The organism is Novosphingobium rosa NBRC 15208 (assembly GCF_001598555.1).
Lineage (GTDB): Bacteria > Pseudomonadota > Alphaproteobacteria > Sphingomonadales > Sphingomonadaceae > Novosphingobium > Novosphingobium rosa.
In genome coordinates, this window is record NZ_BCZE01000001.1 from 230,325 (window position 1) to 287,995 (window position 57,671).

Below are 57,671 nucleotides of genomic sequence, written 5' to 3' on the forward strand. Positions count from 1 at the left end.
GTGCCTGATGCTCTCCCAAGCCATCACGCTGGGCAACATCGCGCTGCTCTATCTGGTGCCGGTGATGTTCGCCGCCGCCACCTTTGGCCTGCGGGCCGGGCTTTTCGCCGGCCTCACCTCAAGCCTCGCCTACAACTTCTTCTTTCTGCCGCCGACAGGCACGCTGACGGTCAGCAATCCGGAAAATGTCGTCTCGATCTTCGTGCTGCTGGGGGTGGCCATCGTCACCAGCCAGTTTGCCGCGCGGGTGCGGGTGCAGGCCGATCTGGCGGCATCGAGCGCCCGCCAGAACGCGGCATTGGCCAGCTTTTCCCGCCAGTTGACGGCCTCGGCCACCAAGGAAGAGCTGATGCAGGCGATCTGCGCCGACATCGCCCGCCTGCTGGAAGTTCGCACCGCCTTGCTGCTGCCCGGCGCGAGCGGCCCCGATCTGCGCGCCGCCTTCCCGCCCGAGGATCGCCTCGGCCAGATCGAACTCGCCGCCGCCGCCTGGGCCATCGACAATGACCAGCCCGCCGGGCGCGGCTCGGCCACGCTGACCGCCTCGGACTGGCTGTTTCATCCGCTGCGCACCAGTCGCGGCGTGCTGGGCGTGCTGGGGCTGGCGCGCGAGGATGCCGGGGAGCCGGTGCGTTCGGATCAACTCCCCCTGCTGATGAGCCTGCTCGATCAGGCCGCCATCGCCTTCGACCGCATGACGCTGGAGGAGGAGAACATGAAGGCGCAGGCCGTGGGCGAGCGCGACCGGCTGCGCAGCGCTCTGCTCTCCTCGGTCAGCCATGATCTGCGCACGCCGCTCACCACCATCGTGACGGCGGCGCAGGAGATGAAACACCACCCCCGCCCCGAACTGGCCGAAACCATCGAGACCGAGGCGCAAAGGCTCAACCGCTTTGTCGCCAACCTGCTCGATATGGCCCGCGTGGAAGCCGGTGCCCTGCCGCTGAAGATGGAGGCCACCGATCTCTTCGATGCCGTCGCCTCGGCGGTGCATGACACGCGCACGGCCTTGCAGGGCCATGCTGTCGAGGTGGACATCGTGCCCGATATTCCGCTGGTGCGGCTCGATCCGGTGCTGCTGCATCACTGCCTGATCAATCTGCTCGACAATGCCGGGCGTTATGGCGATCCCGGCACGCCGATCATCATCCGTTGCCAGCGGCGCCATGATGCGCTGCTGCTCTCGATCGTGGATCAGGGACCGGGCATTGCCCCGGGGCAGGAAAAGCGCGTTTTCGAAACCTTCACAAGGCTGGAAGGTTCGGACCGGGTGCGCCATGGCACCGGGCTGGGTCTGGCCATCGTAAAAGGCTTTGCCGAGGCCATGGGCCTGACCGTGGAGGCCAGCAACAACGATGCACCTCTCGGCGCCTGCTTCACCATCCGCATTCCCCAGGCGCGGATCATCGCGCCGCTTTCTCCCAGGGATCTGGCATGAAGAACCGTCACAAGGTGCTTATCATCGACGATGAGCCCCATATCCGCCGTCTGATCCTGGCCGCCCTGACCCGCGCCGATTACGCCACAGTGGAAGCCGCCAACGCCCGTGAAGCGATGGACCGCCTGCGCGTGGAACGCCCCGATCTGGTGCTGCTCGACCTTGGCCTGCCGGACCGCGACGGGCTCGAACTGGTGCCGCTCATCAAGCAGCAGGCCGAAACCGTGCTGATCGTGGTCTCCGCGCGCGATGCCACCGATGAGAAGGTGGCGGCGCTCGATCTGGGGGCCGATGATTACCTCACCAAGCCCTTCGACACCGATGAACTGCTCGCCCGCCTGCGCGTGGCGCTGCGCAACCGCATGACGCGGGGAGGCGGTGCGCCGGTGCTGGTGCTCGGGGATGTGACGGTGGATCTGATGGCGCGGATCGTCACCCGGGCGGGGGAAGAGGTGCATCTGGCCCCCAAGGAATATGCCGTGCTGGCGCAATTGGCGGCGGCGCCGGGGCGGGTGATCACGCATCAGCAGATCATGAACCACGTCTGGGCTTATGAGAATGAGCGCCATGTCGAATATCTGCGCGTGCTGGTGCGCACCCTGCGGCAAAAGCTGGAAGCCGATCCACAGCGCCCGCAGATCATCACCAATGAGCTGGGCATCGGCTATCGCCTGCGCGTGCCGGGCGATAGCCATGCCACGCCGGAAGGCTGAGTGAAGCATTTTTCAACGCGAATTCAACGCCGATCACGGTCCTTCAATCTCGAAATCCTATGGGCGGACGGCTAGATGCGGCCTTGTCCCGAGAGGAAGGAAGGAGCGGCCCGGCAGAGATCCTCCCTGCCCATCCGCTCCCGATTTCCGCGTGGCATCACTTCTGTTCCTCCTGCGAACACCAACTTCATAGGCCGGGGCCCAAGCGCTCCGGCCTTTTTCTTTGCGCTGCTGGAATGGGGCGCGACCTTACGCAGATTCAACGCAAACGCCCCTTCCCTTCTCTCGAAATCCAATGCCCCTCGGAGGTAAAAACCGGCCTGTCGATAGAGAGGGCGCAGAGAGGGCGCAAGGCCATGACACACACCATGCGAAGCCGGTTACGCGAAGGCCACCCAACGCTGGGCGATCACCTTTTGCTGCGCGGCATCGGGATGCTGGCCTATGCCGCCTTTGCGGCATTCTTGTGGACTCTATGCTGGCTGCAGCAAGACAGGCCCCGCATCGCCGCCCATCCGGCGATGTTCGCGGCCTGCTTTCTGGCAGTGGTGGTTTTCCATATCGGCTCGGCGCTGATCTGGGGTGGGCCCGCGCTGTTCAGGGGCGGAAGGGCGTGATCGGTGCGGACAAGCCTTGCCTCATGACCCTTTATGACTTTTTAATACCGCTGACTCCGCTTCCTGCCCCGGCAGCACATTCTCGCGAAAGGCGGGCGAGAGGCGACGCTCCAGAATGCGGCAAGCCTCGGCATGGACGATCAGCGCGCGCGAGATCGCCCGCAACAGACCGATGTTCAAAGCGCGCCGCCCCAGACACAGATCGCCGATGTCCTGCTCGCTCAGCCCCAACAGGCGCGCCGCCACCTGCTGCCCGCCCAGCAAGTCCACCGCCAGCGCAAATCGTTCGATCTGTTCGACCGGAAGCATTCGCATGATCCTTGACAGGCCAGCCATGGCCTCACCACCTTATCTTGCCGCCTCATGCCCGTATCCGGCGCGCCTGTCACCGGTGGCCTTTGTGCTCCACGCTCCATACTATAAAAAATTCATATAAAACATCGATGTAGCGCATCTGTCATAATCCGGGGGCATAGGCCCGCCTCATGCTTTCGACGCCCGGCATACAGCTTCCCGCGGCGCTTTCGCAAACATGGGGCAAAATCTTGAAAAAATCCGCTTTCGCGCTGACGACTGCCGTCTGCCTTGTCTTCACCACACAGGCCTATGCCCAAACCGCTCCCGCAGCGGACACGGACAGCAAGGATGACGCCGGCATCGTCGTGATCGGCAGCGGCGAGACCCGCTCGGTCTCCACCCTTGTGCCCTCGAACCTCGATGTGCTGCCCCCGGGCACCAGCGTGCAAAAGGCGCTGAACTTTCTGCCGGGCGTGATGTCGCAGTCGATCGACGCGCTGGGTCTCAACGAACAGTCGATGTCGCTTCAGGTGCGCGGCTTCAGCACCACCCATCTCGGCTATGCGCTGGACGGCATTCCGCTGGGCGATGGCGCCTACAACAATTACAACGGCTTGACGATCAACCGCGCGCTGATTTCGGACAATCTGGGCCGCGCCGATCTGGCCACCGGCATCGCGGGTCTTGGCATCCCCTCCACCAGCAACCTTGGCGGCGCGGTGACCTACACCAGCAGCGATCCGGCCAAGAATATGGGCGGCGCGATCACCCAGAGCTTCGGCAGCGCGGACGCCCTGCGCACCTATGTACGCCTCGACACCGGCGAACATAACGGTTTCTCGGCCTATATTTCCGGCCAGTACAGCCGCCAGAACCTCTTCGTGAATCAGGCGGCGGGCAACACCTCCACCGGCAAGCAGTTCAACGGCAAGCTGAAGTATCAGTTCAATGGCGGCGTGATCCGCGCCTTTGTCGATGTGTCGCGCACCAATCAGGCCGACGATGCCTATCTGTCGAAGGATATGCTGAACCGTCGCGGCTGGGATTTCGGCGGCATGGCGCCCGACTGGCAGGGCTATCTGGGCCGCTCCTATTGCGTACTCAAGTCCAGCAAGTGCAGCGGCGCGACGGCAAATGACAGCGAATACACCTACACCAACGGCCAGATCCTGCGCAACGACGAGCTGTACTACCTCACCGGCGATTTCAACCTGTCCAAGTCGCTGACGCTGAGCCTGAAAGCCTATCACCATCACGACAAGGGCGCGGGCAACAACTTCATCAACTCGGCCTATTCGACACAGGGCACCGCCGACACCTCGGACGACGTGCCGGTGCAGATCCGCGACACGCGCTACACCATCAACCGCAGCGGCGGTCTGGGCAGCCTGAGCTGGGATGTGGCCTTCAACCGCTTCCAGGCCGGTTTCTGGCTGGAAGAGAACACCAGCAGCGCCTCGCGCTACATCTGGAGCAATGTGAAGGGCCCCAGCGACCTTGCGCAATATCTGCAAGGCCAGCCCGACAGCGCGCAATGGGTGCAGTCTACCGACTGGAAAACCCGCCAGTTCTATCTGCAGGACACGATGCGCCTGCTGAACGACACGCTGACCGTCGATTTCGGCTTCAAGGGCACCTATTCGCGCTCCGACGCCCATGCCCTGCCCGGCATCGCCAAGAGCGCGCCGCCTGCCTCCAGCCAGTTCGCCAACGGTTCGCTGGTGGCCAAGGATTTCTTCCTGCCGCAGGTCGGCCTGCGCTACAAGCTGGCGCAGGGGCATGAGCTCTACGCCAGCTATGCCGAAAACATGGCGATGTATCAGGGCGGCTTCAAGCTGGGCCCGCAGTCGGTCACGCAGACCGTGTGGAACGCGCAGGGCGGCACGCTGAAGCCCGAAAAGTCGCGCAGCGTCGAGGGTGGCTATCGCTTCGTCAGCCGCACGCTCCAGCTGACGCTGAGCGGCTATTACTCGAAGTTCGACAACCGCCTGCTGCAGTACAACCCCTGCGCCACTGCCCGCCAGTCCGAACCGGGCTGCGGCAACTCCTTCCACAATGCCGGCAGCGTGACCGCCAAGGGCATGGAGATCGGCGCCTTGTGGAAGCCGGTGAGCTGGCTGAACTGGTACAACTCGCTGTCGCTGAATTCCACGACCTATGACCAGAACCTCGACTGGTGCTCGGGCGCCAGCTGCGTGGTGAAGGCCACGGCGGGCAAGCAGCAGGTCGATACGCCCAAGACGATGGTCTCCAGCATGGTGACGGTCAAGCAGCACGGCCTCTCGGCCTCGCTGCAGGGCAAATACACCGGCCGCCGTTACTACACCTACACCAATGACCAGAGCTTTGGCGGATACTTCACGCTGGACCTCGGCCTGGGCTATGATTTCGGTCACATCGGCCCGCTCAAGGGGGTGAAAGCCTCGCTCAACGTCACCAATCTGACGAACAAGCGCTATGCCGCCAACTTCGACAACAGCGTGTTCGCGCCGGACGATGCCCCGGGCACGATTCAGGTGTTCCACGCTTCGGCGCCGCGCCAGCTCTTCGGCTCGATCGGCATCGCGTTCTAGGAAACGGCTCCGGCCTGCCGAACAAAGGGACCGCGCAGCACATCGCTGCGCGGTCTTTTTATGCGAGATCGGGGGTCTGAACGATCTGTCCCATGCGGGGCCGGGCGCGACGGGTGAACGCCGGACGCCAGAACATCAGCAACAGCACCGGCAGCACCACCAGATTGGCCAGCGTGCCCGTCACCAGCCCGCCCAGCACCACCAGCGCCATGGGCCCGAGGATTTCGCAGCCCGGGCGCCCGGCGTCGAAGGCCAAAGGCGCCAGCGCCAGCGCGGCCAGCAGAGATGTCATCAGGATCGGCGTCAGACGCAGCCGGGCCGCGCGGACCACCGTGGCGATGGAAAACGCTGCCTGTTCGTCCAACACCAGATGCTCAAGCCGGTCGCACAGCAGGATCGCACCGCGCATTGAAAGGCCGAACAGGCTGACAAAGCCGATGATCGCCCCCACCGACAGCACCCCGCCCAGGCACAGCGCCACGCAAGCCGCAGCCCCGGCAAAGGAGAGCGCGCTGGCGGCCAGAATGATCCCCGCGGTACACCCGTCGAAAGCCAGCGCCAGCAGGCCAATCACGGCAAAACCCGCCAGCGCATAGCTGATCAGCAAATCGCGCCGGGCTTCGCGGACCGTGCGCGCGGTGCCGCCAAACTCCAGAAAGGCGCCCCTCGGCAGCGCGACATGGGCGGTGATAGCCTGACGCGCCTTGGCCTCGAAGCCAATCGGATCGCGCGGATGAAGCGCGATCACCTGCCGCCGCAACCCGCCATCATGCGCAATCATCGTGCGGTCGTCGGTGAGATAGACATTGGCCACCGCCTTGAGCGGCACCGAGATGCCCGAGGTGGAACGCAGCAGCAGATCCCCAATTCCCTCCGGATCGCGCCGCAACCGATCCTGCGCACTGACCGCCACATCGATCACCCGCCCATGGTCGAAAATCTGCGAAACGCGCTGCCCCGCGAACGCAGCCTGCACCGTCTCCATCACATCGGAGGCCGACAGGCCATAAAGCGCCAGCCGGGGAAAGTTGAGATCGACCCGGATGGCGGGCGCCTGAAGCGTGTTTTCAACCTGCACATCGCCCGCGCCGGGCAGGGTTTTCAAAACATCGACGATCTTGCCGGCTGCCTCATCCAGCCCATCCAGATCCTGACCATACAGGCTGATCTCCATCGGCGCGGCGGCGGCGCTGCCCACCTCCACCGCATCGAAGCGCGAGGACACGCTGGCCGCAAAGCCCGGGTTGAGCTGCAGCAGATGGTTGACCTTGCGGGCGATCGCCTCTTGCGCAGCGGCGTCCAGATCGGGGGCGAGATCAAGATCGAACACCGCATGCTCGGGGCCCCAGCCCGTGACGCCCGTGGCATCGCGCCCGATGGCCGCGCTGACCATGCGAACCCCGGCGATCTGCTGGAAATCCCTGCTGTCGCGCCGCCCGATCTCGTTCATCGTGGCCAAAGCGGTGGCGGGCGGCCCGTTGATTTCAGCCACCAGATGATTGTCATGCAGCGAGGGCAGCAGCTCGGAACGGTCGAACGCCAAAGCCGCGAAGGTCACCGCCACCACCCCCCCGGCGACACCGAGCAGCACCACAGGCCGCCCGCAGACCCGGCCCAGCATCCGGCCATGCGCATTCTTGAAGCGCGTCAGCGCAGCGGGATCGGGCAAGGGCGCCTGATGCGTGTGGAACAGCATGCAAAGCGCGGGCGTGACCACAGTGGCCACCACGAAAGACGCCAGAGAGGCGGCGATCACCACAATGGCCATGGGCGTCAGCAGCGCGCCCTGCAGCCCATGCAGCGCCAGCACCGGCGCCAGCGCCACGATGATCGCGAAAATGGCGTAGGTGACGGGATCGCGGACCTCCAGCGTGGCGGCAAGGATGGTGTCACGGTCCCTGCCTTCCACATCGTGGTGCCCGGCATCGCGCAGCCGCTCGGATACATTGTCGACGCCAATGATCACATCGTCGAAGACCAGCCCAAGACTGAGGATCAGCCCGCCCAGACTCATCGCGTTCAGACTGCCGCCACAGGCCTTAAGCACCATGATCGCCGCGATCAACGGCAGCGGAATGCTGCCCAACGCCGCCAGAACCGCGCGGGGCTCGCGCAGGAACAGCGCCAGCACCACCACGATCAGCACCGTGCCGATGGCCAGATCCCACCCCAGATAATGCAGCGCCAACACAGCGAAACCGGCGGGCCGATCCAGCGCCTGATAGCGCACGCCTTGCGCTTCCAGTGCCGGTTTCAGCTCATCCAGCGCCGCCTCGACGGCATGGGTGGTCTCGACCAGATTGGCGCCATATTGCCGGTTGATGCTCAGGATCACCCCCGGCTGCCCGCCGATCAGCGCATCGCCGAAAGCGGGCGCGGGGGCCTCCACCACATCGGAGACGTCGCCGATGCGCACCGGCGCGCTGCCCGGCACCTGAATTTGTCCGGCGGCGATATCGTCGGCGGTCAGCGCCTGACCGTGAGGGGCGATGGACACGCGCTGGCTGGGCGTATCGACAAAGCCCGCGCCCGCCACGCTGGTCGAGCGGCGCACGGCGTTCAATAGATCCAGAAAACCCAGATCGCTGTCGGAAAGATCGGCGGGCCGGGCCCGCACGTCGATCCGCCGCGTCCGGCCGCCCAGCACCGAGACCTGCGCCACGCCAGCCACCGTCTGCAGACGCGGGCGCACCGTCCATTCCACCAGATCGCGCATCGCCATGGCATCGCCCTTCGCGCCGGTGAAGCCGATCTGGATCACCTGCGCATCCTGCGCCATCAGCGGCGTCATATGCGGATCAGCGGCATTGGCGGGCATGCTGCGATCCAGCGCGGCAAGCCTTTCGCTCAAGGTCTGGCGCACGCGGTTGGGGTCGGCCCCTTCGGCGAAGCGGATGGTCATCATCGAAAGGCCTTGCATCGACTGCGAGCGCACCTGCCCCACCCCCGCCGTGCCGATCAGCGCGCTTTCGATGGGATGCGTGACCAGTTCCTCCACCTGACTGGCGGTCAGCCCCGGCGCCTCGGTCTGGATCGTGGTGAGGGCCGGGGCGATGTTGGGCGTGAGATCCAGATGGATATCGCGCACATAGAACAGGCCCAGCGCCACGAACCACAGGCAGGCCCAGCTGACCAGCACCGGCCTGCCCAGCGACCAGCGGATGATGCTCTCCATCATGGCTGGCGCGCGCCTGCGCCCGATCCCTTTTCGGCAGCAAAGAGCCCGGCGACGCCGCGCACCACCACCTCGTCACCGGGCGCAAAGCCGCTTGCGACGAAAAAGCCCTTCTCCTCGGGCACCGGATTGGGCACCAGCCTGCGCTCGAAACCGCCGCTGTTGCGCACATAGGCCCATGCCGCGCCGCGAAAGCGGATCAGCGCATCGCGCGGCAGGATCACACCATCCTGCAGGCTGGCGCTTTCGATGTGAGCGCTCTGCGTCAACCCCACGGAGAGCAGGATCGCCGAAGGACCGGTCACCTCGACGATCAGGCCCGAGGATTGCAGGCGCGGTTCCGCCACGCGCGCCGGGCCGATCACCACGCCGCGCGCCGAAGTCGCGCCGATGTCGATCTTTACAGTGCGCGCGCCCGCCTGCCCGTCATTGTTATGCGTGTCGACATGGACCAGCGCCGCCGCGCCATGGGCCAGTGCCATCACCAGACGGTCACGCCGGGCATCGCTCATATGGGCGATGCCGGGCCCCCATTCCAGCCCAAGGCGTTGGCGCAAAAAGGCCACCTTCAGCGTATCGGCGCGCGCCAGAGCCGTGGCGGTCTGGCTGTCTCTGGCGGATACCCCTCCGCCTGCGGCGTGCAAGGCATTGGCGCGCAGGGCTTCGGCATGCGAGGCCATGCTGGCGGCCTGCGCCGTGCGCAGATCGGAGACAAGCTGGGCCAGCGGGCCGGGGTCCAGCACCTTGGCGAAGGCGTCGATTTCCCCGGCACGACGCGTGGGCGCAAGGCGCTGCGTGGCGAGGCCCAGATGCTGCTGCACCTCTGGCCGCAGGCGGATGGTGGCGGCGGGCAGCGGCTGGATGGCGATGATCGCGATAGCGAGGGCGATCCTGCGTTTCATGGGTTTGCTCCCTCCCCGGGCTTTTCAGCTTTGGCGGTCAGGCCGCCTTGCCCATTCCAGCCGCCACCCAGCGCCTGAAACAGGGCAATCGTATCGCCGTAACGCGCGCTGTCGGCCTGAATCAGCGCCAGCTGGGCCTGACTGGCGGCAGATTGCGCGGCCAGGGCAGGCAAGGCGCCAATCTCTCCCTGCGCCAGGCCGGCCTGAGCCAGAAGCGAGGACTGCTCGGCGGCGTGAGCGGCTTTGGCGGCATGGTCCAGCGCATCGGCATCCTGCACGATGGCGGCAAGCACATCGGCCGTGTTCTGCAGGGCCAGCAGCACCACGCCGCGATATTGCGCCTGCGCCTGCCTGAACGCCGCCTGCGCCGCCTTTTGCTGATGGCGCAGGCCCCCGGCATCGAAAACCGTCTCGCCCACCGATCCGCCCACCGACCAGAAGGCATTGTCGCTGGAGAGCAGCGTGCCGACAGCCGTACTGATCCCTCCCAGCGATGCGGAGAGATTGAAGCTGGGTAGCCGCGCCGCCGTCGCCACGCCGACCTGCGCCGAAGCGACATGCAGATTGGCCTGCGCCAGCATCACATCCGGGCGATGGCCGATCAACTGCGAGGGCAGCATCACCGGCAGGCGCGGCGGCAGGCGCAGATCGGCCAGCGAGAGGTTCAGCGTGGGCTGCTCGGCGCTCTCCCGCCCGACATAGACGGCCAGCAAATCCTTCGTCTGGGCCAGTTGCTTGCGCAGGGGCGGGATGGCTTGTTGCGCGGCTTCGAGCGCGTTCTCCGCCGCGGCCACCTCATTGGTGGAAAGCTCGCCAAGGCGCTGCATCTGGCGCGTGACCTCCAGCGCGCGACTCAGCGTGGCAACATTGGCCCGAGCGGCGCTCAGCTGCGCGTTCAGGCTGGCGACCTGCAGCACCGCGCCTGCCACATTGGAGGTCAACGCCAGCCAGGTCGCCTGAAGCTGACAGCGCTGCGCCTCGGCCTGAGCGCCCAGCGCCTCGATCTGGCGCCGCCGCCCGCCAAACACATCCAGCACATAGGCGATGTTGAACTGCCCGGCATAGAGCGAATAGCTCTGCTCGTTGGAGCTGAGCGGGGAGGCCAGCGTATAGGAATCCTTGGAGCGCGATCCCCCCGCAGCCACCTGCACCGTGGGATAGCGCGCGGCCCGCCCGGACAGCCAGACCTCTCGCGCCTGATCCAGCGCGGCCTTGGCCACCGCCAGATCGGCGTTGCGGGTGAGCGCCTCCTGCTCCAGCGCATCGAGCTGGGGGGAGCCGAAGAGGCGCCACCATTGCTTGTCCACCGTGCCGCCGATCTCGAAAGACTGGCCCCCTGCGGCAAGCTGTTGCGGCAGTTCCGCCGGTGCATAGCGAAAGGCGGCAGGCGGCGCCGGGGCATGGAAATTCGGACCGACCGTGCAGCCGCCCAGCAGCAGGGCAAGGGCCATGGGCCCTATCACCGAAGCGCGTTTGCGCGAAAAAGCTCTCCCCATCTCCGGCGGCGTTTCTAAAGGATGCGCAGCTTGCGCAGCACCAGCACCGTGGCCAGCACCGTGAGCACCATGAAACCGATGCCGTACCAGAAGCCGAAAGGGTTCTGCCCCCCCGGCAGACCGCCCAGATTCATCCCGAAAATGCCGCTGAGCAAGGTGGGCGGCAACGCCAGGGCGGTCACGATAGACAGCAGATAGAGGTTGCGGTTGGTCGATTCCATCAGCTTGGCAGAGGCCTGATCCTGAAGCAGGCGGCAGCGCTCCTGCACCAGATCGAGGTCATGGCCCAGCGCGCCCAGCCGCTCGATGGCGTTTTGCAAGCGCTTGGCATCGGGCCCCTGCACCCACTCGGGCAGGCGCGAGATCAGCCCGAGCAGCGCATGCTGCTGAGGCACCATATGCCGCCGCAGCCGCGCGGCGATGCGGCGCACCCGGCCCAGCTCCTCGCTGGCGCGATCCGCGCCGCCCCCACCCCCGCCATCAAGCATGCGGTCTTCCAGCGCCTGCAAGCGGTCGGAAAGGTCCAGCATCAGATCGCCCAGCGTATCGGTGACGTGATGCAGGAATTGCGTGACCAGCGTGAGCGGGCGCTCCACCCGCAGCCCCTCGCCCAGCGAGCGACGCAGCTTGTCCACCGCCGTCTCCGGCGAACGACGGGCGCTGATCAGGCAGCGGTTGTCCAGATACAGGCGAAGCACATCGAGATGATCCGAGCGCTCCGCGAATTCATGATGCAGATCGCCCACCACGCCGATCAGCCCATCGCCCGCCGTTTCCAGCCGCATATGCACGTCCGAACCCAGCAGGATGTCCTTGGCGCCCTCTGGCAGGCGCGGGCAGGCCTCGATCCAGGCGCGGGCGGCGGCGTCCGACTGGTCGAAATGCAGCCACACCAGCGTGTCCTCGGCAGCCAGCGCATCGTCGATGGCGTGATCGGCGATCACCGCCATATTGCCCATGCTGTCCACGCTGTAGCCGCAGACCAGAGCCGGTTGCGGCGGGGCGGCCGGCGCGTCCAGCACCGCGTCAGATGTTGTCATAGTCGCGATGCACGTCATGAGTCACGAGGCCCACGCCCGGCGGCGGCATTTGCAGCCAGTCCTTGCGCAGCAGGGTGCGGCGCGTGTCCTCATAGCCGCTCATCCAGTGCTCCTTCATCGAGGTGCCGGAGAACTCATAGTCCTTCTGGTCGCCCTCATAGGATTTCTGCTGGTAGATCAGCTGAAGGATCGTCGCCTCGGGCTGGTCGGCCAGCTTGGCCATCATCGCGCGGTCCTCGGCGGTGAGCTGGTCTTCGGGCACGCGCAGCAAGGCCTCATGGGCGCGCTTTTTCCAGCGCATCAGCCGCTGATACATATCGGTGGTGTTGCGCGTGCGCGAGGAATAGAGAATGTCCTTCTGGCGCGCCGCCACATCCTGAATGGTGCGCGGCAGGCTGCCCCGCGCACTGAACAGATCGACCTGAAACACCAGCGAATTCTGCCCGTCATCCTGCGCCAGCAGATGCTGGAGCGGCGTGTTCGAGACCAGACCGCCATCCCAATAGTAATCGGTGCCGATGCGCACGGCGGGGAAGCCCGGCGGCAGGGCCCCGCTGGCCATCACATGCTCGGGTTCGATGCGGGTGGTCTTGCTGTCGAAATAGACGAAATTGCCAGTGAGCATATTGACCGCGCCGACCGAAAAGCGGCGCCCGGGATCATTCAGCAGGTCGAAATCGACCAGCTCCACCAGCGTCTCGCGCAGCGGCGAGGTGTCGTAATAGCTGGTGGCGCTGTCCGCGCCAGGCATGCTGAACCACGGACTTTGCGGGCGCATTTCGAAGAAACCGGGCTGGCCCAGCATGATCGTCGCCCAGGAACTGGCCATGTTGCGCATCTGGCGAAAGACATCGCCATCGGGCGTATAGTGCCAGATCTTGCGGTCGGTGATGCGGTTCCAGAAGGTGCGCAGAGCTTCCACGCGGCGCTCGGGCGGGTTGCCCGCGATCAGGGCCGAGTTGATCGCGCCGATGGAGACGCCGGAAATCCAGTCCGGCTCCACGCCGACCTCATGCAGCGCTTCGAACACGCCCGCCTGATAGGCGCCCAGCGCGCCGCCGCCCTGAAGGACCAGCGCCACACGGTCGCAGCGTTCAGGCTTCCAGCCGCGCGCATCGGCATATGGCGTGCTTGTCGGCTTATGCATCGTCAGCCCCTTTGGAAGAATTTACATCGCTAAAATCCCTTCCAGAGAAAGGACAAGCCAAGTTGCCTTTCGATAGAGTCCCAAGATGACGCATGAATGACAAATTTAAGTAAGCATGCATCACACAAACGTCATAGTAGAGTCATCCTGCCAACCTAACCCTGATCGAAACAGAATTTCCTCGAATCTCTTAAGGATCGGAAAGCGCATGTCTCTTCAGGGTAAGGTTGCGGTTGTTACGGGATCCACCAGCGGGATCGGGCTGGCCATTGCGAAGGCCTATGCCGGGGCGGGCGCGCATGTCGTCATCAACGGCTTTGGCGACGCCGACGCCATCGAGAAAGAACGCGCCGACATCGAAACGCAATTCGGCGTCGAGGCGGTCTATTCCCCCGCCGACATGTCGAAGGGCGACCAGATCGCCGCGATGATCGCCGAGGCTGAAAGCACCTTCGGCAGCGTGGACATTCTGGTCAACAATGCGGGCATCCAGTTCGTCTCGCCGGTGGAAGACTTCCCCATCGAGAAGTGGGACCAGATCATCGCCATCAACATGAGTTCGGCCTTTCACGCCATCCGCGCCGCCCTGCCGGGGATGAAGGCGCGCAAATGGGGGCGGATCATCAACACCGCTTCGGCCCATGCGCTGGTCGCCTCGCCGTTCAAATCGGCCTATGTCACCGCCAAGCACGGCATCGCCGGGCTGACGAAGACGGTGGCGCTGGAAACCGCGACCTTCGGCATCACCTGCAACGCCATTTGCCCCGGCTATGTCTGGACGCCGCTGGTGGAAAAGCAGATCCCCGAAACCATGGAAGCGCGCCACCTGACGCGTGAGCAGGTCATCAATGACGTGCTGCTCCATGCCCAGCCCACCAAGCAATTCGTCACCGTCGAGGAGGTCGCCGATCTCGCGCTGTTCCTCAGCAGCGAAGGTGCGAAGTCGATCACTGGAACCATCCTGCCCATCGACGGGGGCTGGACAGCCGAATAGGTGACATCATGAAAGCTGCCGATATCCTCAATCTGCGCTCGACCCCGATTGCCTCGCCCAGCTTTCCGGCCGGGCCCTACCGCTTTGTCGACCGCGAATATTTCACCATCGCCTATGAAACCGATCCCGACGCGCTGCGCGCCCAGCTGCCCGAACCCATCGAGCCCAATCCCGGCAACATCGTGGTCTATGAATGGATCAGGATGCCCGATTCCTCAGGCTTCGGCGCTTACACCGAAAGCGGCGTGGTGATCCCCGGCACCTTCGATGGCGAGGCCATCAGCTTCGTCGCGCAGATGTATCTCGATGACGAAGCCCCCATTGCCGCCGGGCGCGAAATCTGGGGTTTCCCCAAGAAATACGCCCATCCCAGGATGGAGGTGGTGAAGGACACGCTGACCGGCACGCTGGACTATGCCGGGCAGCAGGTCGCCATGGGCACCATGGGCTACAAGCATGATTGCGCGCGTGACAGCATGGAGCAAGCCTATGCCTCGCTTTCGCGCACGCAGCTCAACCTGAAGGTCGTGCCCGGCGTCGACGGCAATCCGGAGATCTGCCAGCTGGTCGCGCTCAACCTCACCGACATCACGGTGAAGGGCGCATGGAGCGGCCCCGCCCGCCTGCACCTGATCCCGCATGTCAACGCGCCGGTGGCCGATCTGCCGGTGCGCCGCATCATCGGCGCCACCCATATCATCGCCGATCTGACGCTGCCCTATGGCCGCGTGGTGCATGATTACAAGCTGGCCTCCATGCCCGGCGCCACGCTCGACGAAGAGCCGATGGTGCCCGATCTGGCCGAATAAGGCCGCACGCATAACCTTTCCGCAGCGATGGAGCCAGAACGACGGCTCCATCGCTGCGCACGCATGTCATCCAATCCCGGGCGCATTCGTTCCGCGATACGCCCTCTTGCGGAGTTTCCCATGGCAACCGTCTATGCAGATCCAGCAGATCCAGCAGATCCAAGCGCCGCCGATCCCGGCAAACAACAGGGCCCGCGCCCAAAGCTCGACAGGAAAGTCAGCCCGGTCGGCACGATCGTGTTTTTCGCCCTGCTCGCGGCGGGCATCGGCTATGGCATCCACGGCCTGCTCGACGATATCGCCAGCGTGCATGAAACGCTGGAGCTGGGCGTGTTCGCGCTGCTCGGCCTCGCGCTGCTGATCGCGCTGGGCTTCGAATTCGTCAACGGCTTCCATGACACCGCCAATGCCGTCGCCACGGTGATCTACACCAATTCGCTGCCGCCGATGGTGGCCGTGGTGTGGTCTGGCCTGTTCAACTTTCTGGGCGTGATCGTCTCCTCGGGCGCGGTGGCTTACGGCATCGTCACGCTGCTGCCGGTGGAGCTGATCCTGCAGGTGGGTTCGGGCGCGGGTTACGCGATGATCTTCGCGCTGCTGCTGGCCGCGATCATCTGGAACCTCGGCACCTGGGCGATGGGCATTCCCAACTCCTCCAGCCATGCGCTGATTGGCTCGATCATGGGCGTGGGTCTGGCCAACCAGCTGATGGCGCCTGCCGGGCAGGCCACCTCGGGCGTGGACTGGAATCAGGCGTTCAACGTCTTCAAGGCACTGCTGTTCAGCCCGCTGATGGGCTTTGTCTTCGCTTGTGCCATGCTCTTCGTGATGAAGGCGCTGGTGCGTTCGAAAAAGCTCTATCAGGAGCCCGCCGCCGACACCCCGCCGCCGCTGTGGATCCGCGCCCTGCTGGTGCTGACCTGCACCGGCGTCTCTTTCGCCCATGGCGGGAACGACGGCCAGAAGGGCATGGGCCTGATCATGCTGATCCTGATCGGCGCCGCGCCCACCGCCTATGCGCTTAACCGCACCATGCCGGATTCGGCGACGCCCGCTTTCATCCAGTCGGCCAATTATGCGCGCACGGTCTTCATCACCCATGCGGGCGGCAAGGGCCTGCCCACCATCACCATCGCCCGCGAGACCGTGGGCGCCGCGCTGCGCGACAAGCAGCTCGACAAGCCCGAAATCTATGCCAGCCTTGCCGTGCTGTCCGATGATATCGTCCACAGTCTGAAGGTTTCCGGCGCGATCTCGCATGTGCCCGCCGCCGCCACCCCCAACCTGCGCAACGCCATGTATCTGACGGGTGACGCCATCCGCCTGCTGCAAAAGGGCAACGCCAGCTTCACCGCCGAGGAAACGCCCAAGCTGAAGGCCTATTCCGGCAATCTGGAAAAGGGCACGCGGTTTATCCCGACCTGGGTGAAGGTCTGCGTGGCCGTGGCGCTGGGCCTTGGCACGATGGTGGGCTGGAAGCGCATCGTGGTGACCGTGGGTGAGAAGATCGGCAAGACGCATCTGACCTACGCGCAGGGCGCTTCGGCGGAGCTGGTCGCCGCGGGCACCATTCTGGCCGCCGAGGCTTATGGCCTGCCGGTTTCGACCACCCATATCCTGTCGAGCGGCATCGCCGGATCGATGGCGGCGAATGGCTCGGGGCTGCAATGGTCCACGGTCCGCTCGATCGCGCTGGCCTGGGTGACGACACTGCCCGCTGCCATGGCGATTGCGGGCATCCTTTATGTGATCCTGCGTCAGGTGTTCTGACAACCGGAACCGGGGCGTCGCCAGCGCAGCGCCCCGGTCGATCACTTGCGCCCCAGCAGCATGCTCCCGCCCGCGCAAAGCAGCATACAGATCCCCGCGACCAGAAAGGCATCGCTGTAGGCCAGCAACAGCGCCTCGCGATGGAGGTTCCGGTCGATCAGCGCGAAGATCTGCCGGCTCACGCTTTCCACGCCATGGCCCTTGACGGGATGCCCGGCGATCACGCTCGCCGCCGCCTCCATGCGATTGCGCAAAGCCTGCGAGAAAGGCGTCACCGCCTCACCGATCCGGGCGGCATGCAGCTTCTCGCGCTCGACCACGAACTGGCTGGCCAAAGCGATGCCGATGGCGCCCCCCACATTGCGCACCGTGGAGAACAGGCCAGAGGCCGATCCCGTCTCGGCCCTGGCCATGCCCTGCATCGCCATCACCCCCAGCGCCACCACGATAAAACTCTGCCCCACGCCGCGCACCACCAGCGAGGGCACGATCACATTGGCCGCCGCATCGCCGTCGAGATGGATGTTCATCAGGCAGCCCGCCGCCATGATCACAAAGCCCGCGATGATGATGGCGCGCACGCTGGTCCAGCGCATCAGGCGCGGCGTGGCGAAGGACATCACGAACTGGATCAGCCCGTAAGGGATCATCGTCATGCCGATCGCTTGCGCGTTATAGCCCTGCGTCTCGGCGAAATAGTTGGGCACCAGAAAGACCACGCCGAAGACGATGGCGCCAAAAACAAACTGCATCAGGCTGGCGAGGCCGAAATTGGCCTGCCCCAACAGCCGCAGATTGATCAGCGGTTTCTCGCGCCGCAGTTCGATCACCACGAAAGCGATCAGCGAGACCACCGCCGCCACGCCAGCCTCGACGATAAAGCTGGAGGAAAACCAGTCTTTTCGCCCACCTCCCTCCAGCATGATCTGAAGGGCTGAAAGACCCAGCGCCATGGTGGCGATGCCTGCCCAGTCGCCCTCGCGCAGGCGCTCGATCCGGGTCTCCTCGCGCGGCATGGCCCAGCCGATGGCCGCCAACAGCAGCAGACCGGGCGGCACCTGAAGATAGAAGATCCAGCGCCAGCTGTAAGCCTGCGTCAGCCAGCCCCCCAGCGACGGCCCCGCCGCCTGCGCCACATTGTTCGAAACGGCAAACAGCGCCATGCCGAAAGGATGTTTCGACGCCGGCAGCTCCGTCACGATGATCTGCAGGGACAGCGGGATCAGCACCCCGCCAAAGGCCCCCTGCAACGCGCGCGCGGCAATCATCGTGGTGATGTCGGGCGCGGTGGAGCAGAGGATCGAGAAGACCACAAAGCCTCCGGTCCCCACCATCAACACCCGCCGCATGGAAAACACGCTGACCAGCCAGCCGGTCATCGGGATCACGATGATCTCGGCCACCAGATAGGCGGTGGTGATCCACGAGCCTTCCTCGAACGAGGCCCCCAGAGACCCGCGCACATCGGGCAGCGAGGCATTGGTGACATGCACGTTCATCCCCGCCATGAAGCAGCCCACCACGCCCCCCAGCACCGCAACCCAGCCGCGCAGGGAAACATGGCCGCCGGATTGCACGCCCCTCATGGCCTTGTATCCACGCTGGTTTCCACCGACATGCCGGGGCGCAGATCAGCCAACCGCGCCTGCCCGGCATCGAGGCGGATACGCAAGCGGATACGCTGGACGATCTTGGTGAAATTGCCCGTGGCGTTGTCGGGCGGCAGCAGCGCGAATTGCGCGCCCGAGGCCGGGGCGAAACTGTCCACCCGCCCCTTCAGCACCGCCCCGCCCAAGGCATCCACCGCCACCTCGACCGCCTGGCCGGGGCGGATATGGTCGGTCTGGGTCTCCTTGTAATTGGCCACGACATAGGGCGCCATCGGCACCACGGCCATCAGCGGCGCACCCACATCGGCATAATGCCCCACCCGCAGAGCCCGCTGCCCGACTGTGCCGTCAACCGGCGCGCGGATCACCGTGCGCTCCAGATCGAGCTGGGCCGCGGCCAGCGCCGCCTGCGCCTGTTGCAAAACCCCGCGCGCCTTGGCGAGATCGGCGATGGCGGCCTCTCGCTCGGTGGCCAGCACACGCACCTGCGCGCGTGAGGCCGCCAGCATGGCACGCGCCTGAGTCACCCCGGCGATGCTCTTGCTGCGATCCGCCTGAGCACTTTGCAGCAGCTGCTCGCTGGTGACATGCTGGCCGGCCAGAACATCCTGACGCCGCGCCTGAAGCTCGGCCAGATGCGCCTCTGCCTCGCGCGCGGTCGCGGCGGCGGCATCCTGCGCGATCACGCTTTGCTGCTGGGTGGAGCGGGCCTCCAGATTGGCGATCCGCGCCTCTCCCCCAGCAACGCCCGCCTCGGCCCCGGCCAGGGCGCCTTCGGCCTGCTCGACCTTCATGCGGTAGTCGCGGGCATCGATCCGGGCCAGCACATCCCCGGCCCGCACCCGCTGATTGTCCGCCACGGCAACCTGCGCGATCATGCCCGCCACGCGCGGGGCGATGGTCACCACATCGGCGCGGACATAGGCATTGTCGGTCTCGACCCTGAAGCGGCCCTGGGTCCACCAATGCACGCCGACGGCAAGCACGCCCAAGGCCGCCGCGCCGCTGGCGGCCAGCACAGGCAACCGCCACCGGGCCGAAGAGGAAGGACGGATGGTTTCGACAGTTTCAGACATGGCTTGAGGTCACTTCGCTGTGGAGATGGTTCGGGAAGGGTGGGGCTGCGTGATGGGCGGCGCCTGTTCCCACCCGCCGCCCAGCGCCTTGAACAGGCGCACCTGCGCCGCCGCCACATCCAGATCGGCAGCGGCCAAGGCGGCGGATGCCTCGCTGCGCGCGCGCAAGGCGGCCAAAGCTTCCAGCGCGGTCGCCCCGCCCGCCGCGCGCTGGCGGCGCATCAGATCGTCGGCCTGAGCGCTGCGCTCGACCGCGCGGGTCAGCGCAGCCTGCCGCTCCAGCACAGCGCCGTAATCGCGCGCGGCCTGATTGACCTCCTTGAAGGCATTCAGGATCGCGCCATCGTAGGCGGCCAGCGCCGCCGCCTCCCCGGCCCGCGCCTGACGGATGCGCGCCCGCGCCACGCCGATGTCGGGAAAACTCCAGTCGAGCAGCGGACCAATCCGCCAGACCATATTGCCCCGCGCGCGCAGCCCGCCCGGCGTGGGAGAGGAAACCGCCTGCTGCGCGCTCAAGGCGATATGCGGATAGAGATCGCCCACCGCCACGCCGATCCGCGCCGTGCTGGCCGCCAGCCTGCTTTCGGCGGCGCGCACATCGGGGCGACGGCGCAGCAGCCCATAGCCATCGCCGATGGGCGGGGTTTCGGCCAGCCCCGGCACTTGCGTGCAAGTCGCGACTGCAACGGGACCGTCGCCCGGCATATGGCCTGACAAGACCGCCAGTTCGGCCAGGGCGTCATGGCGCGCCGCCTCAAGCGCGGGGATGGAGGCCTCGACAGCATCGGCGGTGGCATCGGCGCGCATCACATCGGCGGGCACGCCTGCTCCCGCCGCGCGCAGGCTTTCAACCAGATCGCGGACCTGCTTTGCCTGGCGCAACAGATCGCGCGCAACCGCCGCCTGATGCGCAAAGCCGCAGACGCGCAGCCATGCTCCGGTCACATCGGCGGCCACCGCGATCCGCACGCCGTCCAGCAGCGCCGCGGAGGTCCGGGCATCGGCCCGCGCGGCGCGGACCTGCGCCCTCAGCCGCCCGGTCAGATCCAGCTCCCATGACACATCCCCGCCCAGATCATAGCGTGGACCGGTGCGGATGGTGTCACCGCCCTGCCATGCGGCGGTGATCTGATCCTGAAGCGTGCTGCCGCCGCCCACGCCTGCCGAGAGGGTGGCGCCGGGCAGTTGCCCGGCCCGCGCCTTGCCCAGCAGCGCACGTGCTTCTTGCCAATGGGCAGCCGCCGCGCGCAGATCGCGATTGTTCGCCAGCGCCTCCTCCACCAGCGCATCGAGCGCCGGATCGCGATAGAGCCGCCACCATGCCGAAACGGGCTGCCGATCCTCGGCCAGGGGCTGGTCGGTCAGGCGATCCGGCAGGGCAAGGGTCGAGGCAGGCGGCGCTTTCGGCGCGGAGACGCATCCAGCCAGCAGTGATGCCGAAAGGGTGGCGCAGATCAGTCTGCGGAAGGAAGGATAAGGCACGCAGGGGTCCACTCGATGGTTGACAGCCCTGTCGGTAAACGTAAGCGCCTTGCCCTTCTCACGCGAGAATGACATTCATCGTCGCGATATGGACAATCCGCGCAGCCATGACGATTGCGATGCCGCCCCCACACCGATCACGGCGCTGGCCAGTGAGCATCCCCATGGCGAGCATATCGCCGCCCATCGCCACGCCCGCGCCCAGCTGATCCATACGCTGAGCGGCGTGATGACCGTGAATGGCGAGGACGGCAGCTGGATCGTGCCGCCGGGACGGGCAGTGTGGATGCCCGCCGGGCAGGATCATGCCATCAGGATTGCGGGCGATGTCTCGATGCGCACCGTCTTTGTGCGCGAGGATGCGCGGGCGGCCCTGCCCCGGGGCTGCGAGGTCATCGCCGTTTCGCCCTTTCTGCGCGAGGCCATTGTGGCGGCCACGCGCATCCCCCTCGATTACGCCCCAGGCGGGCGGGACGAGCGGGTGATGCAGCTGATCCTCGACGAGATCGAAGCCGCCCCGCGCCTCGATCTGCATATCCATCTGCCGCGCGATCCGCGCCTGATGCGTGTCTGCGAAAGGATCATCGCCGATCCCGCCGCGCCCGCCTCGCTGGAGGAGCTGGCGCAGGTCATCCATGTCAGCGCCCGCACGCTGGCGCGCATGTTCCACCGCGAGCTGGGCACCAGCTTTGGCGACTGGCTGCGCCGCACCCGCCTGCTGCTCAGCCTGCCGCGCCTGGCCGCGGGCGCCTCGGTGCTGGAGGTGGCGCTGGAGCATGGCTATGAAAGCCCCAGCGCCTTTGCCGCAATGTTCCGCCGCACCTTGGGCTTTTCCCCCACGGCCTATCTGCAAAGGGGCGGGGATTGAAGATTCGCGTCATGACGTGCTAGCGGGCGCGGTCGCTTTCAGAAACGGAACCCCATGACCCATATCATCGACGGCAAGGCCATCGCCAGACAGCTGCGGGAAGAGATCGCCAAGGAAACCGCGCAGCTGGTGGCCAAGGGCGTGACGCCGGGTCTGGCCGTGGTGATCGTGGGCGAGGATCCGGCCAGCCATGTCTATGTCAAATCCAAGGCGACACAGACGGTGGAGGTCGGCATGGCCTCCTTCAAGCATGTGCTGGATGAGGGCACCAGTCAGGCGGATCTGCTCGCCCTGATCGCGCGGCTGAACGCCGATCCGGTGGTGGACGGTATTCTGGTGCAATTGCCCCTGCCCAGGCAGATCGATGCCGAAACGGTGCTTCACGCCATTCTGCCGGCCAAGGATGTGGATGGCTTCCATCCCGTCAATGTCGGGCAGGTGGCCACGGGCAGCGGCGGCATCGCGCCCTGCACGCCCTTTGGCGCGATGAAGCTGATCAAAAGCGTCCGCAGCGATCTTGCGGGCCTGCATGCCGTGGTGGTGGGCCGCTCGAACATTGTCGGCAAGCCGATGGTGCAGCTGCTGCTGGACGAGCATTGCACGGTGACGGTGGTGCATTCGCGTACGCAGGATGTGGCCGCGCTGGTGCGCGCCGCCGATATCGTGGTCGCCGCCGTGGGCCGCCCCGAGATGATCCGGGGCGACTGGATCAAGCCCGGCGCCATCGTGATCGATGTGGGCATCAACCGCGTCATCACGGAGGATGGAAAGTCGCGTCTGGTGGGCGATGTCGCTTATGAGGAAGCCGCCAAAGTCGCCGCCGCCATCACCCCCGTGCCCGGCGGCGTGGGGCCGATGACCATCGCCAGCCTGCTGGCCAACACGCTTCAGGCGGCCAAGGCGCGGCTGGGCTAGGCTTCAGGCGCCAGTTTTACGGCGGCGAAGGGCGCGTCCAGCCCTTGCCGCCGCTCATGGCGACAGCTTTTGCGCCCCTTCCGAAACCATACCGAACTGAGCATATTCTTGAGTTCAGCTCATAACTGTGTTCCGCCAGAATCATCAATAAACGGAAACCGCTGGCCACGTTCATGTGTTATCCCTTGATGACCGGGCGTCGTGGCGGGCCAAACCTGCGCGATGCCTCCTGCAGCGGAGGGATAATCCGATGAAATCTGGCGATGCTTTCGGTTTTTCCCGCAGAGGCGTGCTGGTGGGCGGCAGCGCCGCTGGCGCTGTGCTGGTCCATGCCGGTCCTGTCCAGGCGGCGCCTGCCAAAGGCGATGTGCCCGTCACCATGCCCGTCTCTCTGGAGGTGAACGGCACGCGGCATGATCTGCAGCTCGATACACGCACCACCCTGCTCGACGCGCTGCGCGAGCATCTTCACCTCATCGGCACCAAGAAGGGCTGCGACCACGGCCAATGCGGCGCCTGCACCGTGATCGTCAATGGTGAGCGGATCAATTCCTGCCTCAGCCTCGCTCTCCAGCATCAGGGCGACAAGGTGACGACCATCGAGGGCCTAGGCACGCCCGACAAGCTGCACCCCATGCAGGCCGCCTTCATCGAGCATGACGGCTTTCAATGCGGCTATTGCACGCCGGGCCAGATCTGCTCGGCGGTTGCGGTGCTGGGCGAGATCAGGCGCGGCGTGCCCAGCCATGTGCAGGAGGATATCGTGGCGGCGCCCGCCGTCTCCAATCAGGAATTGCGCGAAAGGATGAGCGGCAACATCTGCCGCTGCGGCGCCTATTCGAACATTATGGAAGCGATGCAACACGTTGCGGGGGAAAGCGCATGAAAGCCTTCACCTATGAACGCGCGCAAAGCCCCGCGCAGGCCGCCGCCGCCGTGGCGCGCAAGCCCGGCGCCAAATTTCTGGCGGGCGGCACCAATCTGCTCGATCTGATGAAGCTGCAGATCGAGACACCCACCCATCTGGTCGATGTGCAGGATCTGAAACTCGACCGCATCGAGGAAACAGCCGAGGGCGGCCTGCGCATCGGCGCGCTGGTGCGCAACACGGCGCTCGCTTCGGACATGCGCGTCAGGCGCGATTACGGCGTGCTGACCAAGGCCATCGTGGCCGGGGCCTCGGGCCAATTGCGCAACAAGGCGACCACGGCTGGCAATCTGCTCCAGCGCACCCGCTGCCCCTATTTCTATGACACCAACCAGCCCTGCAACAAACGCCAGCCGGGCTCCGGCTGTGGGGCGATCGGCGGCGTGTCGCGCCAACTGGGGGTGATCGGCGTTTCGGATGCCTGCATCGCCACCTATCCGGGCGACATGGCCGTCGCCCTGCGCCTGCTCGACGCCCATGTCGAGACAGTCGATCCGCAAGGCGCGGTGCGCTCGATCCCCATCGGCGAGTTCCATCGCCTGTGGGGCGATACGCCGCATCTCGAAACCAGCCTGAAGCGCGGCGAGCTGATCACGGCGGTCACCCTGCCCCGCCCCATCGGCGGCAGGCATCTCTATCACAAGGTGCGCGACCGGGCGTCTTACGCCTTTGCGCTGGTCTCCGTGGCGGCGGTGATCCATCCCGATGGCTCGGGCCGGGTGGCCTTTGGCGGCGTGGCGCCCAGGCCATGGCGGGTGGAAGCGGCGGAAGAGGCCATGCCGCGCGGGGCGCAGGCCGTCACCGCGCAGGTCTTCGCCGAGGCCCGCCCCACGGCGGATAACCGTTTCAAGCTGCAACTGGCCACCCGCACTCTGGCGGGCGTGATGGCGGAGGCGCGCGCATGAAGTTCGAGACCCCGGCGGGCAAGAACCCCATCGATCAGTTGAAAGTCGTCGGCCGCGCCACATCGCGGATCGACGGCAGGTTGAAGACCACCGGCAATGCGCCCTACGCCTATGAGCAGCATGATGTCGCGGCCCATCAGGCCTATGGCTTCGTGGTGGGCGCGGCCATCGCCAAAGGGCGCATCACCGCCATGGACACCACGCTGGCCAGGGCGGCCCCCGGCGTGGTGGCCGTGATCGGCACGCTCGATCATGCCCAGCCTTTGCCCAAAAGCCGCTTCAACACCGCTCATTTGTTCGGCGGGCCGCAGGTGGAGCATTACCATCAGGCGATCGCGCTGGTGGTGGCCGACAGCTTCGAGCAGGCGCGCGCCGCCGCCGCGCTGATCCGCACCGATTATGCCCGCGAACCGGGCCAGTTCGATCTGGCGAAGGCGGCGCCCGATGCGCCGCTGGTGCCCGGTAGCAAAGGCAAGCCCGACGTTGCCCGCGTGGGTGATTTCGACACCGCCTTCACGCAAGCGCCCGTGCAACTGGACCGCAGCTACACCACGCCCGATGAAAGCCATGCGATGATGGAGCCGCATGCCACCATCGCCGCCTGGGATGGTGACAGGCTGACCGTCTGGACATCGAACCAGATGATCGCCTGGGGCAAGGCGAGCCTGGCCACCACGCTGGGCATGCCGCCTGAAAAGATCCGTCTGAATGCCCCCTTCATCGGCGGAGGCTTCGGGGGCAAGCTGTTCATCCGGGCCGATGTGGTGCTGGCGGCGCTGGGGGCCAAGGCTGCCGGGCGCCCGGTCAAGCTTGCCCTGACCCGCCCGATGATGATGAACAACACCACGCATCGTCCCGCCACGATCCAGCGCGTGCGGCTGGGCGCCACGCGTGATGGCAAGCTGACGGCGATCGCGCATAGTTCGGCCAGCGGCGATCTGCCGGGCGGCGATCCGGAGGCCGCGGTCTCGCAGACCCAGCTGCTCTACGCGGCGCCCCATCGCGAGACCTTCATGAAACTCGCCGTGCTTGACCTGCCCGAAGGCAACGCCATGCGCGCGCCGGGCGAAGCCCCCGGGCTGATGGTGCTGGAAATGGCCATGGACGAAATGGCCGAGAAGCTGGGGATGGACCCGGTTGAATTCCGCATCCTCAACGACACGCAGGTCGATCCCGCCAAGCCCGATCGCTCTTTCTCGCAGCGGCATCTGATCGAATGCCTGCGGACGGGGGCGGAGAAGTTCGGCTGGTCGAAACGCAATCCCAAACCGGCGCAGGTTCGCGAAGGCCGCTGGCTGATCGGCATGGGCGTTGCGGCGGGGTTCCGCAACAATCTGCTGATGAAGTCGGCGGCGCGCATCAGGCTGGAACGCGGCGGTCGCCTGACGGTCGAGACCGACATGACCGACATCGGGACGGGTTCCTACACCATCCTTGCCCAGACTGCGGCAGAGATGATGGGCGTGCCGCTCGATGCGGTGACGGTGAAGCTGGGCGACAGCGATTTTCCTGCTTCGGCAGGTTCTGGCGGGCAATGGGGCGGCAACAACTCGACAGCAGGGCTCTATGCCGCCTGCGTCAAGCTGCGCGCCATGGTGGCGCAGACCCTGGGCCTGAGCGAGAACGCCCATTTCGCGGATGGCAAGGTCATCGAGGGAGAGAAAGCCTTGCCGCTGGCGCAGGCCGCGCGCGAAGGGCCGCTCACCGCCGAGGATCTCATCGAATATGGCACGCTGGACAAGCAATATCAGCAATCGACCTTCGCCAGCCATTTCGTTGAAGCGGCGGTCGATGCCTATACCGGCGAAACGCGAATCCGGCGCATGCTGGCGGTCTGCGACGCCGGTCGCATCCTCAATCCCAAGGCGGCACGCAGTCAGGTGATTGGCGCGATGACCATGGGCGTGGGCGCTGCGCTCAGCGAGGAGCTGGCGGTGGACAAGCGCTTTGGCTACTTCGTCAACCACGATCTGGCCGGTTACGAGGTGGCGGTCCATGCCGATATTCCGCATCAGGAGGTGATGTTCCTGGATTATCCGGACGACAAATCCTCCCCCATGAAGGCCAAGGGCGTGGGCGAACTGGGCCTTTGCGGCGTGGGCGCCGCCATCGCCAATGCCATCTACAATGCCACCGGCGTGCGGGTGCGCGATTACCCCATCACGCTGGACAAGCATCTCGAACATCTGCCGGTGCTTGCCTGATGGCGGCGGGCCTCTCCGCCAGCCCCGGCGCGGTCTACACCGACTGGGTGCTGCCCTTTCTGGATGAGGCCATGGCGCAGGGGCAGCGGGTGGCGCTGGTCACGCTGGTGGGTGTCAGCGGCTCCTCGCCGCGCCCGCTGGGCAGCCAGTTGGCGGTGCGCGAGGATGGCGCCTCGGTGGGGTTGATCAGCGGGGGCTGCGTGGAGCCGAGCCTCGTGCTCGACGCCGTGCAGGCGATCCGGGATCAGCGCTGCCATCTGGAGCGCTATGGGCAGGGATCGCGCTTTATCGATCTGCGCCTGCCCTGTGGGTCGGCCATCGATGTCTATTTCGATACCGGGCTGACGCGGGATCTGGTGAAGGATCTGCTTGAGGCGCGGGCGCAACGCCGTCCTGTTACGATGGCCATCGACACAAGCCGCCATCGGCGCCGGCTGCTTGATGACGAACAGATGGCCCCGGACTTGTTCCTGCGCCCTTATGCGCCATCGTGCAGGATCACCATCGCGGGCGCCGGGCATGTCATGGTGGCGCTCGCCGGGCTGTGCCGCCTGTGCGAGATGGAGGTCGATCTGGTCAGCACCGACCGCTTGACCTGCCATTTGCTCGAACAGCAAGGCTTCCATCCGCAGGTGGTCAATGCCTGGGCTCAGGCGGGCTGGCATGGGCTGGATCGCTGGTCGGGGGCTGTCCTGCTCTCGCATGATCATGACGACGAGGCGGGTGTGCTGGCCGACATCCTTGGCACGCAGGCCTTCTACATCGGCGCCCTGGGATCGCGCCGCACCCATGCGCGGCGTCTCGACCTGCTGCGCCATATGGGCGTGCCCGAGGACGATCTGGCCCGCATTCGCGGACCTGTCGGCCTGTCCATCGGGGCGATGACGCCGCCCGAGATCGCGACCTCCATTCTGGCCGAGATCATCGCCCATTGGCGCGCGCGTCCCAACTCGCATGCCGGACATGCCGCAGCGGATCTGGCGCGGATGGAAGCATGATGAGCGCGACGATGGTGGCCGTGCTGGGCGCGGGTGCGGGCTTGCGCATGGGTGGCGGCAAACTGGACCGCGATCTGGGCGGACGGCCGCTGGGCGCCTGGGCCATGGCGAGCGCGCAGAGCCTTGGCGCCCCGGTCTGCCTGATTTCGGCCCAGCAACAACCCGACTGGCTCGGACCCGGCGTAACGCTGGTGCATAACCCTGACGCCAGCTCCGGCATGGCTTCATCCTTGCACCGCGCCGTGGAGCAGGCACGCGAGAGGCGCGCGGGGCGCCTGCTGGTCATGCTGGCCGATATGCCCTTCGTGGACACGGCGACCTTGCACATGCTTCTCGACCGGACATCGCGGGAGACGGTCACGGCCTGCCGTTATCACGATGGCAGGCTCGGGCCGCCGGCCTGCTTCGGGGGCGACCGCCTGGATGGTCTTGCCGATCTGGCTGGTGACATGGGCGCGCGCCAACTGCTCAACCAGCCCGGTTTTGCGCTTGGGCTTGCCGTCGATGCCGAGCAGTTGATGGATATCGATACGCCGGACGATCTGCAACTTGCCCGCTGCAGAGCCGGGCGACGCATGCAACTGGAAGGCCGCGAAAACAAGGAACGCGCTGGCGGAGAGCGCTGACAAAACTGCCGGTCATCCGCGCGACGTGATCGGCATCTGGTGGTCATTGCTTATCATTCGAGGCCCGCAGCAAGGAGGAGATGACCTGCTCCGGTCAAAGCTGCTTCGCCAAGGCATAGCCCTGCTGTGTCGCAAACACGATGCGGCGCGGGGCATAGGCATCACCGAGGAGGTGAACGTCCTCGCGCGTCTCCTCCAGCCGGGTGAAGAGATCCGCATTTGAGATTCCGCCGCAAGCCAGCACCACGCTGTCAAAACCGTCATGCAGGCTTTCTCGCTGCGAATAGACGTTGCGCGTGCGGATGATGGGCAGGTCTATGCCCGTCACCGCCTCCATGCAGATGAGCCTTGCCCCCGCTTCCGACAAGCGGCCAAGCAGCGTTCCGATGGAATAGCGGCTGACCAGCGGCGCCGGACCATTGGTCTGGATGAAAAGGGTCACGCGCCGGCCTTCACGCGCCAGCATATCGGCAAAAGCAAGGGGAGCGATATGATCGTCCTGCACGATGATGGCGACATCGCGGCCCACCGTCTCCTCGCCCTTCAGATAGCGCCACATATCGCAGACATGCGCGCCTTCCGCGCCCGGTATGGCCGGACGGCGCGGCGAGGCGCCTGTCGCCAGCGCGATCACCCCGGCCTCATGCCTGGCCAGCGCGTCATGGGTCGCTTCCTGTCCCAGCCGCACGGTCACGCCCAGATCCTCCAGCCGCGCGGCCTGATAGCGGATAAGGTCAGCGAAAGCGGCCTGCCCGGGCAGCATGGCGGCAAGCCGCACCTGCCCGCCAAGCTCCTCGTCCTTCTCCCACAGTTCGACCCGATGGCCTCGTTCACGCGCGGTGATCGCCAGTTGCATCCCCGCCGGGCCGCCGCCGATGACCAGCAGGTTACGGGGCGCCTCCGTCCTGGGCAGGTCCGTGCGGTCACCAAGGCCCAGCGCTGGATTGACCGTGCAGGCGAAGGGAAGCCCCTCCGCCACGCCGCGGTTGATGCAGTCATTGGTGCCGATGCAGGGCCGGAAGGGGCGAGCGTCCTCACCCATGGCCTTGGCGACAAAAGCGGCGTCGGCAAGATGCGCCCGGCCAACAGCGACCATATCCGCATGGCCTGCCGCCAGGATCGCTTCGGCCACCTCCGGCCGGTTGACGCGCCCGCCATAGATCACCGGCACGTCAAGCTGGCGTTTGAATGCGCCCGCCATCTCGGCCCATTGGCCGGGCCGGAAATGCCAGGGCTGGATGTAGCTGGGGAAACCCCAGCCCGTGCCCATCACGCAATGGATGTAATCGACATGCCCCGTTTGCTGGAGCCATCCGGCGATCCGCAGCCCTTCATCGGCATCATAGCCCCCCGGTTCCGCCTCCGCCATGTTGAGGCGGACGCCCACGGTCAGCCTGTCTCCCACGGCAGCCCGGATCTCCGCCAGAATCTCGCCGAGGAAGGCCATGCGGCCCTCGAAACTGCCGCCATAGCCGTCGCTGCGGCGGTTGGTGAGCGGCGAGAGGAACCATTCGATCAGATCGTCGTGGTTGGCATGCAGTTCGATCGCATCGAGGCCCGCCGCCAGCGCCTGCTGCGCCGAGAAACGATATTCAGCGACAAACCAGGCGATCTCGCGCCGGGTCAGCGCATGGGGCACCAGATTGATGACAGGGCCGGACAGCGTGGGCGACGGGCCATGCGGCATGCCGCCCTGCATGATCAATTGCGTGCCGACGCGCGCGCCGCGATCCTGCGCCTCTGCAGCGAGGCGCCCCATGCGTTCGACGAAGAGGGGGCTGCGGAAGACCCCGCCCTTGCGCGATCCCACGCCCTGCGGATCAAAGCCGGGCGGGCAGATATTCTCCACGAAACCGTTGAGCGCGATGAGATAGCCCGTGCCGCCCTCGGCCAGCGTGCGCCAATAGGAGATGTAGCGCTCGGCCTCATCCTCCGTGCCCAGCAGCGCGCCCAGCATGGCCGCATGGGGCGGAGCCGCGATGCGATTGCGCACCGTCATCTGGCCCAGGCGCAAAGGTTCGAAGATCAGTTGCGGTTTCATGGCTCTTCTCCCGAGAGAGAAGCTATTTAAATATAGCCCATGGTGCAATATTTATTTCTTCAAACCCTTTCGCCAGACTTCGTTACTCCCGGCCATGCCCTTGAAAGCATGGCCGAAAGCGCGGTCATCAAGGCACGATCACATAATCCGGATTGGCGACAGCGAACACCGCATCACGATCGGCTGCGGGGGGATAGATCCACACGCGGTTGATCTCCTGCTTGACCGCCTTGGCTTCTGCGCGCGTGAGCCGCACCTGCCTGTCCCAGCCTTCGGTGAACAGCGCGCCCCAGTCTCCAAGGTCCACGCAGGTGACATATTTCGGCTGACTGTAAGGGTGAAGCGGCAGGCCGACGAGTTCGGCGGCGGCATTATGCCCTGCCACGCGCCCCAGGCTCAACGCATGCTGGCACGACATGGCGGCGACATGGCCCAGATCGTCCGACGCCGCCCGCGCCGTGTCTCCCGTTACGAAGATGCCCTCGGCGCCCGGCGCATGAAGGTAGGCATCGGCGACCACGCGACCCATGTCGTCATGCTCGCCGGGGATCTGCCCCGCCAGCGGGCTGGCGCGCATCCCCGCCGCCCAGACCACGGTGCTGGTTTCGATCGTTTCGCCAGACGAAAGCGTGACGCTGTCAGCAGCGATCGCGGTCACCCGCACCGCCGAGCGGACCTCCACCCCGGCAAAGGCAAGGGCCTCGGCGAAATGGGGCACCGTGGCCGCGCCAAGCGACCTGCCGGGCTGGTCGGCGGTGTCGATCAGGATAACACGGAAGGTGGCGTCCTGACCCAGGGCGGCGCGCAGGCGGATCGGCATCTCCGTCACCGCCTCAAGGCCGGTCAGCCCCCCGCCCGCAACGACCACGGTGTTGCGAGCCGGGCTTTCAGGCCGCTCTGCAAGCGCCTTGAGGTGAGCGTCGAGCGCTTGCGCGCTGTCGAACTGATCCGTGTCGAAGGCGTGTTCGGCAAGACCGGGCACAGCGGGTCGGAACAGCTGGCTGCCAGCCGCCAGAACGAAGCGGTCATAGGCGAAGGTTTCGCGCACGCCCTCGTTCCGGACGACAGTCAGGGTGCGGGCGTCCGCATCGATCGTTTCGACCAGACCCGGCACGTGCCGCGCGCCCACGGCTGAGAAAAGGCCTCCGACATCCGGGTTCATATTCTCGAGTTCCGCCTCATAGAGCCGTGGGCGAATGACGAGGTTGGGCGCAGGCGACACAATGACCACCTCAACCTCATCCTGCTTGCCCGCCAGAGCTATGGCGCGGCTGGCGGAGAGCGCGGCCCATACTCCAGCGAAGCCGGTCCCGGCGATGACGATCTTCTGAGGCATGAAACGATCCTTTCTGGCTGTTTGCCGGGCGCGGTTCATCGTCCGCGGCATCCCTGATGCTGCGGCACGCGGCACTTTCCCGGCGCGGCCCGGCGGCTGGCCCGAGAAAGACATCATTGTTGATCAAATCCATGCGCCAACAGCGCGCATGGCTCAGCGGCGCGGGATCAGTCGGGCACGTCGCGTGCAGGCCTGCCGCCGCGTGTGGCGCGTCCGCTCACGCGGTCGCTGATCCAGCCGTTCACATCATCGGCGAAAGCGGGCGGCGCCTTGCGCATGAAGCGTTCACCGACGCTCGCCAAAGTCTGGGATGCCAATGTGTCCCGCATGGCCTTCTCGGCCTGCAGCATGACGGCATGGATGGCGCAGGTGCCCGCCGTCGCCCAACCCGGAGCCTGCGCTCCGAACACCGCGCAGCGTCCCCGCACTTCCTGGCAGTCGAACAGAGGCTTCTCACCCTCGATGGCATCGACGACATCGAGGAAGCTGATCCGGTCCGCTGGCCGTGCAAGCAGGTAGCCGCCCCTGACGCCCTCGCTTGCTTTCACGATGCCCGCCTTTTCGAGCCTGGGAAAGATTTTCGCGAGGAAGCTGGGCGAAACGCCCTGCAGTTCGGCAAGATCCCTGCTGCTGACCGGGCGATTGTCGTTACCGACAAGCCACAGCAGGCAGTGGATGCCATATTCGACGCTGGTGGTTATGTGAGCCATGAACGCAGACTAATACAGTCGGCGTTTGCGAGTCAATGATAAACGCGGATACAATGAGTCTTAGTTTATATGCTACACTTCTCCCGCCGTCCATCCATGGACAATCATCTGATTTTAGTGGATTTCCTTTCGATCTCGAGCAGTGGAATATTGAATGCAGCCCCCGGAAAGACCGCTGGTCCGGTGGTTGGCACAGCCCGACACCGCCATTGCCAATGCCGCAATCACAGGCTGACAGCGCGACGATCAGCCCCGATTCACACAAATTGCAAATGAGTTTGATTCTCATTATTCGATTATGTATCTGCCCCTGCGGCAAACCGGGGGGAATCACATGTCATCGCTTTTCACATCCTGCGCGCTTCTGCTGGCCAGCGCGGCTCCCGCTCCTGCCAGCACCGAGGCTCCGGCGGGCAACAGCCAGCCCGCCTCGGATGACATCATCGTCACCGGCGAAAAGGCCGACCGCACCATCCAGCACACCACCACCAGCGTGGCCGTCACCACGCCGCAGCAGATCAGGGATCAGGCGATCCTCTCGATTCAGGATGTCTACAACCGCACCGCCAATGTGGCGGAAACCTATGGCTCCTCGGGCTTCACCATTCGCGGGGTGAACAACAAGGGCGTCTCGGGCGCGGGCGGGGCGGATACGGCCACGGTCTACGTCGATGGCGCGCCGCTGCCCAGCGAAGCCCTGTTCGGCGGCCCCACCGATCTGTGGGATGTGAGTCAGGTGGAGATTTTGCGCGGGCCGCAATCGACCATTCAGGGCCTCAACGCACTGGCCGGATCGGTGGTGATCGAAACCAGAGACCCGACGCAAAAGTGGAGCGCCGATGGCCGCGCCTTGTGGAGCAGCCAGATGCAGCGCACCTTCTCCGCCGCCGTGGGCGGCCCCATCGTGCCGGGCGAACTGGCCTTCCGCCTCGCTGTCGAGCATCGCGCCGATCGCGGCATCATCCACAACATCGTGCGCGGCGGCTATGACGACCGGCTCAATTCGCTCAATCTGCGCGGCAAGCTGCTCTGGACGCCCGGCGCCCTGCCCGATCTGACGGTCAAGCTGGGCTACAACCGGGTGCGCCGCGCGGGCGGCTACATGTTCCAATACACCGACACCAGCGTTCCCAACTATTACGACAACCGCATCTCGCAGAGCAACCGCCCCAACCGTGGCAACATCGCCACCGACATCGCCACGGCGGATATCGCCTATCGCCTCGGAGATCATGTCAAGCTGAGCAGCATCACCTCGTGGAACCGCATCCATAGCAACATCGCCGCCGATGCCGATTACACGCCGGTGGACAGCGCCTCGATCCTCAACATCTACACCACAAGGACGCTGACCGAGGAGCTGCGCCTCAACTACAAGGATGACAGGCTGAGCGGCCTGCTGGGCGGCTGGTATTATCACCGCAACCAGACCTATTTCGCCAACAGCCAGGTCAATGTCGCCACCCCCACCGGCACGATTTCCAGCCTGCTGCAAAGCGGCGGCTTTCCCGCTGCCGCCGCCAATCAGATCACCGCGCTTTATGCCGCGCAACTGCCGGTGATCCCGGTGGCCTACCTCGCCAATCAGCCCACGCAGGTCGAGACCGCCGCCTTCTTCGGCGACGGACGCTACAAGCTTACCGATCGCTTCTCGCTGATCGCCGGTTTCCGCTACGATCATGAGCGCAACCGCAGCGCATCGGACACCACCGCCACCTTCACCGGCGCCTACCCCAACCCTGCCACGTTCGGCGCGCCGGGCAGCGCGCTTTACGCCGCCGTCTCGGCGATCAATGCTGGGGTGGCGGGGATCGTCGCCTCGGCGGGGGCCAGCGCGCCCGCGGCCACGCGCAACTTCAACGCCTTCCTGCCCAAGGGCGGGATCAGCATGGACTGGACGCCGCATCTCACCACCGCCGTAACGGTGCAAAAGGGCTATCGCTCGGGCGGATCGAGCCAAAATCCGGCGCGCTCCACACTGGTCGCCTATGACCCGGAGCACACGCTGAATTTCGAGGGCGCGCTCCGCGGCAACTGGCTGGATGGACGGCTGACGCTCAACGCCAACCTGTTCTACACAAAATGGACCAACCAGCAGGTGACGGTCTATCGCGGCCTCAACACCTATGACTACAACACGGTGAATGCGGGCAAATCGCATCTCTGGGGCTTCGAGGTGGAGGCGGGCCATCGCTTCAACAAGGCGCTGGATGCCTTTGCTTCGGTCGGCCATGTGAAGACGCGCTTCGACCAGTTCCAGCTGCCCACCGGCACCACCTCGACCAGCGACCTGTCAGGCTCGCAATTCGCCTATGCCCCAACCTGGACTTTGGCGGGCGGGCTTAACGCCAGGCTGAAGGGCGGCTGGAACGGCAATATCAACGTCAACTGGCGCAGCAGCGTCTTCACCAGCGTGGGCGCGGGGCAGGAGCAATATCGCGTCGGCGCGCGGGCGGTGGCCAATGGGCGCGTGGGCTATGACGCGGGCCATTGGGGCGCTTATCTGTTCGCGCGCAACATCTTCAACGCCAGATACAAGCAGTACAATTACGCGGCCCTCCATCAGGCCGTGCTGGGTGACCCGCAGACGATCGGCGGCGAAGTGGATCTGCACTGGTGATCGCTCCGGACTGGATCGCGGCGCCCTTGCTGTTGGCGGCTGGCAGCGCTGGCGGCTGGCTGCTGCGCACCAGCTGGCGCGATCGCCAGAACGACCGGCCTGCGCTGGTGATCGCCGGTTGGGCGCTGCTGGTGGCCGACGCTGCGGGCGCGGCTTTGGCGCTGGGCGTGATGCCCGGCATCGCCGCCGCGCTGGCGCTCGCGCCTCTGGGCCTGCTGGCCGTGGTGATGCAAGGCGCGATACGGCGCGAAGCCCGCCAACCGCGCGACCGCGCCAATCTTGCTCCCGAACCGCTGGAGGGCACCTCGCGCCCATGGCGCGGCTGGGTGAAGGGCCTGCTGGCCGGGCCTTTGGGGATGACGGCAGCGATGGGCATCGCCTTTTGCTACGCCGTCTGGATGCCCGGCGCGGTGCAGACACGGCTGCTGATCGCCGCGCTGCTGGTGCCCGCCCTGTGGGGTCTGGCCATGACATGGACTCTGGCCGATCAGCGTCTGCTGCGCTCCACCGCCGTGCTGGCGGGCACGTCACTGCTGGGCTTCGGGCTGGCCTTTCTGAAGGGAATGTCGTGATGGGACGCAGCAATCAGACGCCGAAAGGTGGGCTCTATCGGCCCGAGATCGTGCGGGCGGTGCTCAGCGGGCATTCGGTGCTGGGGATCGCTTTTGCGGCGGTGATCTATCTGGTCTGCCTGACCGGGGCCCTGTCGGTGTTCCAGCAGGATTTCACCCTGTGGGAGCAGCCCGGCCTGCCGCGTGTCGAGCGCATCTCCGACGCCGCCGTGGTCCATGCCGTGGCTCAGCTGGCCCCGCGCGTGGGCGAGGAGACGCTCTATGTCTCCTTCCCGGATGCCGATATGCCCCGCCTGCGCCTGACGATGGACAATGGCCACGAGGAACACAACTGGATCGCCGATGCGCAAGGCCGCATCGTGGGTGAGGTGGACACGCCCTGGACCGAATTCCTGACCACCCTGCATATCCAGCTTCATTTGCCACGCGGCTGGGGCGGCTTCATCGTGGGGCTGACGGGGGTGGCGCTGCTCTCCTCGCTGATCTCGGGCATTCTCTCGCATCCGCGCGTTCTGCGTGACGCTTTCCATCTGCGGCTGGGCGGATCACGCCGCCTGCAGGAGGCCGACTGGCACAACCGTCTCGGCGTCTGGCCACTGCCCTTCCATGTGCTGGTCTCGCTGACCGGCGCCTTGCTGGGGCTGAGCACGATCATCGTGGGCGCGCTGGCGATGCTGCTCTATCGTGGCGATACGCAACGGGTCTATGCGCTGCTGCTGCCGCCCAAACCTCCCGTGGACGCCCGCGCCGCGCCTCTGCCCGATCTCGGCGCGATGCTGGCGACGGCGCGTGCCAAGGCTCCGCTGGGTGATCCGCATATGATGATCATCACTCACGCCGGGCGGCGCGACGCCAGCGTCTCGCTGACGCAAGAGCGCCCCGGCCTGCTTGCCACGCAGGACAGCTTCGCCTTCACCGCCAATGGCCGCATCCTTCAGGAAAAACACCCCGGCGGACTGACCTTGGGCGAACAGATCCTCGGTGCGCTGGGCACGCTGCATTTCGGCTGGTTCGGCGGGGTGGCGGTGCGCATCGCCTATGGGCTGCTGGGCATCGCGCTCAGCGCGGTGACCGCGAGCGGCATCCATGTCTGGCTGGCCCGCCGCCGCGACAAGGGCCGCCCCGCGCCGCAGTGGGAGCGCATTTGGGCCAGCATCCTGTGGGGTCAGCCCGCCATTCTGGCGCTGACCGCCGCGTTGGGCGTGGCGGCCCCAGCCATGATCGAACGCATGGCGACAGGCCTGTGGCTGGGGCTGACCATGGCTTCGGTGATCGCCGCCGCCGTGGTCACGCGGGTGACGGACGCCCGGATTCGGGCCTTGCTGCGCCGGATGACCGGAGCGCTTCTCGTCGTGACGGCCCTGCTCCATGTGGCGCGTCATGGCGCTCACGGTGACGGCATCGCCATGGACGCCATACTCGCCACGCTTGGTCTTTGCCTGACGTGGTCCTGGCGAGGGAAGCGCATGAACGACACCGCGCGGGAGGCCTCTGCGTCCGTCGAACCTTTCGCCAGCTCCGCGAAAGGCTGAACTGCCCATCACCACCATGCGCGGCGGGGCCTGGTGGCGCTTTAAAAGGTAGGGCGTTTCAGAAGGTGAAGCCCATCTGGGCCTGAGCGGGCGGCTCCGGCAGAGCGCCCTCCAGCTTGAGCATATGCGCCTTGGAGTCCGATCCGCCCGGCGCCGAAAAGCCGCCGATCCTGCCGCCCGCCGCCAGCACGCGATGGCAGGGAATGATCAGAGGCACGGGATTGCGGGCCATCGCCTCACCCACCAGACGGGCGGCCTGCGGTTCTTCACCCAGATCGCGGGCGACAGCGCCATAGGTGGTGGTCTGCCCCCAGCCCAGTTTCCGCACGAGATCGTAGATGCGCAGGAACAGCGGCTCCTGCTCCCCCAGATCGACGGGCACCCGGGAGAAATCCTGCACCTCTCCGGCGAAATAGCGTTGCGAGGCTTCGATAACGGCGCCGACCTTTTCGGGCGGCCGGGTGGCGGTGGAGGCCGGATGCCGCTTGAACAAGGCCCGTTCGGCCTGATCCTGGCTGGATGCGGGCAGACGAAAGGCCACAACACCGCGCGACGTCCAGCCAATCGCCGCAAAGCCGTGAGCGGTGGCGAAGATATGATGGCGGATCGCTTGCATGGTGGCCTTATACGGGTGCTGCCTTCATGCCCCATATCAGCCGCGACGGCGCTTATTTCAACCCTGCCTCCAGCGCCAGACGCAGCAGATCGGCGGTGCGGGCCACGCCCAGTTTGGTCTTGATCAGGCTGCAATTGTTGGCGATCGTTTTGTACCCCAGCCCCAGCAGATCGGCGATTTCACTCAGACTCTTGCCCGAAGCCAGCTGGCGCAGGATTTCCAGATCACGCGGGGCCAGCTGCGCCAGCGAACTGGCGGGGGTGGCGGTCTGCAAGGCCAGCGCCTGCGCCAGTTCATGCTCGATATAGCGCCCGCCAGCGCCCACCTTGCGGATGGCTGTCAGCATCTCGTCGGGCGAGGCGTTCTTGCTGACATAGCCCTGCGCCCCGGCATTGAGCGCGCGGGTGACATAGAGCGGCTCGGCATGCATGCTCAGCACCAGAATGGGCGTGGCGCTGATCTGCCGCAGCCGGGCGACCAGCTCCACCCCGCCCAGTTGCGGTAGGTTGAGATCGACGATGATCAGATCGAGGTTTTGCGCCCGCGCGATGGCCAGGCCTTCGCGCCCGGTTTCCGCCTCGAAAATCTCGTCCTGAGAGATGATCGCCAGCATGCGCCGCAAGCCTGCGCGCACCACGGCATGATCGTCGACCAGCAGAATTCTCATGACTGTCCTTCCTCATGCGGCCATGCCAGCCGGGCCTGCACGCTCCACCCCTGCCCCGCAGCGCCCGGGCCATAGGTCAGGCTGCCGCCCCCGGCCTCGACCCTTTCACGCATGCCGATCAGGCCCAGCCCGCTGCCGCCGGCCACGCTCTGGCTGGAGCCATCATCCTCCACCGTCACCAACAGCTCATCCTTGCCGCGCGCCAGAGCGATGCGGATCAGGCCCGGCTTGCCGTGGCGCACGGCATTGTTCACGCCCTCCTGCACGATGCGATAGGCCACTTCGGCGGTGGGGCCAGAGATCGCTTCATCGGGCAAGGCAAGGTCGAACAGCAGATCGGGCTGGCGGGTGGCCCAGAAACGCACCAGATCCTCGATGGCGGCATTCAGGCCAAATTCCGTCACCTGCGTGGGGCGCAGCCGCACCAGCAGATCGCGCACCTGCTTCTGCATGTAGCGCACCGCGCTCTGGATTTCCTGGACCCGCTCGGGGATGGCATCGTGACGTCCGGAGGCTGCGAATTGCGCGATCACCTCGGCGTCGAGACTGACCGCGAAGAGATGCGGCCCGATCTCGTCATGCAGATCGCGGGCGATATCGGCGCGCTCTTCCTCCTGAAGGTTGGCCAGTTGCTCGGCCAGCTGGCGGTTGCGGGCGCTGGTGGCTTCCAACGCGCCCGCCATCAGGTTGAAGCCGCGTTGCAGGTGCAGCACCTCTGGCGCGCCCGTTTCGGCCACACGCCCGGCATAATCCCCGCCGCCCAGCCCGGCAAAGCGTTGCGCCAGCACAGTCAGCGGGCGGAAGGCTGCGGTGATCACCATATAGACCATCAGCAGCCCGGCCATCGCCGTCACCACCAGCACGCCCATCAGCGCGAGGAACTCATTCCATGTTGCGCCCACGTCCAGATCCGGGGTTGGCGTCAACACCAGTTGCCCCGCGCCGAAACGGGTTTGCGGCAAGGGGAGCGCCATGCTCGAGGGCGGGATCTTGAGCAAAGCGCGGAACCAGCCCGGTGGCGGCGCATCGCCCTGCTGCGTGTGGGAAACAGCCACAGTCTGCCCCTCCGCCCCCAGCAGCGCGGCATGGACATGGCGATTGCCGTCAAAGGTCTCCACCAGTTCACGCAAATCGCGGGCAGGATGGTCCGATTGCGGCAGATCCTCGAAGGCCCCGGCCACCGTCTGGCGCGCGCCCCCCATCCCGGCAGTGAGTTCGGCGGAAAGGGCGCGCCGCACCTCATAGCCCGCCACCAGCGTGCCCAGAGTCATGGCCAGCAGCAGGACCAGCCCGATAACCAGAATGATGCGAACCCTGAGCGGCATGGCCCAAGGCTTAACACAGGCCGCGCCCCGACGGGACGCTTTTCCTGAACGCTTATGCAGATCGGGAATTCTTCCCGGGAAGATCGGGAAGCCTTGCCATCGCCCGCCCTTGGCGCGCGCGATAGTTGGCAGGCATAGTTTCCAGACAGGGTTCCCCCCAATGCTCCATGCCTCCTTTCGTTCGGTCCTTGCGCTTTCCGTCAGCACCGCCGCGCTGCTCGCCGCGCCCCAGGCTTTTGCCGAAACCAATGGCGCGCCCGCCGATATCGTGGTGACGGCCAAGCGGCTCGACGATGCGCGCGAAAGCATCAAGCCCAGTCTTGGCGCCTCGACCTACACGCTGGATGCGCAGGCCATCGCCAATCTGCCGGGTGGCGACAATCTGGGCATGCAGGACATCATCCTGCAGATGCCCGGCGTCAGCCAGGACCAGTTCGGCCAGTTCCATGTGCGCGACGAGCACAATGGCGTGCAATACCGCCTCAACGGCATCATCCTGCCCGAAAGCATCGCGGTCTTCGGCCAGATGCTCTCACCGCGCATGGTGGACAAGGTGAGCCTCGTCACTGGCACGCTGCCCGCGCAATATGGGCTGCGCACGGCGGGCATCATCGACATCACCACCAAATCGGGGCAGGCGAACAGCGCCACCTTCAGCCTCTATGGCGGCAGCCATGAGACCATCGAGCCCAGCGTCTCGGTCAGCGGCAGCAAGGGGGCGACAAGCTGGTTCTTCTCGGGCGATTACAAGCACAGCGATCTGGGCATCGAGAACGTCAATGGCAATTACAGCGCCATTCATGACCGCACCAACCAGTTCAACGGCTTTGGCTATGTCGACCATATTCTGAGCGAGAATGACCGGATCGCGCTGACCGGCGGTTACGCCAACCAGCATTACCAGATTCCCAACCCCACGGGGCTGGTGGGCGGCCAGACCGATGTCAACGGCAACCCCGTCGCGGTCAATGGCGTGACCAGCGTCAACAGCGAGAATTTGAACGAGCAGCAGTTGCAGACCTTCGGCTTCGGTGCGCTGAGCTGGCTGCACACCAATGGCCAGTTCTCCTCGCAGCTTTCGGCCTTCGGGCGGGTGGCCAATCTGGACTATCGCCCCGATTATGTCGGTGAGATGTTGTTCAACGGCACCGCGCAATATGCCAGCAAGCGCGACATCACCGTGGGCCTGCAATGGGACGCGGCCTATAAGATCAACGCGCATCACACCCTGCGCGGCGGCCTGCTGTTCGAGAATGACAACTCGCACAGCTGGACCAACACCGGCACCTTCCCCACCGATGGCGATGTTTACGATCCCACCCAGCCGCTCGACGGCTACAGCGCGGGCAACATCATCGGGCCGGACCAGCTCAATGCCTCGATCACCAACATCACCCAGCGCAGCTACAGCGCCTATCTGCAGGACGAATGGCATCTGACGCTTCGCTTCGTGCTGAACTTCGGCGCGCGCTTCGATGAAAACGACGGCTTGCGCGATGAACGCCAGCTCAGCCCGCGCGTCAATATGGTGTGGACGCCCACCAACAGCACCACGGTGCATGCCGGCTATGCCCGCTATTTCGCCCCCGCGCCCTTCGAGCTGATCGCCAGCAGCAATCTGGCGCAGGTCTACAACACCACTGCCACGCCCAATGTGCGCACCAACACCGCCACCTATGCCCAGCGCGAGAACTATTGGGACGCGGGCATTCAGCAGAAGATCGGCTCCCTGACTTTGGGGCTGGATGGCTATTTCCGCCGCTCGACCCATCTGGTGGATGAAGGCCAGTTCGGCGCGCCGATCATCCTGACGCCCTTCAACTACGCCAAGGGCCGCATCTTCGGCACCGAATTCACCGCCAATTACACCCATGGCGGTTTCAGCGCCTATGGCAACATCGCCTATGAGAAGGCGCAGGGCACGCAGATCACCTCCAACGAATACAATTTCGCCGCCGCCGATCTGGCCTATATCGCCAGTCACTACATCTATCTCGACCATGACCAGACCTGGAGCGGTTCGGCGGGCGCCTCCTGGCGCTGGTCAAGCGGAGTGCTGAAAGGCTCGCGCATTTCGGCGGATATGGTCTTCGGTTCGGGCCTGCGCAGCGATCTGACGCTGGCCGATGGCAGCTCGATCCCCAATGGCGCGGCTTTGCCGGATTACGCCACCTTCAACCTCTCGGTCGGGCACAAGTTCGTCCGCAGCGGCGTGGATGTGCGGCTCGATGTGCAGAACCTGTTCGACAAGATCTATGAGGTGCGCGACGGCACCGGCGTGGGCGTGGGCGCGCCCTCTTTCGGCGCGCGTCGCGGGGTGTTCCTGGGCATTTCCAAGACGATCTGATCCATCGCGACGAGGCCTAGCGGAAAAGGAAGGGCCGCTGCCGGTCGGCAACGGCCCTTCTCAAGCCACACCTGATTTCGGTCGATCTCTTCCGACCGGCCGGCTCAGAATTTGGCGCGCGCGCCCACATAGAAGCGACGGCCCAGCGGATCATAGGTGCTCGGGTCGGTCGAGCCCGCGATCCCCCCGACAATCAGCGGCGCCTTGTCGGTCAGATTGTCGATACCGCCACGCAGATCGAAACGCTCGGTGACCTTGATGTGAGCGGACAGGTCGAAGGTGTCATAGCTTGGCACGCCCGGCACCGTCGAATTGGACGTGGTGACTGAAGTATAGTCCTTCATCCCGGACAGATGACGCCAGCGCAGGGTCAGGCCGCCGCCATTGCCCTCATACCCCACAGTCGAAGTGATCCGCCACGGCACATAGGTCGTGCCACTGCCGATCGTCCCGGCATAGTTGATGAAGGGGGTCGAGGGCAGGTTCTGGATCGAGAATTTCGCCAGATAATTGGCCACGACATTCATCGTCAGGCTGCCGGGCGCATGCAGCCCCATGGCATCGAGCGGGATCTTCCAGTCGAACTGGATGTCGACGCCGGACGTGCGATAACCGCCCAGGTTCAGATAGGGTTGGTTGATGTTGTAGATCGTGCCATCGGGATTGCGCACGATGTTCTGGCAATAGGGGCTGCTGGCCGAGAAGCCGGGATTGGCATTGTTGCCGTTGAAGCAATTGCCCACCATCGTCACGCCGCTGACCGTGCCAACCGCATTCTTGATGCTGATGCTGTAGAAATCGACCGACAGGTTCATCCGGTGCAGGGCCGCCGCCGTGAAGGGCGAACTCAGCACGCCGCCAATGGTGAAAGTGTCGGCGGTTTCAGGCTTCAACGCGCCGTTGCCGGTGGTTGTGCCGGGCACCTGCGTATAATTGGCCTGATAGCTGTCGATGATCGAGGCGGGCACGCCCTGCGCCAGACACAGGCTGCGCACGGCGGCGCCATTGGCTCCGGTGCGGTAGGCCGAACGGACATCGCAAGGATCGCCACCGCTGGGCACCGAGCCAAGCGAGGCATAGTTCACCGTCGAGCCCAGAAACAGCTCGCCGACATTGGGCGCGCGCACCGCGCGCTGATAGCCGCCGCGCAGCCTCAGATGATCGACAACCTCCCAGTTGAGGTCAGCCTTATAGGCACTGACCCCGCCCGAGATGTTGTAATGCGAATAGCGATAGGCGGTGTCCAGCTCCAGTCGCCTGATCAGCGGCAGGTCGGCCAGCACCGGCACCAGCAGTTCGCCGAAGCCCTCGATCACCTTGGTGCTGCCGCGCGTGTTGCTGGCGGTGTTGAAGCCGATGACGGCAGGCGGATTGCTCTGCAGCAGCGGATCGGCCGAGAAGTTGTAGGCCTCGCCGCGATAGTCGAAACCGGCGGCAAAGCGCACATCGCCCGCGGGCAGCTTGAGGATCCCGCCCTGCAGCGTGCCCTCGACATTGTCCTGGGTCAGGCTGGTGCGGTTGTCCGTGCGGCGCGACATGTAATTGACGCAATCGGCCGAAATCGGATTTTCCCCGAAGACGTTGAGCCCCCCAGCGCACAGGGAGGCCCCGCCATCCCTGGCATTCAGCAGCGTTTCCACCGCCGAATAGAGCAGCCCGCCCGAGGTGATACGGTCATCAATGCGGGTATGGCCATGCGAATAGCTCAGATCCCAGGTGACGCCGGACTCCCCGAGATGCCCTTTGGCGCCGGCCAGGATCTGATAGACCGTGTTGTCATGCTGGATCGCGCGCAGGCCCGCGCTGCTAAAGCGCTTGACCACGGTGAAGCTGGCCGTGGGCGAAGGTCGCGAGGCCAGCAGCGAGGACAGCGCCGCCGGGATGAAGGGGTTGGTCACCGGCACCGTCAGCGCCTGCGTGCCCTGCGCCAGCGTGCCCGATCCGTTGCTGGTGGTGGTGTAATAGGTGTAGAGCCCCTGTGCATAGAGCAGCGTATCGGGGGCGACATCATATTCCGCCCGCAGAAAACCCGAATAGCGGGTCATGGGCGCGCTCAGCTGCACTTCCGCATTGGGATCGTAATAGAGCGAGGTGCCGCGCGCGCCATAGCCGGCAGTGGTTCCGCGATAGTTGAAAACGCCATTCGTGTCGGTGAACAGCGAACCGTCGTTGTTGAAGCCCAGAATCGTGGAATTCGAATAGGCCGAACCAGTATAGCCATAGGAACGCAGCAGCGTGTTGAGCGCCGTGGCATTCGGCAGATTGCCTGCCGTGGGCGTATAGGTTCCGGTCGGCAGGGTGTTGGAAGCGGAGCTGTTGCCGCCCTTGGCAAAGGCCGAGGCATAGAAGTTGCGATCGCGCGAATAGACCGCATCGCGGTTGTAATATTCGAAGGCGCCCATGATATGGCCGCGCCCGCCGGCGAATTTCGTGCCCGCCAGAATGGAAACATCACGCGTGGCCCCGTCACCGGCGCCGTTCAGCCCCGACTGGACATCCATCTGCAGCCCGGTGAAGCGGTGCTTGATCTTCAGATTGACCACGCCAGACACGGCATCGGAACCATAGACCGCCGAAGCGCCGCCACTGATCACCTCGACATTGTCCAGCAGGATCGAGGGCATCGTGTTGAGATCGATGGCCATCGTCGCGCTCGACGGCTGCATCCGCTGCCCGTCGAGCAGGACGAGGTTGCGTGAAGCGCCAAGGCCGCGCAGGTTGAGCGTCGCCTGGCCACTGCTGGCCACATTGTTCGTATAGGCGGTCGCCCCCGGCACGAATTGCGGCAGCGTGTTGAGCTTCGCCTCGATGGTGACATCGCCCGTGCTTTGCAGCGCCTGCGAGCTGACCGTCATGATCGGGCTGTCGGCCACATAATCCTTGCGGCTGATGCGCGAGCCGGTCACGACAATATCGCCTGCCGGTTCGGCGGCCTGCGCGGCGGGCGTGCCCGACTGCGCCATGGCGGGCAAGGCCTGACAAAAGGCAAGCAAGGCGCAACCGCCCTTCAGCGCGACCACCGCATGCCGCACCGCGAGACGGCCACCCCGTCCGCGATTGTAAACCCCGTGAATGTTCATGAGCGCCCCCTGATCGTCCTGTTTTTCTGGCGGCGACTCCCCGATCGCCAGCCTTCATAAAAGATCATTGATCGTTTTTGAAATAAGGTCAATCGGCCTTTTTACCCCAAAAATCCCTATAAGTCGTTTAACGTAGCAGAGCGACCCTCTCGGGATTTTATATTGATGCTAGCTATTGATGCATTCCACATCGCCCCCGCCAGCCAAGGGACCGGGCCGCAGCGCCGCCAGCGCCGATGACCTTGGCGCATATCAGAAGGTGAGCGGCTTTCGCGCGGATATCACTGCCTGGCTGCGGCTATGGGCAGATGCAGCTGGCTGCGGCCCGGCCCCATCCACAGCGTCACATGCGCGGTCCGATTGTCCCTGGTCGTCTCATCGGCCACCACGCCACCGGAATTGCGATTGCGTTCATCATGCAGGCTCAGGCCCAGCGGCGAAATGACAAGGCGCAGCCGCCCGCCCGCCGGGATGCGCCGTGCCAGAAAATCGAAGCGATGGAAATCATAGCGCTCCAGCTTGCCGGGCGTCACCAGCGTTTCGCGCTCCAGACTGGTCCGATAACGCGCACGGATCTGATCCTGCGACAGGAATATCTGGGTGCCATCGGGCTGCACCGCATAAAGCGCCACACGAATATCGGTATCGGGCACATCCATCGACAGCCACAACTCCGCCGAGGGTATCCCCGCCAGATCGAGCGGCTTGTCCAGCACCGGCGTCTCATAGACCAGCCCCTCGCCGTTCAGGCGGCGCACGGCGGCATCATTGGTGAGGTAATCGGGCGAGACCATGTCATAGCCCTCGATCCCCTCATTGCGACCCGGCACGGAAGGATCGTAGACATAGCCATCCTGCACCGCCCGCCCCGGGTTTTCGGCCAGCACCCCATGCGTGGCCAGCGAACCCGATGACCCACCCTTCGATGCCAGCCACAAGGTCTGTTGCGCAACGGTCGCCGCGGCAAGGCTGGGCGCGGAACGCCACGCATTCGCTCCGCCCTGATAGTAGACAAACTGATCGGTCAGAAACGCGGGCTTGGGCCCCCGGCCCAAGACCCAGTCATACCATTGGCGATGCAGATCGAGCAGATCCACCACATTGCCCGGTCCGAAATCGACGCCGCCGACGATGCGCTTGGCCTCGCGCGTGGCATGGTGATCCCATGCGCCGATCACCATGGCGTTCATCGCGCGGTCGGCAGGCGTTACGGCGCCGTCATGCAGCGCCATGAAGTGGCGCAGCCCCACCTGCGAAGCATCGTAATCCCCGGTGATCGCCAGCACCGGAATGGTCACGCGCGACAGCTGCGCAGCGGTCAGCGCGCTGGCGTCCCCGGTGGTGTTCGCCCAATAGGCATCAAGCGTGGGATGCTGCAGATTGGCCTGCCACTGCGCGCTGGGCAAGCCGACATAGCTGTCGAACTGGCGGAACGAGATCTTGCCGCTCGCCAGTTCGGCCATGGCGCCCAGCCAATAGTCATTGTCGGCGCTGGCCTGCGGATTGGCGGTCTTCTGGCCGATCAGCGCTTCCCAGGTCATGGGCTGGGTGATCGGGATGTTGGCCCGCATGCCGCGATCAACCCCGAAAAACCCGGCGGAGACCGGTGCGATGGCCTTCAGGGCCTCAGGCTTTTGCGTGGCGATCACCAGCTGGTTACGCCCGGCATAGGAGCCGCCCCACATCACCACCCGTCCATCGGAAAAAGGCCGATGCGCCAGCCAGTCGATCACATCGACGCCGTCCTCGGCCTCATGGGTGGTCGGGCGGAACACGCCCTGCGAACCGCCCCGCCCCCGCGTGTCGACCGCCGCATAGACGAAGCCATGCCTCGCAAAATAGCTGCCGGTCTTGTGCAGCGTGTCGATGGTGTAGGGGGTGATCGTCAGCACCACCGGCAAAGGCCCGCTGCTGGCCGCCGGGCGGTAGATGTTGGCATTGAGCGTCACCCCGTCGCGCATGGTGATCGGCACATGCCAATCCACCACCACCTGACGCGGTGCGGGATCGACCGGCTGCGCCGCAGGCGCCGCCTGCGCCATGCCGCCCGGAACCGCCAAAACCAGCGCCAGAGCGCCCAGCAACCGCAGGCGCATCATCGCGCCATCGGGACCAGCGCGGGCCCCACCACGGTTTCGGTCACCATCGGATAATGGATGTTGCCGCCCTCGAAAGGCGGGAACTGCGCGCGATCGGCCTTCATCTCCTCGCGCACCGGCGAGTGCAGCGCGGTTTCCAGCGCTTCGGCGCTGTCGAACACCAGCTTGTTGCGCTGCATATAGGTCAGCACCGGCCAGGGCAGTTCATGGGCCCAGTCCACACGGGTGAAAATCTCGATCTCGCGGATGCCGGGGAAGTCATGCATCACCTGCGGATGATGGGCGAGATAATAGCGCAGCCAGTCGTTCAGATTGTCCGCATGACCGGGGTAATGCACCAGATAGCTGCAGGGCGGCGCGGCGGGCTGCGTCAGCGTGGAGGGCGTGGGATAAGGCCGCGTCCACATCGCCTGATGGGCCGCTTGCGCCCCGTTCAGGCTGGCGAAATGCGCCGGATCGAGCTGGCTCAACGCCCCGTCGCGGCTCGCTGCCGCCTCCAGCGTTTCCAGCCGCGGGAAGAAGAGCTGAAGCGTCAGCATCGGCGACGGGCCATCGTCGAAATATTTGTCGCGCGCCACGGTGGGGGTGAAGATATGCGCCCGTTCAATGCCCGGCGCCGCGCGCAGGATCTCGGCGATGGCGGCCTTGTCGGCGTCGCTCACGCGCTGGTCGGCAGCGGAGGCCGAATAGGTAAGAAACCATGAAAACATAAAAGCCTCCTAATGCGCCGCGCCCGCTGCCAGAACCACCGCCGCCAGCGTGCCCGCGATAATCCGAAGATTGGTCGGGCGGTCGAGCACCATGGTTTCCTGCGGCGAATGCGGCGAGATATATTTGAACCCGGAATCCAGCGTGATGGCCGGAATGCCCAGAGATTGGGGAATGTTGGAATCGGCCGATCCGAAGCGGCTTGCCGGACTGGTGCCGAGCGCGCGGATGGCAGCCTTGGCCTGAAGCACCAGCGGAGCATCCTCGGCCACGTGGGTCACTGGCCGCTCAATGGGCAATGCCGACGCCACCTGAGCGGCCACCGCCCCATTGGCGGTGGAGCGCGTCGCGTTTTCCGCCGCCAGCGCATCGGCCAGCGCATTGCGGAACCACGCCTCGACCCGGGCCAGCTCGGCGCTGTCGGTCGAGCGCATGTCCACCGACATCACCGCCTGTGCGGGAATCGCATTGATCGAGGTGCCGCCCTTGACCAGCCCCACGTTGAACACCGTGGTGCCCTTCGCGGGGTCAGGCTGGAAGCGGTCGAAGCGCACGATGGCATCGGCCATCGCCGCCACCGGGCTCACCAGACCGAACTGGAACAGCGAATGGCCACCCGGCCCGGTGAAAGTCACATCATAGCGATGCACGCCGACGCCCGTGGTGGTGATCCCCCCGCTGTCGCCCGGCTCAAGCCCGATAAAGGCAGCGATCCGGTGCGCGTAGGGGCCCTGGCCCAGCAGATAGCGCACACCGCGAAAGGCGCCGCGCTCCTCCTCGCCGACATTGGCGACGAACAGAATATCCTGCCGGGTCTTGAGGCCTGCCGCATCCAGCGCGCGCGCCAGTTCGAGCATCACGGCCAGACTGACGCTGTTGTCGGTGATGCCAGGCGCGTGAAGCAGATGACCCTCGCGCCGCACGTGGACATCGGTGCCCTCGGGAAAGACGGTGTCGAGATGCGCGCCCACCGCCAGCAACGGGCCGCCCGCCCGAGCGGCGCCCCGGCGCAAACCGGTGACATTGCCCTCCGCGTCGATGGTGACATCGGCCAGGTCGGCGTCGCGCATCATCCCGGCCAGCAGCGCGGCGCGGGCGCTTTCCCTGAAGGGCGGCGCGGGCACTTGCGTGATGCGGATCGTCTCCTCGACGATGCGGTCGTAATCCTGAGCGATCCGCATCTGCGCCTTGTGAAAAGCGCCGCCGCCAACCAGGGCGCGCGCCGCCATCTCCGGCGTCTGCGCATGGGCCGGCGCGGACATCGCCAGCAGCGCGGTCCACCATGGCAGGCTTTTCATGCGCCATGCTCCCCGGCAGAGCGCCCCGGCACGATCAGGATGCAGCAGGCCGAGATCACCCCCGCCAGCGCATAGATCATGAAATTCCAGATAAAGGGCAAGCCCTGCGCCGCCACCAGCCCGCCGATCATCGGCCCGGCGATTGCTCCGCTGCGCGAGATGCTGCCGCAAAAGCCCACCGCCGTGGATTTGAGATGCGGCGGGTAGAAGGCCGAGGCATAGGAGGTGAGCAGCACCGAGGCAGACACCGTGCCGATCCCGGCCACCGCCACCACCATATAGGTCAGCAGTTGCGGCATATGGTACGACAGGCCCAGCACCGCCGCCACGCCCACAGCAAAGGCCGCGCAGATGGTGCGCTGCTGGCCAATGCTGTCAGAGATCGCCCCCAGCACCACCCCGCCCACCGCCGAGGAGAGCGCGAACACGCCAAGGAACAGGATACTCGGCCCCAGATCATAACCCGCCGAACGCATGATCTGCGGCAGCCAGGTGTTGAGGCCATAGACCAGGATCATGCCGAAAATATAGGTCAGCGCGAAACCGGCCGTGGCCCGGCGCAGCGAGGGTCCGAACAGCGCCATCACCGAACCGCCCTTCTCCTTCGGGCCCGGGTCGCCCGCCGCGGGCATCGCCACCTGAAAGCGCGCGGCGGTGAACATCGCCTTCTCCGGCTGACCGCTGCGCAGCAGATAGGCCACCGATTCCGGCAGCGCCGCGATGACGACGGGCAGCAACACCGCAAGGCCCCCGCCAATCCCCATCACCGCGCGCCAGCCCAGCCTGGCCAGCAGGAAATAGGAAACGAGCGCCGCCACGAAAATGCCGACCGCATAGCCCGAATACATCAGGGTGAACTCGCGGTTGCGCCGCTCGGGCGCGGCGAACTCGCTGGTCAGCGCGGCGGCCACGGGAATGATCCCGCCGATGCCGATGCCGCTGAGAAAACGCAGCACCGCGAAGAGCGCCAACTGATGCACCGCCGCCGCTGCCGCCATGGTCAGCGTCAACAGCGCAAAGCAGCCGATAAAGCAACGGCGGCGTCCCCAATGGTCACTGATCGCGCCGATCCCGATGCCTCCCACGAACATGCCCACCAGCGCCGCGCTGGCCAGCGCCCCGGCCTCGACCATGGTGAGATGCCATTCCGGGTCCTTCAGGATGCCGGGCAGCACCGCCCCCATCACCCCCAGATTGTAGCCTTCCGAAAACACCCCCAGCCAGCACAGCATGGCGACGGTGGAGATCCCGATCCCTGACCGGGTTCGTGGCGGATGGTCTGCGATATGCGTCAAGTCAGCCACCTTCTTCCCAAACTTCAATATGCCGCGAAAGCCTGCTTCAGACGCTGGGGATCGCGTGTTCGCATCAATCCCAGCATCAGGACAATACGCGCTTTTGCCGCGTCCAGATCGCCGGCGGGAATCACGCCCGCCCGGTCCAGAAAGGCCTGAGGTACGACATTGCCGCGCAGCCCGCGAGTGGCCTGAACCACGCTCACCCCGGCGGCCACGGCCCGCGCAATGGCGGCCTGTTCGCCATTGGCGGGGCGACCCGGCAGCAGACCCGCGCTGACGATCCCCTGCGCGCCCGCCGCAACGAAGGCGTCGATGGCCGCGCCATCGGCCCCGGCGTAGGACAAAGCCATATCGACACGCGGCAGGCTCTGCGCGCCCTCCAGCCCATCGGCCAGATCCAGCGGATCGCGCAAGGGCGCGGGGCGGTGGCGTAGCACCAGCGTGCCATCGGCCTCCACCCGCCCCAGCGGGCCGAACTGCGGCGCCTCGAAGGCGTCCAGCGCGCCCGATGAGGTCTTGGCGACATCGCGGGCGGCGAAGACCAGATTGTCGATCACCACCAGCACGCCCAGCCCCTGCGCCAGCGGCGAGGCCGCCACGGCGATGGCCCCGCGCAGATTGGCCTGGGCATCGCTGCCCGCGGTGTTGGGCGGGCGTTGCGCGCCGGTCAGCACCACCGGCATCGAGCCGCGCCACACCAGCGAAAGGAAGAAAGCGGTCTCTTCCAGCGTGGCGGTGCCATGGGTGATGACACATCCCTCGGGCGCGCCCGTTCCCGTCCCCAGACCGCGCAGGAGGCGGTAGAGGTCGAGCCAGTCGCCCGGCGTGATGCCGGTGCTGCCCAACTGCCGGAAATCGACCGTCCGCAGATCGGCCAGCCCCCAGCCCCGCGCAGCGCCGACCAGCGCATCGATGGGCTGGACGATGCCGCTCTCGCCATATTCCACCCAGTCGAAATCATGGCGCCCCACCATGGCGAAGGTGCCGCCGGTGCCGATCAGGGCAACACGCGGGAGGCTCATGCCGCCACCTGCACCAGCACGCGCCCGGCCATCACGCGCACCTGATGGCGGCGCACGTCGCGAGTCAGCGGCGCGCACAACGCCTTGCCCGAGCGGATGTCAAACAAGCCGGCATGCAGCGGGCATTCGATCTCATGCCCCTCCAACTCGCCATCCGAAAGCAGGGCATTGCCATGCGAGCACAGGTCATCGATGGCATGAATCGCGCCATCCACCAGAAAAAGACCGACTTTCAGCCCATCGATGACGATGCCCCGGCACTGGCCCCCGGAAAAGAGGTCGTCCTGTCCGCCCACATCATGCCAGCCCTCCATCACAGCGACCCCCGCATGGCCAGCGCCTCGGCATCGAACTTGCGCATCGTGCCGGTCAGATCGGCGATGCGCGAGACGCCATGGCGCTCGCAATAGGCCTCGATGCCCTTGATGATGCGCGGCATGATGTTGGGGCTGACGAAGCTGGCCGTGCCCACCTGCACCGCGCTGGCCCCGGCCAGCATATATTCGATGGCGTCCTCGGCGCTGGAAATGCCGCCGCAGCCGATCACCGGGATCTGCACCGCCTGCGCCGCCTGATAGGCCATGCGCAACAGCACGGGTTTCACCGCCGGGCCAGTGATGCCGCCCATCAGATTGGCCACCTTGGGACGCCGCGTCTCGATGTCGATGGCCATCGCCAGCAGAGCGTTGGCCACCACCAGCGCGCTGGCGCCGCCTTCCTCCGCCGCGCGGGCGATGGCGGCGATGTTGCCGACATTGGGCGAAAGCTTGACCCAGATCGGCAGTCTGGTCGCCGCGGTCATGGATTGCACCACCTCGCGCGTGGCCTGGGCATCCATGCCGAAAGCCATCCCGTCCGCCTTCAGGTTGGGGCAGGAGACATTGGCCTCGATCGCGGCTACGCCGGGCACGCTGATCTTGGCGGCCAGCGCGCCGAACTCCTCGATGGTGTTGGCCGAGACGCTGGCAACGATCGGCGCGTTGTAGCGCTGGTAGAAGGGCACGGTGTTCTCGCGGAAATACGCAGCGCCCTTGCTGGGGATGCCGATGGAAAACAGCGTGGCATTGCGCAATTCGGCAACGCGCGGCGGCGGGTTGCCCTCCCTCAGGTCATCCGTGATCGTCTTGGTGACGATGGCGCCCAGCAGGCTGAGATCGAAGACATCGCCCAGCCCCTCGGACAAGGTGCCCGAGGCCGACATCACCGGATTGGCGAGGGTAAGATCGCCGATGCGGACCGAAAGATCTACCATGCCACCGTCTCCCGCATATCGAACACAGGGCCTTCCCAGCACACCCGGCGATAGGTCAGCGCCTCGGCGCCCGGCTCCTTGCGGAAGGCGCGCACGCAGGCAATGCACATGCCCAGCGCGCAGCCCATGCGCTGTTCAAGTGCCACCTGCCCGGCGGCGCCGAATTCCTCGGACAGCTTCTGAAGCAGCATCAGCAGGCGGTTGGAGCCGCAGGTGGCCATGAAATCGACCGGCGATGCGGCATGCAGCCGCCGGATAAAGCCTTCGAGCGAGACGACATCGCTGTCCGAATTGTCATCGGTGACGACATGGACGCTGGCGCCCGCCTCCTCCAGCACCTGCCGCCCCATCACCAGCGCCTGCGAACGGGCGCTGAGCACGGCGGTCACCTTCGCACCCTGAGCGATGGCCATCTGCGCCAGCGGCGCCAGCGTGGCCAGGCCCACACCGCGCCCCACCATCAACACATGCTGCGTGGCGGCCGGCAGCGAAAAGCCTTGCCCCACCGGCCCGAGGGCATCAAGCGTGTCGCCCGGCTGCAGCGTGGCCAGCGCCCGCGTGCCATTGCCCTGTACCTTGTAAAGGAAATGGAGCTGGCCACGCTCGCGGTCGATGCGGTGGATGCTCATCGGGCGGCGCAGGAAATTGTCGTTCTCGCCTTCGGGCGGGCAAGCGAGATGGAAGAATTGCCCGGCGCGCGCGGCAAGGCCCGCCGCCTCCGCCTCGACCACCAGCAGCTTGTATTCGCCGTTCACCCAATCGTTGGAGATCACCGGATAGGGCGCCTCCACGACGGGAAAGGTGCAGGCGGGCACCCCTTCCATGCGGTCCTTCATCATCTGCATGACTTTCAGCTTTCGTGAGGGAGGGCCGGGGCCAAAGCCGCCCGCGCCTCCGCCCCCAGAGGGGCGATATGGGTCTGTTCGAAACGCATGCCGGAAATCAGCCATTGGCCATCAGGCATGCGGCGATAGGTTTCATGGGTGATGCCCAGCAGCAGCACGGCCTCATCGCCCTGCGCCGGGGTGGCCACCTGCCACAGGCGCCACAGGCCCTGGGCCCGATCCTCCTCCAGCGTGAACTCGGGCGCCGCATAGAGATGCAGCGCGAAGCGCCATGGCGGGCGGGCGAACCATTCGGCCAGCGCCGCGCGGCCCGTGATATGCCCGCCAAAACCGTCGCCGGCTTCCCACATGGCGTCCGGCGTGAAGCAGTCCGCCTGCCCCTGCGCCGCCGCGCGCAGCGCCGCCCCAGGCGCAAGCTGGCGGGCGGGCGTGTATTTGGCATCGGCACATGCGGTGTAGCGCGCCTTCAGGGCGTGAAGATCGGCCAGATCCTCCAGCCTTTGCAGACGGCGGGCCAGATCGCTCATGCCAGCACCTTGAGCGCGATGGCCCCATCGGCAAGCTGCGCCGGATCGAGAGCCTTGCCCGCGCGGATCAGAGCCTCCACCCAGCGGCGCTGGCGGCCTTCATTGAGCAGGATCGCGCCGGTCATGCGGTTTTCGGCGTTCAGGTAGAACAGCGCGGCGCGTCCTTCGTCCAGATCGCCGCGACGGATTTCCATATCGTCAGCGCCGGGAGCGCCGACCACCTGAATGTTGTGGCCATATTGATCGGTCCACATCCAGGGCAGTTCGTCATAGCTCTCGCCCTCGCCGCACAGGGCCCTGGCGACGGCCTGCGCGCCGTTTTCGGCGTTGCGCCAGGTTTCCTGACGCCGCGCGCCCTCCCCGGTGGGCATGCGGGCGATATCACCCACCGCGAAAATGTCGGGATGGCCCGGAACACGGCAGAAGGCATCGACCAGCACGCCGTCGCTGGTGTCGATGTCAACACCCTCGATCAACGGCAGCACCGGCACAGCGCCGGCGGCAATCAGCACGCAATCGGCGGGCACGGTCTGGCCATCTTCCCCCGCCCGCTCGGCAAAGACCGTGGCGGCGTCCATCGCGGTGACCACAGCCTGCGACAGGAAGCGCACGCCCTTGCCCTCATGCTGCGTCCTGAGCCACTGCGACATGGTCGGGGTGAGGCAGCGTTCCATCACACGGCGGTCAAGCTGGATCACGGTGACCTCGACGCCCATCTCGCGGGCGGTGGCGGCCACCTCCAGCGCGATGACGCCGCCGCCCACCACCGCCAGATGGCGCGCGGTCAGCAGGTCGGCGCGAAGGCGGTCGGCATCGGCGATGGTGCGCAGCACATGGACCGAGGCCTGATCGGAGCCGGGAATGCTCACTTGACGCGCGGCGGTGCCGGTGGCCAACACCAGCGCGTCATAGGCCAGCGCCTCGCCACTTTCGAGCATGGCGATGCGCGCCTGCGCATCGATGCGGGCAACGCGGCCATGGATATGGCGCAAGCCGGGCGTGGCGATCGCGGGATCGAACAGCAGCAGCGCCCCGGCCTGCTGCTTGCCCGCCAGATAGTCCTTCGACAGGGGCGGACGCTCGTAAGGCGGCACGGCTTCATCGCCGACCAGCATCACCTCTCCGGCGAACCCTGCGCGCGACAGATGCTCCGCCACGCGGCCGCCGGCATGGCCCGCCCCCACGATCAGCACGCGTGTCATGCCTCGGGCTCCAGCCGCGTGGTGCAGCGATAGAGTACGCCGGGGCCTTCGGTGCAGGTCCACTGCCGGGGCTCGCCGCGCGGGATGACGATGCCTTCACCCGCGACCAGATCATACGCCTCGCCCGCCGCGCTAACATGGAAGACACCCTGCAGGATCGCGCCGACTTCCTCGAAAAGCTGGCTGGCGTCCACGCTCAGCACCTCGCCCTGCGCGAAATCGCGCAACTGGGAGGTCAGCGCGTCGCCGGAGGCTTCGACAACCCCGTCATGGATGGCGGTGGCGCGGATGCACCGGGCCGTTTGGGTGACGCTCATGCCTCGCGCTCCTTGAGCGGGTAATAGGGGGCGGCATCCTCCGGGCCGAATTCGCGGCGCGGGGGCGAGACGATGTTGAGGCGCAGGCTCATCTGCTGGGCGCCATAGGAATTGGTGCCGTAGTGATGCAGCCCTTCCGGGATGATCACCGCCGAGCGCGATCCCATGACGGTGACCGGATCGCCGGCATCGCCGTCACCCTCGATGATCTCGCAGCCGCCCACGATCTGCAACGAGGCCTCCTCACCGTGAAAATGCGTCTTGGCGGGCAGGTCCGGCCCCTTGGGCAGGGTGAACTTCACCACCGAGACGCTGAGATTCTCGCCGTAGAGATGCTTGGTGTAGAGGCCACCCTCGACAACGGTCTTCAGCCCGTCATCGATGGCGAAAACACGACATTTGGCCATGATCGGACCTTTCAGAGCGCGGGGCGCAGGACGAAGTTCTCTTCCGCCGCGAAACGGCGGGAGTCGTAACCATCGATCACCGCAGGCTGGTTGTAGAACTCGATGGCGGGGGCGATCTCGGCGAGCGAGAGCAGCATATGCATCAGCGGCAGGTCGCTTTCGGGCATATCCTCCAGCCGGTTGCGCTCAAGATAGGCGACGATGTCGTCCACCCGCGGCAGGATGGCATCGCGGAAAGCCAGAATGCGGGGCATGCCTACGGTATGGCGATGGATGTTGCGCTCGGTCTCGCTGGCCAGACACCAGTCGGTGAAAGGCAGCAGATCGGCGAAGCCTTCAGGCAAGGTGGCAGTGCTCATGCCGGTTCCTTCTCTTCGGCGGCATCGAGGATACGGTCGACGACGGCGGCGCCATGGCGGCACATCAGCTCGTAATCCTGCAGGATGATGTGGCTCTTGGCGCCGGTCTCGGTTGCGGTCTGAGTGCGTTCGAGCGTCGACATGTCTTCCAGAAGCACGTCGCGCAGCGCGACTTTCATGTATTCCTGATAGAAACGCCCGCCTGCGCCTTCCATTTCGGGATAATAGACACGGGCGTCGACCAGCGTCCTGTTCTCCGAGATCGGACGGAAGTTATAGGCTTGATAATAGTTGGGCCGCAGCGAGAGATAGAATTCCGGGAAAACGACATTGATGTCGAAGATCCAGTCCGGGCTGCCGGTCCAGTTCAGGCCTTCGGGCAGATCCTCCGGCCCGAAGGACAGCTTGGTCTTGCCCGCCCCGGCGCGCAAGGCCGCAGAGGCAATGGGACGCTCCTTGGCGGCATGGGCGATGGTGGCGGAGGCAGCCTCGGCGCTCTGCGTCGCGGCCTGCGGGTTGCCATAGACGGTGCGCGTATTGCCCGCCATCGAGAGGCGGCGGTGGTATTCGCCGCATTCGCCATCGATGGGGTGCAGGCTGCCGCCATCGTCGGCCTTGATCGCATCGGCGATCGAATGGCCGTGGACATAGGCAACGTGATAAGCTTCTTGGAAAGCGTCGAGCGCCAGCTTCCAGTTGCAGTTGACCTCGGTGGTCCAGGAGAAGCAGCTGGTGAACTTCTCGAAGGGATAGCCCTCGATCCCTTCATACATCGGCTTGATGAAGTCGGCGAGGCTCAGCGCCGGTTCGGGATCGATGTTGACGAAGATGAAGCCTTGCCAGACATCGCAGGCCACCTTGCTGAGGCCATATTTGCAGCGATCCAGATCGAAGAAGAACTCCTCGTC

Annotated in this window: 48 protein-coding genes (2 of these 48 cut by a window edge); 18 read left to right on the top strand and 30 right to left on the bottom strand. The window is 65.6% G+C overall.

Annotation, left to right across the window (positions count from 1 at the left end):
• The 3 genes from SR3_RS00955 to SR3_RS31045 all read left to right on the top strand — a co-directional run.
• Positions 1–1,438, top strand: the 3' portion of a protein-coding gene (locus SR3_RS00955) for a sensor histidine kinase (protein WP_068079700.1). It extends 1,232 nt beyond the left edge of the window; the window shows 1,438 of its 2,670 coding nt (coding positions 1,233–2,670); its start codon lies off the left edge, out of view; the stop codon is at positions 1,436–1,438.
• Entirely contained in the window at positions 1,435–2,151 is a 717-nt protein-coding gene (locus SR3_RS00960; protein WP_068079701.1) for a response regulator, read from the top strand. Before SR3_RS00955 ends, SR3_RS00960 begins: the two co-directional genes overlap by 4 nt.
• 236 nt (positions 2,152–2,387) lie before the next feature.
• Positions 2,388–2,768, top strand: coding sequence for a hypothetical protein (locus tag SR3_RS31045; RefSeq protein ID WP_157098559.1), 381 nt, complete (start codon positions 2,388–2,390; stop codon positions 2,766–2,768).
• A gap of 21 nt (positions 2,769–2,789) precedes the next feature.
• On the opposite strand, the gene SR3_RS00970 is transcribed toward SR3_RS31045, so the two are convergent.
• Positions 2,790–3,077, bottom strand: coding sequence for a hypothetical protein (locus SR3_RS00970; protein ID WP_245653673.1), 288 nt, complete (start codon positions 3,075–3,077; stop codon positions 2,790–2,792).
• 236 nt (positions 3,078–3,313) lie between these two features.
• Here SR3_RS00970 and SR3_RS00975 point away from each other — a divergent pair, with 236 nt between their 5' ends.
• The gene (locus SR3_RS00975) at positions 3,314–5,638 is read left to right on the top strand and encodes a TonB-dependent receptor (protein ID WP_245653675.1); all 2,325 of its coding nucleotides are present in this window, start codon (positions 3,314–3,316) and stop codon (positions 5,636–5,638) included.
• Between the two features lie 58 nt (positions 5,639–5,696).
• On the opposite strand, the gene SR3_RS00980 is transcribed toward SR3_RS00975, so the two are convergent.
• From SR3_RS00980 to SR3_RS01000, 5 genes are read right to left on the bottom strand one after another with little or no spacing between them, the layout of a single operon-like run.
• The gene (locus tag SR3_RS00980; protein WP_084454787.1) at positions 5,697–8,816 is read right to left on the bottom strand and encodes an efflux RND transporter permease subunit; all 3,120 of its coding nucleotides are present in this window, start codon (positions 8,814–8,816) and stop codon (positions 5,697–5,699) included.
• Positions 8,813–9,715 carry an efflux RND transporter periplasmic adaptor subunit gene (locus SR3_RS00985; protein ID WP_068079707.1) on the bottom strand — a complete coding sequence of 301 codons (903 nt, stop codon included), beginning with the start codon at positions 9,713–9,715 and terminating at the stop codon, positions 8,813–8,815. Before SR3_RS00985 ends, SR3_RS00980 begins: the two co-directional genes overlap by 4 nt.
• The gene (locus tag SR3_RS00990) at positions 9,712–11,166 is read right to left on the bottom strand and encodes an efflux transporter outer membrane subunit (protein WP_068079709.1); all 1,455 of its coding nucleotides are present in this window, start codon (positions 11,164–11,166) and stop codon (positions 9,712–9,714) included. Before SR3_RS00990 ends, SR3_RS00985 begins: the two co-directional genes overlap by 4 nt.
• 59 nt (positions 11,167–11,225) lie before the next feature.
• A complete protein-coding gene (locus tag SR3_RS00995; RefSeq protein ID WP_169805535.1) occupies positions 11,226–12,251 on the bottom strand; it encodes a CorA family divalent cation transporter in 1,026 nt (341 codons plus the stop codon).
• The gene (locus tag SR3_RS01000; RefSeq protein ID WP_068079713.1) at positions 12,238–13,398 is read right to left on the bottom strand and encodes a patatin-like phospholipase family protein; all 1,161 of its coding nucleotides are present in this window, start codon (positions 13,396–13,398) and stop codon (positions 12,238–12,240) included. Before SR3_RS01000 ends, SR3_RS00995 begins: the two co-directional genes overlap by 14 nt.
• Positions 13,399–13,606: 208 nt before the next feature.
• On the opposite strand from SR3_RS01000, the gene SR3_RS01005 reads away from it, so the two are divergent.
• The 3 genes from SR3_RS01005 to SR3_RS01015 all read left to right on the top strand — a co-directional run bounded on the left by SR3_RS01005 (position 13,607) and on the right by SR3_RS01015 (position 16,971).
• Positions 13,607–14,392: a 3-hydroxybutyrate dehydrogenase gene (locus tag SR3_RS01005; RefSeq protein WP_068079715.1), complete on the top strand. Its 786-nt coding sequence runs from the start codon at positions 13,607–13,609 to the stop codon at positions 14,390–14,392.
• An 8-nt stretch (positions 14,393–14,400) separates the two neighbouring features.
• Entirely contained in the window at positions 14,401–15,201 is an 801-nt protein-coding gene (locus tag SR3_RS01010) for an acetoacetate decarboxylase (RefSeq protein ID WP_068079717.1), read from the top strand.
• Between the two features lie 120 nt (positions 15,202–15,321).
• Positions 15,322–16,971, top strand: a complete 1,650-nt coding sequence (locus tag SR3_RS01015; protein ID WP_068079719.1) for an inorganic phosphate transporter — start codon at positions 15,322–15,324, stop codon at positions 16,969–16,971.
• Positions 16,972–17,012: 41 nt separating this feature from the next.
• Here SR3_RS01015 and SR3_RS01020 read toward each other — a convergent pair whose 3' ends face one another.
• From SR3_RS01020 to SR3_RS01030, 3 genes are read right to left on the bottom strand one after another with little or no spacing between them, the layout of a single operon-like run.
• Entirely contained in the window at positions 17,013–18,557 is a 1,545-nt protein-coding gene (locus SR3_RS01020) for a DHA2 family efflux MFS transporter permease subunit (RefSeq protein ID WP_068079721.1), read from the bottom strand.
• A complete protein-coding gene (locus tag SR3_RS01025) occupies positions 18,554–19,657 on the bottom strand; it encodes an HlyD family secretion protein (protein WP_068079723.1) in 1,104 nt (367 codons plus the stop codon). The genes SR3_RS01020 and SR3_RS01025 overlap by 4 nt, the downstream gene beginning before the upstream one ends.
• Positions 19,658–19,666: 9 nt before the next feature.
• Positions 19,667–21,139: an efflux transporter outer membrane subunit gene (locus tag SR3_RS01030; protein WP_068079725.1), complete on the bottom strand. Its 1,473-nt coding sequence runs from the start codon at positions 21,137–21,139 to the stop codon at positions 19,667–19,669.
• Positions 21,140–21,188: 49 nt separating this feature from the next.
• Between SR3_RS01030 and SR3_RS01035 the strand changes: the two genes are divergently transcribed.
• The 7 genes from SR3_RS01035 to SR3_RS01065 all read left to right on the top strand — a co-directional run bounded on the left by SR3_RS01035 (position 21,189) and on the right by SR3_RS01065 (position 28,583).
• A complete protein-coding gene (locus SR3_RS01035) occupies positions 21,189–22,007 on the top strand; it encodes an AraC family transcriptional regulator (protein WP_245653676.1) in 819 nt (272 codons plus the stop codon).
• 54 nt (positions 22,008–22,061) lie between these two features.
• Complete coding sequence (folD, locus tag SR3_RS01040) at positions 22,062–22,922, top strand: bifunctional methylenetetrahydrofolate dehydrogenase/methenyltetrahydrofolate cyclohydrolase FolD (protein ID WP_068079729.1); 861 nt, start codon at positions 22,062–22,064, stop codon at positions 22,920–22,922.
• A 250-nt stretch (positions 22,923–23,172) separates the two neighbouring features.
• Entirely contained in the window at positions 23,173–23,808 is a 636-nt protein-coding gene (gene paoA / locus SR3_RS01045) for an aldehyde dehydrogenase iron-sulfur subunit PaoA (RefSeq protein ID WP_068079731.1), read from the top strand.
• A complete protein-coding gene (locus SR3_RS01050) occupies positions 23,805–24,755 on the top strand; it encodes an FAD binding domain-containing protein (RefSeq protein ID WP_068079734.1) in 951 nt (316 codons plus the stop codon). Before paoA ends, SR3_RS01050 begins: the two co-directional genes overlap by 4 nt.
• On the top strand, positions 24,752–26,959 hold the full coding sequence (gene paoC, locus SR3_RS01055; protein ID WP_068079736.1) for an aldehyde oxidoreductase molybdenum-binding subunit PaoC: 2,208 nt from the start codon (positions 24,752–24,754) through the stop codon (positions 26,957–26,959). The genes SR3_RS01050 and paoC overlap by 4 nt, the downstream gene beginning before the upstream one ends.
• Positions 26,959–27,957, top strand: a complete 999-nt coding sequence (locus tag SR3_RS01060; protein WP_068079738.1) for an XdhC family protein — start codon at positions 26,959–26,961, stop codon at positions 27,955–27,957. The genes paoC and SR3_RS01060 overlap by 1 nt, the downstream gene beginning before the upstream one ends.
• Positions 27,954–28,583, top strand: a complete 630-nt coding sequence (locus SR3_RS01065; RefSeq protein ID WP_245653678.1) for a nucleotidyltransferase family protein — start codon at positions 27,954–27,956, stop codon at positions 28,581–28,583. Before SR3_RS01060 ends, SR3_RS01065 begins: the two co-directional genes overlap by 4 nt.
• Before the next feature lie 94 nt (positions 28,584–28,677).
• Here the strand turns inward: SR3_RS01065 and SR3_RS01070 are convergent, their stop codons facing one another.
• The 3 genes from SR3_RS01070 to SR3_RS01080 form a co-directional block, all read right to left on the bottom strand.
• Entirely contained in the window at positions 28,678–30,624 is a 1,947-nt protein-coding gene (locus SR3_RS01070) for an oxidoreductase (protein WP_068079740.1), read from the bottom strand.
• A gap of 127 nt (positions 30,625–30,751) precedes the next feature.
• Complete coding sequence (locus tag SR3_RS01075) at positions 30,752–31,960, bottom strand: NAD(P)/FAD-dependent oxidoreductase (RefSeq protein WP_068079742.1); 1,209 nt, start codon at positions 31,958–31,960, stop codon at positions 30,752–30,754.
• 167 nt (positions 31,961–32,127) lie between these two features.
• Positions 32,128–32,670: an RrF2 family transcriptional regulator gene (locus SR3_RS01080; protein ID WP_068079744.1), complete on the bottom strand. Its 543-nt coding sequence runs from the start codon at positions 32,668–32,670 to the stop codon at positions 32,128–32,130.
• Between the two features lie 334 nt (positions 32,671–33,004).
• On the opposite strand from SR3_RS01080, the gene SR3_RS01085 reads away from it, so the two are divergent.
• The 3 genes from SR3_RS01085 to SR3_RS01095 are packed head-to-tail and all read left to right on the top strand — an operon-like array spanning position 33,005 to position 37,394.
• Positions 33,005–35,290, top strand: coding sequence for a TonB-dependent receptor (locus SR3_RS01085; RefSeq protein WP_068079902.1), 2,286 nt, complete (start codon positions 33,005–33,007; stop codon positions 35,288–35,290).
• Entirely contained in the window at positions 35,287–35,862 is a 576-nt protein-coding gene (locus tag SR3_RS01090; RefSeq protein WP_245653680.1) for a hypothetical protein, read from the top strand. Before SR3_RS01085 ends, SR3_RS01090 begins: the two co-directional genes overlap by 4 nt.
• Positions 35,862–37,394 (top strand): PepSY-associated TM helix domain-containing protein, encoded by a 1,533-nt coding sequence (locus SR3_RS01095; protein WP_084454792.1) that lies wholly within the window; start codon positions 35,862–35,864, stop codon positions 37,392–37,394. Before SR3_RS01090 ends, SR3_RS01095 begins: the two co-directional genes overlap by 1 nt.
• Before the next feature lie 58 nt (positions 37,395–37,452).
• On the opposite strand, the gene SR3_RS01100 is transcribed toward SR3_RS01095, so the two are convergent.
• From SR3_RS01100 to SR3_RS01110, 3 genes are read right to left on the bottom strand one after another with little or no spacing between them, the layout of a single operon-like run.
• A complete protein-coding gene (locus tag SR3_RS01100; RefSeq protein WP_068079748.1) occupies positions 37,453–38,010 on the bottom strand; it encodes a methylated-DNA--[protein]-cysteine S-methyltransferase in 558 nt (185 codons plus the stop codon).
• A 52-nt stretch (positions 38,011–38,062) separates the two neighbouring features.
• On the bottom strand, positions 38,063–38,677 hold the full coding sequence (locus SR3_RS01105; RefSeq protein WP_068079750.1) for a response regulator: 615 nt from the start codon (positions 38,675–38,677) through the stop codon (positions 38,063–38,065).
• Positions 38,674–40,002, bottom strand: a complete 1,329-nt coding sequence (locus SR3_RS01110) for a sensor histidine kinase (RefSeq protein WP_068079752.1) — start codon at positions 40,000–40,002, stop codon at positions 38,674–38,676. Before SR3_RS01110 ends, SR3_RS01105 begins: the two co-directional genes overlap by 4 nt.
• Positions 40,003–40,162: 160 nt before the next feature.
• Here SR3_RS01110 and SR3_RS01115 point away from each other — a divergent pair, with 160 nt between their 5' ends.
• Entirely contained in the window at positions 40,163–42,349 is a 2,187-nt protein-coding gene (locus tag SR3_RS01115) for a TonB-dependent receptor (RefSeq protein ID WP_068079754.1), read from the top strand.
• 104 nt (positions 42,350–42,453) lie between these two features.
• Here SR3_RS01115 and SR3_RS01120 read toward each other — a convergent pair whose 3' ends face one another.
• The 15 genes from SR3_RS01120 to SR3_RS01190 form a co-directional block, all read right to left on the bottom strand.
• On the bottom strand, positions 42,454–45,429 hold the full coding sequence (locus tag SR3_RS01120; RefSeq protein WP_068079756.1) for a TonB-dependent receptor domain-containing protein: 2,976 nt from the start codon (positions 45,427–45,429) through the stop codon (positions 42,454–42,456).
• A 281-nt stretch (positions 45,430–45,710) separates the two neighbouring features.
• Positions 45,711–47,528, bottom strand: a complete 1,818-nt coding sequence (locus SR3_RS01125) for a CocE/NonD family hydrolase (protein ID WP_084454793.1) — start codon at positions 47,526–47,528, stop codon at positions 45,711–45,713.
• Positions 47,525–48,238, bottom strand: a complete 714-nt coding sequence (locus tag SR3_RS01130) for a hypothetical protein (protein WP_068079760.1) — start codon at positions 48,236–48,238, stop codon at positions 47,525–47,527. Before SR3_RS01130 ends, SR3_RS01125 begins: the two co-directional genes overlap by 4 nt.
• Positions 48,239–48,247: 9 nt before the next feature.
• A complete protein-coding gene (locus SR3_RS01135; RefSeq protein ID WP_084454794.1) occupies positions 48,248–49,534 on the bottom strand; it encodes a M20/M25/M40 family metallo-hydrolase in 1,287 nt (428 codons plus the stop codon).
• On the bottom strand, positions 49,531–50,829 hold the full coding sequence (locus tag SR3_RS01140; protein WP_157098560.1) for an MFS transporter: 1,299 nt from the start codon (positions 50,827–50,829) through the stop codon (positions 49,531–49,533). The genes SR3_RS01135 and SR3_RS01140 overlap by 4 nt, the downstream gene beginning before the upstream one ends.
• Positions 50,830–50,852: 23 nt before the next feature.
• A complete protein-coding gene (locus SR3_RS01145; RefSeq protein WP_068079764.1) occupies positions 50,853–51,854 on the bottom strand; it encodes an asparaginase in 1,002 nt (333 codons plus the stop codon).
• Positions 51,851–52,168 (bottom strand): non-heme iron oxygenase ferredoxin subunit, encoded by a 318-nt coding sequence (locus SR3_RS01150; protein WP_068079766.1) that lies wholly within the window; start codon positions 52,166–52,168, stop codon positions 51,851–51,853. The genes SR3_RS01145 and SR3_RS01150 overlap by 4 nt, the downstream gene beginning before the upstream one ends.
• Positions 52,168–53,106, bottom strand: a complete 939-nt coding sequence (locus SR3_RS01155; protein ID WP_068079768.1) for a dihydroorotate dehydrogenase — start codon at positions 53,104–53,106, stop codon at positions 52,168–52,170. Before SR3_RS01155 ends, SR3_RS01150 begins: the two co-directional genes overlap by 1 nt.
• The gene (locus SR3_RS01160) at positions 53,100–53,951 is read right to left on the bottom strand and encodes a dihydroorotate dehydrogenase electron transfer subunit (protein WP_084454795.1); all 852 of its coding nucleotides are present in this window, start codon (positions 53,949–53,951) and stop codon (positions 53,100–53,102) included. The genes SR3_RS01155 and SR3_RS01160 overlap by 7 nt, the downstream gene beginning before the upstream one ends.
• Before the next feature lie 5 nt (positions 53,952–53,956).
• Positions 53,957–54,478, bottom strand: a complete 522-nt coding sequence (locus SR3_RS01165; protein ID WP_068079770.1) for a nuclear transport factor 2 family protein — start codon at positions 54,476–54,478, stop codon at positions 53,957–53,959.
• Positions 54,475–55,680: an NAD(P)/FAD-dependent oxidoreductase gene (locus SR3_RS01170; RefSeq protein ID WP_084454796.1), complete on the bottom strand. Its 1,206-nt coding sequence runs from the start codon at positions 55,678–55,680 to the stop codon at positions 54,475–54,477. The genes SR3_RS01165 and SR3_RS01170 overlap by 4 nt, the downstream gene beginning before the upstream one ends.
• Positions 55,677–55,997 carry a hypothetical protein gene (locus SR3_RS01175; protein WP_068079773.1) on the bottom strand — a complete coding sequence of 107 codons (321 nt, stop codon included), beginning with the start codon at positions 55,995–55,997 and terminating at the stop codon, positions 55,677–55,679. Before SR3_RS01175 ends, SR3_RS01170 begins: the two co-directional genes overlap by 4 nt.
• Positions 55,994–56,404 carry a cupin gene (locus tag SR3_RS01180; RefSeq protein ID WP_068079775.1) on the bottom strand — a complete coding sequence of 137 codons (411 nt, stop codon included), beginning with the start codon at positions 56,402–56,404 and terminating at the stop codon, positions 55,994–55,996. Before SR3_RS01180 ends, SR3_RS01175 begins: the two co-directional genes overlap by 4 nt.
• 11 nt (positions 56,405–56,415) lie before the next feature.
• Positions 56,416–56,763: a hypothetical protein gene (locus tag SR3_RS01185; protein ID WP_068079777.1), complete on the bottom strand. Its 348-nt coding sequence runs from the start codon at positions 56,761–56,763 to the stop codon at positions 56,416–56,418.
• Positions 56,760–57,671: the 3' portion of an aromatic ring-hydroxylating oxygenase subunit alpha gene (locus tag SR3_RS01190; RefSeq protein ID WP_068079779.1), read on the bottom strand. The gene runs 369 nt beyond the window's last position; 912 of the gene's 1,281 nt are visible here — the last part of the coding sequence; the start codon falls outside the window, past its right edge; the stop codon is at positions 56,760–56,762. Before SR3_RS01190 ends, SR3_RS01185 begins: the two co-directional genes overlap by 4 nt.

Coding starts and splice junctions, on each gene's coding strand:
- SR3_RS00960 (WP_068079701.1), top strand. CDS start 1,435: ATGAAGAACCGTCACAAGGTGCTTATCATCGACGATGAGCCCCATATC.
- SR3_RS31045 (WP_157098559.1), top strand. CDS start 2,388: ATGGGGCGCGACCTTACGCAGATTCAACGCAAACGCCCCTTCCCTTCT.
- SR3_RS00970 (WP_245653673.1), bottom strand. CDS start 3,077: ATGCTTCCGGTCGAACAGATCGAACGATTTGCGCTGGCGGTGGACTTG.
- SR3_RS00980 (WP_084454787.1), bottom strand. CDS start 8,816: ATGATGGAGAGCATCATCCGCTGGTCGCTGGGCAGGCCGGTGCTGGTC.
- SR3_RS00985 (WP_068079707.1), bottom strand. CDS start 9,715: ATGAAACGCAGGATCGCCCTCGCTATCGCGATCATCGCCATCCAGCCG.
- SR3_RS00990 (WP_068079709.1), bottom strand. CDS start 11,166: ATGGCCCTTGCCCTGCTGCTGGGCGGCTGCACGGTCGGTCCGAATTTC.
- SR3_RS00995 (WP_169805535.1), bottom strand. CDS start 12,251: ATGACAACATCTGACGCGGTGCTGGACGCGCCGGCCGCCCCGCCGCAA.
- SR3_RS01000 (WP_068079713.1), bottom strand. CDS start 13,398: ATGCATAAGCCGACAAGCACGCCATATGCCGATGCGCGCGGCTGGAAG.
- SR3_RS01005 (WP_068079715.1), top strand. CDS start 13,607: ATGTCTCTTCAGGGTAAGGTTGCGGTTGTTACGGGATCCACCAGCGGG.
- SR3_RS01010 (WP_068079717.1), top strand. CDS start 14,401: ATGAAAGCTGCCGATATCCTCAATCTGCGCTCGACCCCGATTGCCTCG.
- SR3_RS01015 (WP_068079719.1), top strand. CDS start 15,322: ATGGCAACCGTCTATGCAGATCCAGCAGATCCAGCAGATCCAAGCGCC.
- SR3_RS01020 (WP_068079721.1), bottom strand. CDS start 18,557: ATGAGGGGCGTGCAATCCGGCGGCCATGTTTCCCTGCGCGGCTGGGTT.
- SR3_RS01025 (WP_068079723.1), bottom strand. CDS start 19,657: ATGTCTGAAACTGTCGAAACCATCCGTCCTTCCTCTTCGGCCCGGTGG.
- folD (WP_068079729.1), top strand. CDS start 22,062: ATGACCCATATCATCGACGGCAAGGCCATCGCCAGACAGCTGCGGGAA.
- paoA (WP_068079731.1), top strand. CDS start 23,173: ATGAAATCTGGCGATGCTTTCGGTTTTTCCCGCAGAGGCGTGCTGGTG.
- SR3_RS01050 (WP_068079734.1), top strand. CDS start 23,805: ATGAAAGCCTTCACCTATGAACGCGCGCAAAGCCCCGCGCAGGCCGCC.
- paoC (WP_068079736.1), top strand. CDS start 24,752: ATGAAGTTCGAGACCCCGGCGGGCAAGAACCCCATCGATCAGTTGAAA.
- SR3_RS01060 (WP_068079738.1), top strand. CDS start 26,959: ATGGCGGCGGGCCTCTCCGCCAGCCCCGGCGCGGTCTACACCGACTGG.
- SR3_RS01065 (WP_245653678.1), top strand. CDS start 27,954: ATGATGAGCGCGACGATGGTGGCCGTGCTGGGCGCGGGTGCGGGCTTG.
- SR3_RS01070 (WP_068079740.1), bottom strand. CDS start 30,624: ATGAAACCGCAACTGATCTTCGAACCTTTGCGCCTGGGCCAGATGACG.
- SR3_RS01075 (WP_068079742.1), bottom strand. CDS start 31,960: ATGCCTCAGAAGATCGTCATCGCCGGGACCGGCTTCGCTGGAGTATGG.
- SR3_RS01080 (WP_068079744.1), bottom strand. CDS start 32,670: ATGGCTCACATAACCACCAGCGTCGAATATGGCATCCACTGCCTGCTG.
- SR3_RS01085 (WP_068079902.1), top strand. CDS start 33,005: ATGTCATCGCTTTTCACATCCTGCGCGCTTCTGCTGGCCAGCGCGGCT.
- SR3_RS01095 (WP_084454792.1), top strand. CDS start 35,862: ATGGGACGCAGCAATCAGACGCCGAAAGGTGGGCTCTATCGGCCCGAG.
- SR3_RS01100 (WP_068079748.1), bottom strand. CDS start 38,010: ATGCAAGCGATCCGCCATCATATCTTCGCCACCGCTCACGGCTTTGCG.
- SR3_RS01105 (WP_068079750.1), bottom strand. CDS start 38,677: ATGAGAATTCTGCTGGTCGACGATCATGCCGTGGTGCGCGCAGGCTTG.
- SR3_RS01110 (WP_068079752.1), bottom strand. CDS start 40,002: ATGCCGCTCAGGGTTCGCATCATTCTGGTTATCGGGCTGGTCCTGCTG.
- SR3_RS01115 (WP_068079754.1), top strand. CDS start 40,163: ATGCTCCATGCCTCCTTTCGTTCGGTCCTTGCGCTTTCCGTCAGCACC.
- SR3_RS01120 (WP_068079756.1), bottom strand. CDS start 45,429: ATGAACATTCACGGGGTTTACAATCGCGGACGGGGTGGCCGTCTCGCG.
- SR3_RS01125 (WP_084454793.1), bottom strand. CDS start 47,528: ATGATGCGCCTGCGGTTGCTGGGCGCTCTGGCGCTGGTTTTGGCGGTT.
- SR3_RS01130 (WP_068079760.1), bottom strand. CDS start 48,238: ATGTTTTCATGGTTTCTTACCTATTCGGCCTCCGCTGCCGACCAGCGC.
- SR3_RS01135 (WP_084454794.1), bottom strand. CDS start 49,534: ATGAAAAGCCTGCCATGGTGGACCGCGCTGCTGGCGATGTCCGCGCCG.
- SR3_RS01145 (WP_068079764.1), bottom strand. CDS start 51,854: ATGAGCCTCCCGCGTGTTGCCCTGATCGGCACCGGCGGCACCTTCGCC.
- SR3_RS01150 (WP_068079766.1), bottom strand. CDS start 52,168: ATGGAGGGCTGGCATGATGTGGGCGGACAGGACGACCTCTTTTCCGGG.
- SR3_RS01155 (WP_068079768.1), bottom strand. CDS start 53,106: ATGGTAGATCTTTCGGTCCGCATCGGCGATCTTACCCTCGCCAATCCG.
- SR3_RS01160 (WP_084454795.1), bottom strand. CDS start 53,951: ATGCAGATGATGAAGGACCGCATGGAAGGGGTGCCCGCCTGCACCTTT.
- SR3_RS01165 (WP_068079770.1), bottom strand. CDS start 54,478: ATGAGCGATCTGGCCCGCCGTCTGCAAAGGCTGGAGGATCTGGCCGAT.
- SR3_RS01170 (WP_084454796.1), bottom strand. CDS start 55,680: ATGACACGCGTGCTGATCGTGGGGGCGGGCCATGCCGGCGGCCGCGTG.
- SR3_RS01175 (WP_068079773.1), bottom strand. CDS start 55,997: ATGAGCGTCACCCAAACGGCCCGGTGCATCCGCGCCACCGCCATCCAT.
- SR3_RS01180 (WP_068079775.1), bottom strand. CDS start 56,404: ATGGCCAAATGTCGTGTTTTCGCCATCGATGACGGGCTGAAGACCGTT.
- SR3_RS01185 (WP_068079777.1), bottom strand. CDS start 56,763: ATGAGCACTGCCACCTTGCCTGAAGGCTTCGCCGATCTGCTGCCTTTC.